This window comes from Sphingorhabdus lacus (genome assembly GCF_009768975.1).
Lineage (GTDB): Bacteria > Pseudomonadota > Alphaproteobacteria > Sphingomonadales > Sphingomonadaceae > Sphingorhabdus_B > Sphingorhabdus_B lacus.
In genome coordinates this window covers 3,416,662-3,458,643 of the sequence record NZ_CP035733.1, presented here as the reverse complement: position 1 = coordinate 3,458,643, position 41,982 = coordinate 3,416,662, and the positions used below count along the sequence as shown (strand labels likewise).

Sequence of the window (41,982 nt, the reverse complement as noted above, 5' to 3'; positions counted from 1 at the left end):
CCTGTTTTCGCCCAATCGGCGAGGAAGCCTTCAATGCCCTTGTCGGTGAGGATATGCTTGAACAGTCCCTTGATGACGGCAGGCGGTGCGGTCATGACATCAGCGCCGATCTTCGCCGCCTCAAGAACATGGATACCATGGCGGACGCTCGCCACCAAAATCTCGGTGCCGAAATCATAATTGTCGTAAATCAGACGGATGTCGCTGATCAACTGCATCCCGTCAAAGCCGTTATCGTCGTGCCGCCCAACAAAGGGCGAGATAAAGCTCGCGCCTGCTTTTGCGGCCAGAAGCGCCTGATTGGCCGAAAAGCACAAGGTCACATTGACCATCGTCCCCTCGCCTGTCAGCGCCTTGCATGTCTTGAGGCCATCTATGGTCAGCGGTACCTTGATGCAGACATTGTCCGCAATCTTGCGCAATATCTCGGCCTCTTTCATCATCGTGGCATGGTCAAGCGCTACAACCTCGGCCGATACTGGCCCATCGGTCAGCCAGCAAATCTCGCGCGTTACCTCGATAAAGTCGCGGCCCGACTTTGCGATCAACGACGGATTGGTCGTCACACCATCCAGCAAACCTGTCGCCGCCAATTCCTTGATATCTTCAATTTCGGCTGTGTCGGCAAAAAATTTCATGGGCAGGCTACCGTTCCGTTTGTGGATGTTCCAAGCGCAATGCGCGAGATTGATAAGTCGAGTTTGGCAGAGGTCCGAATGCTCAGCGGAATTTGCATTTTGGACATATCCAGACCCGCCTTGGCAAAGCAACTCAGCGCGATGGACATCGTCTGCCAGCCCTTACCTTGTTCCGACTGCAGGCGGGACGTGACATCCAGTCCAGAGCCTGCCGGTTTCAAACCTGCATTATATCCTGCAATTTTTACAGGACCGCCACTAATTGCGTCGACGCGATAGTCGATCTCGATGGCAACCGCACCATTGGTTTCACGGCTGAGATCGAGCGGTTGTGTTGCTGCCAGCGCGACCGTTGCTTCGCCTGTTCCGGTCCATAAGAACCGGCGTGAATCCTCCTGGCGGTTTCGATCCACAGCGAAGCTGCGCACAAAATCTCCATTAGTGCCAATTCCGTTGTGCAGTTTTTCCAGGTCATTTGCGCCAGCGCGGTAAAAGTCGAGCGACAGTGCCGTCTTGCCACGTTCAAACCACGTTCCCACCGGCAATTCGGCACCTGCGGCCAGACCGCTGACTTCGCTCAGTTTCCCCACTTTTCCGGGTTTTGCATAGCTCAACCCATAGCCGTAGGCGAACAACGGATCATAGTCCTTGTCGCCGACATTCAGTACATATTGCGTTGCAAGTTTCGGCCAGCTGAACGGCAATGTCCCTTTGAAGTCACTTTTTCCAAACACCACATCAGCAACGCCGCCGCCTTCCGACCCCGGCAACCAGGCCGCGACAAATGCGTCCGACGCGTTGAGATGATGATTCACCCAAAGCGGGCGACCGGACAAGAATATGGCGACGGTTTTAATTCCCGCGGACTTGTACTTGCGAAGAAGCTCCAGATTGTCCGATTTGTCGCGGAAGATCAGATCCGGGATATCACCCTGAAATTCGGCATAAGGATCCTCACCAAAAACGACCACCGCCACGTCCGGCTTCTCACGATAGGCGCCATCCTTGCTGAGGATCGTATTTTGGCCACCCGCATCGAGCAATCCCTTGCCGATCGTTGTGGCACCGGGAAATTCGGAGTCGGGCAAGCCGGTTCCCTGCCACGACAAAGTCCAGCCACCCGACTGTTTCATATAGCTGCTGGCGCCGTCGCCTGTGACCAGGATCTTCTGACCTGCTTTCAACGGCAAGACCGCATCTTCATTCTTCAGGAGAACAAGCGATTCCCGCACGGCCTGCCGGGCAATCGCACGGTGTTCCGGCGAACCGATCTTGTCAAATTCACCCGCCAAGGGCCGCGAAGATGGGCGGCCTGACTCGAACAGGCCAGCCCGCAGTTTGACCCGGAGTATGCGCGCTACTGCCTCGTCAAGCCGGGTCTGGGATATCGTACCATCCTTGACCTGCGCGACTGTGTTGATCCACAAATCCTTCCAGCTATCGGGCGCCATGAATAGGTCGAGACCCGCGTTGAACGCAGCGGGGCAATTTGTCGTTTTGCATCCTGCTACCTGACCGTGGCCGTTCCAGTCGCCGACGGTAAAGCCGCCGAAGCTGAGGCGTCCCCGCAATATGTCCGTGAGCATTGATTTGTTGCCGTGCATTTTTTCGCCGTGCCAGCTGTTGTAGCTTGCCATGACAGATTGCACGCCCGCCTCTATCGCCGGGCGGTATCCCGCCGCCTGGATGTCGCGCAGCTCCTCTTCGCTGCTGATATTATCGCCTTGATCCTTCCCGCCATCAGTGCCGCCATCACCGACGAAATGCTTGGCGGTCGCTACGATATGAGCACCCTTAAGCCATTCCTTCGTTCCCACTTTGCCTTGCAGCCCTTCGACGAGAGGTCCGGCATAGCTTGCGACCACTTCGGGGTTTTCGGAATAGCTTTCATAGGTCCGGCCCCAGCGATCATCGCGGACGACCGCCAAGGTTGGTGCGAAGGTCCAGTCGAGACCGGTGACCCGCATTTCCACCGCTGTAGCCGCGCCGATTTTCCGCATCAGTTCCGGATTACGCATCGCGCCAAGACCGATGTTATGGGGAAACAGGGTCGCGCCGGTCACGTTGTTATGGCCGTGCACCGCGTCGCTTCCCCATGTCATCGGGATCAGCGGCAGGTTGCCGTGGGGGCGCATCGAGGCATCGTAAAACCGGTCAGCGTCGGCGAGCCATTCGGGTGCCGGTGCCCACTGCTTTCCACCCGGCGCACTATTGCCACCATTGAATACCGACCCGAGGTGATATTTGTACATGTCTTCCGGGGTGGTGCTCGCCAAATCGCCCTGAATGATCTGGCCGACCTTTTGCTCTATCGACATGCGACTCAGAAGATCTTTGATTCGCGCCTCGATTGCCGGATCCTCGGCGACGGGATTCTGGACCTTTGGCCATAGCGCTGGAGTGGCCACACTGCTGCGTGAACGTTCACTTTCTGCCATAATTGCGGTCGAAAAAGCCGCTGTGCACAGCAATGCTGTCGCCAGAATTTTACGCATTGAACCTCTCCTGCTTATTGTGGTAGCGCTATCACAATCGAGAAGGGCGTCAAGACCCTTGCGTAAAGTTGACGACTGCAATGACGTGGAGAGGACCTAAGCAGCATGAAACACCACCTATACTTCATGGCCCTGATGGCATCGGCAATGACCGTACCCGCCATGGCCAAGACCGACAGTCTTCCCGTCGGCCGATGCGTCAATATGGGCAACAGCCTCGAAACACCCACCGAAGGTGCCTGGGGCGGCAAGAAAATCGATGCGGCAGACTTTACGCGGATCGCAAAGGCCGGGTTCAACACAATCCGCCTGCCCGTGCGCTGGTCCACCCGTGCAGGCACGGACGCCCCCCATACAATTGATCCCATCTTCATGAAGCGGGTCAAGCAAGTGGTTGCGGATGCGCGATCCGCCGGTCTGAACGTCATTTTGAACAGCCACCATTTTGAAGAGATCCACAAGGACCCGAGCGACGCAAATATCGCAAAGCTTGCGGCCATGTGGACCCAGGTCGCAGCACAGTTCGCGGACGCACCAGAAGCACATCTGTGGTTTGAAATTGAAAATGAGCCGCACGACAAGTTCAACGACAGCAATTTGCTGAAAGTGCTGACACCTGCGCTCGTCGAAATCCGCAAGACCAATCCGACCCGCCCGGTCATCATCGGCGGGGAATTCTGGAGTGGGATCAATTCGCTCAAAACGCTGAACTTGCCAGACGATCCCAATATCGTTCCGACTTTCCACTATTATGATCCGTTCAACTTCACCCATCAGGGGGCGAGCTGGGTCGATCCATCGCCACCCCTGGGCCGCACCTATGGCGGTGCTGAGGATCAGAAACTGCTGAAAGACGACGTCCAGAAAGTGCGCGAGTATATTGCGCGGACCGGCAAAACACCCTTTATGGGCGAATTCGGCGCACACACCACGGCGTCGCTTGACGAGCGGGTGAAATATCAAAAAGCTGTCCGGGTCGCATTTGACGAAATCGGAATTGGCATGTGCGCCTGGGCGTATACGAACACCTTCCCGCTGTGGGATCATGAAAAGAAAGCGTGGGTACCCGGTATGCGCGATGCCATGGGTCTGAAGGAATAAGAGCCGATGACCAAGATGCGTTTCCTTGCGCTGGCGGTGTTTGCGGCGTCATATCCTGTCACCGCCCTTGCGTTCGACGACCAACCCACGGCAGAATTGCAGGCGCTTGACGATGCGTTGCCCGGCAGTCTCATCAACGACCCGACACGGCTCGATTGGCAGATTTTCGGCACCGGACAGACAAGCAAGCCGGTCAAAGGCGAAGATATTCCGGGCGGCAAGGCGGCGTTGCAAATCACCGTACCGAAAGCCGGTGCAACCCTGTTCGAAGTCGGGGCCAATGCCCCCATCACCACGTCCATCAAGGCCGGAACCGATATTGTCGTCGCCTTTTATGCGCGCACGGTTTCAGCGGACACCTCCGATGGAAAGGGACGCATTGGCGTCCGCGTTCAACAGAATATCGCGCCATATTCCGGGTTTGGCGACACAACGCTTGTCATCGACAAGGATTGGAAGCTTTACGAAGTCTCGGCAAAAGCAACCAGCTCCATTTCCAGAGGTCAGGCTGTCGTCGGCTTCCAGCTGGCGGGCGCCAAACAGGTGCTGGAAATCGGCCAGACAATCGTCGTGGCCGGCGCTACATCTTTGACCGCAAAATCGACCAAGGCGGTCCAATCCGCGACCACGGATTTGTTGCCGCAACTGCAAGGCAAAGGAAGGCTGATCAATAATCCGTCCAATAAGGACTGGCCGGTTTACGGACCGGGTGCGACACATATGACCATAGCTTCGCCCAATATCCCAGGCACAGGTGGAACCGCATTACGGGTCACCACATCGGCTCCAGCCGCACAACCTTATGATGTTGGTGCCGCCATTCCCATTTTGGAAGAAGTCAAAGAGGACGATATTCTGCTGATCGGCGTATTGGCACGCACCGCGCCGGGTGGCTCTGGGGATGGAACCAGCAAGCTGGGAATTCGTGTTCAATTGAATGAAGCGCCCTATAGCGGTTTTGGTGATAATGTCCTGACCTTGGGCCCGAATTGGAAGTTGCTGCAATTGAAGACACAAGCATCCACGACCATTGCTGCAGGTAAAGGCGCCGTGGCACTGCATTTTGGTGCCGCAGCGCAAGCGATTGAAGTCGGCCAAGTTTATGTGCTCAACACATCAGGACCCATCGCAGTTACCAATGAATAGCAACCCTGAGACTCTCTATCTGAAACATGGTTCGTCCGACTGCATCCTGTGCCCGGAAGTAGGGGGAGCTATTGTGGCGTGGACCGTTAGCGGCCAAAATATGCTGCGATCGACCGATGCAGCCGCGCTTGGGTCGCGCGACCCGCTGCGTTTTGCGTCCTTCCCGCTGGTCCCCTTTTCCAATCGGATCGGCTTTGCCAGCTTTAACTGGATGGGCGAAGAAATCGGTCTGGATCCTAATTTCAGCCCGGAACCCCATGCAATCCATGGCGTGGGATGGACGTCCTGCTGGGATGCTGAAAGGATGAGCGAAGCCGAAACAGTGATGCGGTATCGCCACACACGAGATAGCCGTTGGCCTTGGTCCTTTTCCGCAACCCAACATATCCGGTTGGATGGGGACCGGCTCGAAATAACGCTCGAAGCGTTCAATTTATCGGAAGAACCCGCACCGCTCGCCTTTGGCCATCATCCCTATTTTGATCAGGACGGTGCTTTTCTGCAGTTCAAGGCCAAACGCGTGCTCATGAATGACCACATGGCTTTGCCAACTGATATGCTTACGCCGGAAGGGGTTTATGATTTCCAGGAAGGCGAGCCTGTCTCCGGCAAGAACATAGATCATTGTTTTGCACAGTGGGATGGCGTTGCCAGTATCCTCTGGCCGGACCGGCCTTTGGGTCTTCAAATAGAATCGAACATGCCGGCGGCTGTGCTGTACATACCGCCGCATGGGGAATCATTCTGTTTCGAACCCGTTCCGCATATTAACAATGCCCTGAACCGTCCAACGGACGAACCTGCGATGCCCACCGTTCCGCCTGGCGGGAGTTACCGGTCGAGCATCATATTGTCGGCAGTGCCGGCGCAGTCCCTCTGACACCAAAGACCGGAGAGCCCATGCTTCGCACATTACTGCCTTTTGCCGTTGCGCTTTTGATCGCACCCTCCGCTTGGGCAGCGCCTGGAAACTCCGTCGAGTTCCTGTCGATGGAGTATCAGGGTAGCAATCCCGACGAAGATGCGCTGCCGATAACCGACAATGAATATCGCAATCCGATACTTCCCGGTTTTCAGCCTGATCCCAGCATCGTGCGCGTGGGGAAGGACTTTTATGTTGTGAACTCGTCCTTCGGCTGGGTCCCTGGCCTGCCTATCTACCATAGCCGTGATCTGGTGAACTGGACCCAGATCGGGAACGCAATCCCGGACAGCGCTGATTTCAAACTTCCTGCGGTCGGAATCAACCGCGGAATTTTTGCGCCGACGATCCGTCACCACAAAGGCCTGTTTTACATCATTACGACATGCATCGACTGTGGCGGAAATTTCATCATCACGGCGAAAAATCCGAAAGGTCCCTGGAGCAAGCCCATATGGTTGGACACGGTGACAGGAATCGACCCCGATCTGTTCTTTGATACGGACGGCCGGGTATGGATTACCAATAACGACGAACCGCAGGGGCCTGCGCAATATGATGGGCATCGCGCCCTTTGGTTACAGGAATATGATCCTGCACAATCCAAGGTAATCGGACCTCGCACGGTGTTGGTTGATCGCGGCGTAAAGCCCGAGGAAAAGCCGATATGGAGTGAGGGACCACATATATTCAAAAAGGATGGCTGGTATTATCTGACGGCGGCTGAAGGCGGCACGTCGGACGATCACCGCCAAACCATATACCGCAGCAAAAATGTAACAGGTCCCTATACACCGGGGCCGAACAACCCGATCCTGACACAGCGTGATCTCGACCCGGCCCGACCGCTGCCGGTTTACGCAACCGGCCATGCCGACTTCGTCAATCTTCCGGGCGACAAATGGTGGGCGGTTTTTCTGGCTACGCGGCCTTACGAACGCAACCTTACCAATTTAGGGCGCGAAACATTTTTACTGCCGGTGAACTGGAAAGATGGTTGGCCGGAAATCCTGCCCCAAGGGAAAGCGGTGCCCTTGCGGGTAAAGCGGCCGACATTACCCCGCACACACCAGAAAACCGATTATTCAAAATGGGTCGAAGACTTCAACGCCACCAAACTGGGTCCCCAATGGCTCGCACGCAAAGCGCCTGCATCTGAATGGCTTAACCTGACAGAAAAGCCAGGGAGCCTTGTGCTACGTGGAACAGGACCGCAATTTATAGGGCAGCGTCTTCGGCACCGTAATGCCGAAATTAGCACGACAATCGCCCTGCCCTCGGCAAACCAATATGGGCGAGCCGGATTGGCTGCAATTGCCGATGAAGGGCATCAATTTATCTTTGGTCTCGAAACGGGTGCTACGGGCCGAAAGCTCGTCATTACAGCGAAAGGCCTGAAAGGCACGGCGGGTGCAGATGTGGTACTTTTTGAAAAAGCGCTGGAGCCGCTGCGCACATCAAATATCCGGTTGAAGATGCATATCAAGGGTGCGGCAGCCGACTTTGCCTATGCCGACGGAAATGGCAATTGGACGACCGTGCTGACGGACGCCGACGCCCGGTTGCTGGCAACGGAATATGACATCCTGTTGTTCACAGGAACGGTGGTCGGCCTCTATTCAACCGATGTTATGAATTAGGCTGCGCATCTGATTCCCGCCGCACAAAAGTAAAGTCGAGCATTCGATCTTCGCGCGGGGTGGGGCGGCCCGACCTTTTGGCCCGGATCCGGTCGACCAGAATTTCTACTGCCGCACGGGACATATCGGCGATAGGTTGGTGGATGGTTGTCAGTTCGGGCCAAATTGACAAGGCAAAATCCGTATCGTCAAAGCCACAGATTGTCACATCTTTGGGAACGTCCAAATGCCGCCGATGGGCAACGGTTATGGCCGCTGCCGCCATGTCGTCGTTGCTCGCAAAAATCGCTGACGGAGGATTAGCCAGATCAAGCAGTTTATCCGCCGCGTCCAGACCGGATCGGTAGGTAAACAGACCATCCACGACTAATTCGGGATCGATCGGCATCCCGGCTTCCGCCATCGCCATTTCGAAACCTTTCAACCGTTGGTGGCTGGCCTTCTGCTCGGGATTTCCCTTCACAAAGGCAATCCGCTTATGCCCCAAAGACAGGATATGCCGGGTCATGGTGGCCGCAGCCTCGACGTCATCAATATAGACAACAGACATTTTGCCCGGCGGGCACCAGTTGGCGACGACCACACATGTGACATCGGTATTCTGGATCAGTTCGAGCATCTTGGGAGAATCGCAGAGAGGCGGTGACAATACGACGCCATCGACACCACTTTCGATGAGGTCGGCAAAGACGTCATGTATGTCCTGCCCTTCATCGCATTGTTCAATGACTAACTGCACATGGCTTTTGCGTGCTTGTTCCAAGGTGCCAACCAAAAGGCGGCTGAGATAGGCAAAGCTGGGATTTCCGTAGAGCATTGCAATCCGGATCTGCTCCGCCCCGGCAAGGGTTCGGGCGGCCAGATTGGGAGAATAGTTTAGTTTCTCAACAGCCTCCATCACGGCATCGCGGGTCGAATCCTTCACATTCCGCTCGCCATTAATCACGCGCGACACGGTCATCGGTGAAAACCCGGACGCACGTGCCACGTCGGCAATCGTCGCCCCACCTTGCTGCGCGCGCGGTGATTTTTGGATCCTGCCCATATTCCTATCCATTCCCCCTTACCCTAGACGCCATGCCACGCTTTGCGGTGCTTTTCCAGTATGATGCAATGATGCATGTCAAAGATTGACGTGCATCGCACAATCGTTCATGGTAGCGCTAACATTAAAGGCGGCTGTGATCGCTTGAAGAGGAGAGAAACGATGAAATTACCTGCACTCGTACTATTGCTTTGCGCGGCATCCGTGCCGGCTACGGCTATTTCATCCAGCAACGCATTTGCGCAAACGGCAGTGCCCGCATCGGCGACCTACAAGAATCCAGACGCACCCATTGCGGCACGGGTCGATGACCTTTTGGCCCGCATGACACTCGAAGAGAAAATTGCGCAAATCATTACCATCTGGGACAATAAGCCCGAAATTTTCGATGATAAGGGTGAATTTGACCCGGTAAAAATGTCGGCAAAGTTTCCCAACGGAATCGGGCAATTTGCCCGTCCCTCCGACGCGAAAGGCCCGGCATCGCCGCGTATAGCCGCAGGGCGGGATGTACGAGGGACCATCCGCCTGGTGAATGCCATGCAAAAGCATGCAATCACGAAAACACGGCTGGGTATTCCCATTTTGATGCATGAAGAAGGTCTGCATGGCTATGCGGCCCTCGACGCCACCAGTTTCCCGCAGTCGATCGCCCTGGCATCAAGCTGGGACCCTGCGCTTTTGCGTGAAATCAATGTCGTCATTGGTCGTGAGATACGGGCACGGGGCGTGCATTTGGCATTGTCACCGGTTGTCGATGTGGCCCGCGACCCGCGCTGGGGACGCATTGAAGAAACGTTTGGCGAAGATCCTTATCTGGCAGGGGAATTGGGGGTTGCCGCCGTCGAAGGTCTGCAAGGTGAGAACAAGGCCTCGGTCTTGGCACCCGGAAAAGTCTTTGCGACGCTGAAGCATCTCACCGGCCATGGCCAGCCGGAAAGCGGAACCAATGTGGGGCCGGCTTCCATCTCGGAACGTGTCTTACGCGAATATTTCTTCCCGCCGTTCGAACAGGTTGTGCGGCGCACAGGCATTCAAGCCGTGATGGCTTCCTATAACGAAATCGACGGCGTCCCCAGCCATGCAAACAAATGGTTGCTGGGCGATGTATTGCGGGGCGAATGGGGTTTCAAAGGTGCCGTCGTCAGCGATTATTACGCCATTGACGAACTGGCCGGACGGCATGCACTTGCCAAGGACAAGTCGGAGGCCGCCATTCTGGCTTTGGCGGCGGGGGTTGATTCTGACTTGCCTACCGGCGCGTCCTTTTCGACATTGGCGGAATCGGTCCGGAGTGGAAAGGTCTCCCAAGCGGCCGTCGATCAGGCTGTGCGGCGGATGCTGGATATGAAATTCCGCGCTGGCCTCTTTGAAAATCCTTATGCGGATGCAGATGCTGCCGTGAAAATCACGAACAACGCCGATGCCCGCGCGCTGGCGTTGAAATCGGCGCAGCGTTCAATCACCTTGCTCAAGAATGACGGAACATTACCGCTGTCCTTAGGCACCACGAAACCTAAAATTGCCGTCATCGGACCGAGTGCCAATGTTGCACGTCTCGGTGGCTATTATGGCCAGCCACCCGTGACCGTGCCCATTTTGGAAGGCATCAAAACCAAGGTGGGGAACCGCGCAACGATCTTGTTTGCCCAAGGCGTAAAGATCACCGAGAATGATGATTGGTGGGCGGACGAGGTCAAGCTTGCCGACCCGGCTGAAAATCGCAAATTGATTGCGGAGGCTGTGGAAACAGCAAAGGGCGCGGACCAGATTATCCTGACGCTGGGCGATACCGAACAGACCAGCCGTGAAGGCTGGGCCGAAAGCCATCTCGGCGATCGCGACAGCTTGGACCTGGTCGGCGAGCAGCAAGAGCTGTTCGATGCCTTACGCGCATTGGGCAAGCCCATTACCGTTGTGCTGATCAATGGCCGGCCGGCCTCAATCACGAAGATTTCGACCGAAGCCAACGCGATATTGGAAGGTTGGTATCTGGGCGAACAAGGCGGCAATGCTGTGGCCGATGTGCTTTTTGGAACGGTCAACCCCGGCGGAAAACTGCCGGTGACTTTTCCGCGCAGCGTTGGGCAGTTGCCCTTTACCTATAATCACAAACCGACCGCGCGCCGAGGGTATCTCTTTGCAGACAAATCGCCGCTTTACCCCTTCGGGTTCGGCCTCAGCTATTCGACGTTCGAGCTGGGCGCGCCCGTTCTGTCCAGCCCGACCATTGCCCGCAACGGCTCGGTCAAGGTTACCGTATCGGTGAAGAATACCAGCAACCGTGCAGGTGATGAAACCGTTCAGATCTATGTGCGGGATAAAGTGAGTTCGGTGACACGTTCGGTCATGGATTTGAAAGCGTTCCAGCGGGTGACATTGGCACCCGGGGAAACACGCGATGTTTCGTTCACGCTAGGCACGGATGCATTCCATTTCTGGAACGACAAAATGCAGCGCGTTGTCGAGCCGGGCGACTTTGAGATCATGGCGGGGAACAGTTCTGCCAATGTGAAAAGCGCCACACTGACGATTACCGAATAAGTAGGAGATGAAGATGAAGCTTTCACGGCGGGAAACACTTGCCTCGATGGTCGCCATGGCAGGAGCGATCGGCCTTGGCCGCGATGCAGCCTGGGCGCATGAGCATGGTTCCGGATTACATCATGCCGCCAAATCCAAGGGAATGCGTTTTGGTTCCGCAGTGAGCGCTGGCAACGAACAATCGGGATCATATCGCAATCCGCAATATGCCAAATTGCTGCAGCGCGACTGCGGCATGCTGGTCGCGGAAAATGAGATGAAGTGGCAAGCTTTGCGCCCCGGACCTGATGCGTTCAACTTCGGACCTTTTGACGCCATTGTCGCCTTTGCGGAGAAAAACGCTCTCGCCATACGCGGCCATACATTGCTCTGGCACCGGCCGCAGTGGCAACCTGCATGGCTGGAAGCTTATGACTTTGGCGCCACTCCGGTCCGCGAAGCCGAGCGGTTGTTGACCACCCATATCAAGACCGTGACCGACCGTTATCGCGGCAAGATCCTCAGCTATGATGTGGTCAACGAAACGGTGCTGGAAGATTCCACCTTGGCGCAAACTGCCTTGTCGCGCGCCATCGGCGGCACAGAGACATTGGTCGACCTCGCATTTCACACAGCCCGCGAACAGCTGCCCGACGCAGAGCTTGTCTATAATGACTATATGAGCTGGGAGCCCGGCAATGAAAAACATCGCGCCGGTGTTCTGAAGCTGCTGGAAGGATTTAAAAAGCGCAACGTCCCTGTCGATGCCCTGGGCGTCCAGTCGCATATCCGGATCGATACTTATGATCCGTCTACCGGCACCGGTCCAAAGCAGGAGCGTGAATGGCGCCAGTTTATCGATGAGGTCACCGCCATGGGATATCATCTGCTGATGACCGAGTTCGACGTCAACGATCAGGCCTTGCCCGCAGATATCGCTTCACGCGATCAATCGGTCGCCGCCTATGCCAAGGGCTATCTTGATCTCATGTTCAGCTATCCCCAATTGAAAGATGTGCTGGCTTGGGGGCTGTGCGACAATTATTCCTGGCTTCAGCAGTTTCAACCGACGCGCACCGACGGCCAGCCGAAAAGGCCCTGCCCTTATGATAGCGAATTCAAGTCCAAGCCCTTGCATACGGTACTTGCCCAGGCCTTCGCATCGGCGCCCGCGCGATAAAACAATAAGCGGCAACGACATTGCGGGAGGCGCGTATGCGTTTTGAGCCCTCCCCCTCTTCGCAATTGGATATTCTGAAGATCGGGCAGGAAGAAGCAGCCCTCGTCCAAGTCGACAACGTGCTTCAGGACCCGTCGGCTCTGGTCCGCTATGCCGCGAACGAAGCCGAGTTTATTGGCGTAGACAGCAATCTTTATCCCGGTATTCGGGCACCCATGCCGCTCGATTATGTCGAGGGTGTGGTTCGCGCGCTTGATCCTGTCATCCGCAACACCTACCGCATTGACGGCGCAAAACTGGCGAAAGCAGAGTGCTTTTTCTCTATCTTAACAACCGCGCCAAGCGATCTTCAGCCGCTGCAGAAGGTCCCGCATATTGATACGACGGACAGTCTGCACTTCGCGGTCGTCCACTATCTATACGCTGCACAACTGGGTGGCACCGCCTTTTACAGGCAAGACAAAACCGGTTATGAATCCGTTGGTCCAGAGCGTGCTGCGCGTTGGATAGATGTGCGCGATGCAATGCTGGCGCAAATGCCGGAAATGTCGGGCTACATGGCACCTTCAACTCCCGGCTATACGCAAACCGCGCATATCGAGGCACGCTTCGACCGGCTCATTCTCTACAGGAGCAATATGCTTCACTCAGGTGTCATACCTGCAGACGTTCCGCTGGACCCTGATCCACGCTTCGGCCGTCTTACGGCCAACCTGTTCATCGCCTACCGCCGCCCATAAAAAAAGTGCCGCCGCCTTTTGCAAGGCGACGGCTCAGGGAGGATGAACTCAGATTCCGTTAGAAGTTGAAGCGGACAATCGCGGTATAGCGACGGTCATTGATGTACCAACCGCGCGGTACAAGACGGATTTCTCCATTCTGATCTTCGACCGCCGCAGATGTTTTCGTGACCGAGTTGAGCAAGTTAACGCCCTGGATGCCGACCTTGATGTTATCCGTTACGGACCAGGTCAGCGACGCATCCAATTGTCCGTAAGACTCTTGGAAAATCGGATCAAAGGGCGTGATCACGTCGCGCAGCGTCAAGAGATAACGAGACCGCCAGTTGTACGATGCACGAGCCGACACAGGCCCGATATCGATAAAGGGCGTGATGTTAAACTGATGCTTCGACAAGCCTTGCAGCGGGAAGGACGAGCCGCCGATGGTCGGCTGCCGGCCGGCTGCCACGTCGGGATCGGTTGCGGACAACGTGCTCTGCGGCACACCCTTGCTCTTCACATAGGTATAGTTCGCCTGGATCCCCAAGCCCTTCAGGAAGCCGGGCAGGAAGTCATATACCTGCTGATAGGAAAGCTCGAGCCCCCGGATTGTACCCACACGATCGGAGTTAACCGGTGACGTGATAACCGCCGAATATGTCGAGCCATTGTTGCTCAAGTCGGTCCGCACGATGTCGTTGGTCAAAACCCCATAGAGGCGCTTTGCAAAAACCGATGCGGTCAACTGGCCCACTTGCGAGAAATACCATTCCGCCGTGAAGTCGAAATTGTCCGACGTCGTTGGCTTCAACAAGGGATTTCCTGCCACGAAGTTGCTTTGGAAGCGGGCACCAGCAGTGTTTATCGCACCTGTCGGACTTACAGTTGGCACAATCGCCGAACCATCAGGGTTCGTATTGGTAATTGTGTCCAGATTCACAGGGAAATAGTTACGTACATATCCAAATTCCGGTGGAGCCACACCCTTGAAGTAAGCAGCGCGCAGTTGCAGGCCACCATTCAGCTCGAGCTTCGCATTGAAGCTTGGCAGAACATATTCGTAATCCAACTGCACGGTGCTCGGAACAAGCGCGCCATTCAGGAAATTACGTGCTTGCTGCCGCTCCGCGGGCGTAATTGCGCAGAACGCGCTGATGGAGGCGGGCTGGCCACTGAGCTGCGCAGCGGCGGTTGCCGATGCCAGCTGCGTCGCACAGGACGCGTCATCCACAAATCCGGATACACCGAACTCACGGAAACCTTGGGAATCCCGCTTGGTCTTGGAATAACGCACGCCGATGTTGCCCGAAAGCTTCGCGCCGCCGTCAAATTCGTGACCATAACGCAGCATCACATAAGCCGCAGTATTTGTCTCGCTCTGGTCGTTGATTTCACCGGGGCGATAGGGCGTACCGGCTATGACACCGGGACGGGTCGCCAGTGACGTCCAACCACCACCACCGCCTGTTTGCGGTCCAGCCTTCCATTCATTGACAATGTTGTTGGCATAGGCCGCATAGCCTTCATAATCCTTGACGGTGTTTCCAGCGTAAAACAACCGGCACGATCCATTGAGCGGGTTTTGTACGGCACCGCGGAAGAAGCCATCGAAGCAGAATTCTTCATAACCCTGCGGAGGCGTACCGCCGGTTCCACCCTGAATACCGTCGACATTCTCATCGAGCCACACAGGGCCACGGTTGCCCCACTGTTCACTGAGCACACCCCAGTTATAAACAGAGAACCGGGCCGTTTGATCACGATCAGCATAGCGACCGCCAACCCGAAGCGCTTTAAAGAACCCATCTTCGGGGAATGTCAGCTCGCCATCGATGCGAAGGGCATCACTGTTTCCGTCACTGTCTTCAAAATGGTCCATCGCAGACCGGTAGAAGCTGTTGAATGGATCGGAGAAACTTTGATGCGTCCCGGTGTAATAGGCGGGGAACTCGTCATCATCATTGAAGAATACCGTTCCACCGGCACTCCCCGGGGTTCCGGGACAAGGAACGACCGTACAATTCTGCGGTGCTTGGAATGCCACGGTCGGGAATTTAGATCCGTTCAATTGAATGGAGGCATCCTGATAGGTCGAAATCCAGAGCGTGTTGTCACGCACCTTCACGAATGAATCGACATGCTGATAATCGACATTCAACGCAAAATTGTCGGTGACGTCCCATTTGAAGTTGAACGCATAGTCGGATGTCACAGCACGGTTTTCATTGTCGCGCCGGATGTTGTTCGACTGCAAGCCCAAAATAGGCGTCCGCAACAAACCGTCATTCTGACGGTCATCGCGCCAACCCGTCGGGCCAGTGATAACGCCGCTGGAGAACAGGCCGCTATCGTCAAACTCGATAGAAGTTCCGGCTACAGCACGGGAGTCGCCGTTGCTCGCCACATTGTCGGTGGCGATTTCCATGGTCCGTTCGGTCCATGCCTGGCGCGCATCTGAACGGAGGAACTGGAATGTCGCCTCCATATTGCCGTCATTGCTGCGCCATTGCGCCGCAGCTGCATAGCCATAACGTTCACGGTCAAATTCCTGGGTTCCCAAGACCGCACCGCGCGGGAAAATGCCGCTGCCTGTTTGGGTCGCGCCCGTAAACGGAACAACATCGGTCCGCGTCCCATTGGAGTAAATCGGCCGAACCCGGAAGCTTGAAACTTGGAAGCGGTCTGCGCGCGAGAACAATTGCGAATAAGACACACTGGCAAGCAGACCAATTTCACCGATGCCTGTGTCCCAAGTGTTGCTGAGGACAAGAGCGCCTGTGGGCGATTCCTTTTTGGCGAAATCGCCATAATTCAATTCGAGCGAACCGGCGATGACCAGTCCTTTTTTGTCAAAAGGCAGACGGGTACGCAGATTCACAACACCCGCGATGCCGCCTTCAACACGGTCGGCAGAGGGGCTTTTGAAAACGTCCACACCGCCGAGCAACTCGGAAGGAACGTCGGCAAAGCCAAGAGCGCGGCCATTATTGGCCGTAAACGCCTCACGACCATTGAATTCGGAGCGGACATAGGTGAGGCCGCGGACAACAACGCCGGAACCTTCGACCGAGAAGTGGTCGGGATCGACGCCTGCTGCAAAGCGGTTGATCGAGATACCTGGGATACGCTGCAGGGTTTCGGTAACCGAACGGTCGGGCAATGCGCCGATATCTTCAGCCGTCACCGAGTCGACGATCGTATCCGCGTTCTTCTTGCGGGATTGAGCGCTCTGGAGCGACTCGCGGAAACCGGTAACAACGATCGCTTCTTCCGTCGCATCACTTTGCGGTGCAGTTTCGGATGCATCCTGCGCCAAGGCGGGCATAGAAGCCATTGTAGCAAAAAGCGCGAGCCCGGAGGCGCCAGCGCGAAGCGTCGCACGTAAATTTATGTCAGACGACAAATGTTGTGCCGCAGCAGCAGAATTCCCAATCATGAACCTCTCCCAATTCCTTGCGCCGTGTTTACGGTAGCGCTACCATTATGGTGCGCAATTCTAACGGTAGCGCTACCATTATTTTTGGAGTAGTGCATATTTATCGCTTTCGCAAGAATGAAAATGCTTCATCTTGCAGATTACGAAGAACAAGAAAATCGGGGAGGTTCTGGGTTGATATGCCAAATCGGCCAATCGAAAACATTGTCATAGTAGGCGGGGGAACTGCCGGCTGGATGACGGCTGCGGCGCTTTCCCATATGCTTTCCGGGCAGAAATACGCGATTCATCTGGTCGAATCGGAAGAGATCGGCACCGTCGGTGTTGGCGAAGCTACCGTTCCTCACATCCGATTTTTCAACCAAAAGCTCGGCTTCGACGAAGCAGATTTTATGGCCAAGACCAAGGCCACGTTCAAATTGGGGATCGAATTTTGCAATTGGGCCCGTGCAGGCGATTCCTATATCCATCCTTTCGGAGCCTTTGGCGAAAGCATTGGGGGAGTCGCCTTCCACCAGCACTGGGCGCGCATGCAACGAGCATCTGGCGGCCATCCTATTGAAGACTATTCCTTACCGGTGATGGCGGCGCGCGCATGTCGCTTCGCCTATCCTGCCGAGGATCCCGATTCGCTGCTGTCGACCTATTCCTATGCCTTCCAGTTTGATGCGGGTCTTTATGCCAAATATCTGCGCGCTTATGCCGAAGAACGCGGCGTGAAGCGCCATGAAGGTAAAATCATCGACGTCGCACTCGAATCCGAGAGTGGATTTGTCCAATCGGTGCAGATGGATAATGGCACATCACTATCTGCCGATCTTTTTGTCGATTGCTCGGGTTTTCGTGGCTTGCTGATCGAAGGCGCATTGCAGAGCGGATATGAAAACTGGCAACATTGGTTGCCGTGCGACCGCGCCGTCGCGGTACCCTGCGCAACCGCCGGTCCTTTGACACCCTATACACGGGCAACCGCCCAAGATGCCGGCTGGATCTGGCGCATCCCATTACAGCATCGCGTCGGCAACGGACATGTATATTGCAGCAACTATATTTCGGACGATGTGGCAGCAGCCACATTAGTGGATCAACTGGAAAGCGCGCCATTGGCCAAATTGAACCAGTTGCGCTTCGTCACCGGAAAGCGTCGCAAACAATGGTCAAAAAATGTCGTCGCCATAGGTTTATCCGCCGGATTTCTGGAGCCTTTGGAATCCACCAGCATCCACCTGATCCAGCTTGCTATCGGCCGATTGCTTGAATTTTTCCCGGATCAGAGCTGGGATCCTGCGCTGGCGTCGGAATATAACCGGTTGATGGATCTGGAATATGAGCGCGTTCGTGATTTCCTGATCCTGCATTATCATGCGACCGAACGCGACGACACGCCGTTCTGGAATTATGTGCGGACGATGCCGATCCCGGACTCCCTTACGCATAAGATCAATATGTTTCGCGAGCGTGGTGTCGTCGTGAATTACCGGGACGGCATGTTTCTCGATGCTAGCTGGATCGCCGTTTATCTCGGCCAGCGCGTAATCCCGCAAAACAATGATCCGCTGGGAGAGGCTATTCCGGAAGCAGACTTGCAGGCCAAATTCGATCGCCTGCGATCCGATTGCCACATTGCGGCTCAAGGGTTGGCAACCCATGCTGATTTTATCCGGCAGATTGGCGCCCATGCCCATTGAGAGAATTGTGATTGTTGGCGGCGGGGTGGCAGCATGGCTGGCCGCTTTAACGCTGGCCGCGAAAACCAGCTGTGCGGTCATTTTGGTCGACTCAGGCGGTATTGATGATTCCCTCGGCCTTCCCGTCGCGATTGAAGCCTCGCTTCCGTCGGTTGCCGAACTGCATGCGCGTCTCGACATTGATGAAGACCATATGGTGGCGCACACGGGGAGCAGTTACGGCCTCGGGAGAGCGTTGAGCAATTGGAGGGCAGCCGGTGCCGTTGCCTTTCATCCCTATGGCGAGGTGGGTGCCAATCTGGGACCTGTGGCATTTCATCATCTGATGGCGCGCATGAGGGCGGATGGAGCAACGATAAATCTTGCCAACTATTCTGTAGGGGCCCTCTGCGCGCAGACGGGGCGTTTTGCACCTTACAAGGGCGATGGCCGTTCGGTTTTGTCGACCATGGCGCATGGCCTTCATCTCCATGTCGATGGTTATCGGCACTATCTCCAGAATGCCGCGAAGCAGAGGGGCGTATCGGTCATCGAGGGCGACCTGGAAGACGTTCATTTCGATACCAAGGACCGGATAGGCTCGGTTCGGCTATCTTCGGGCCAAGTTGTAGAAGGCGATTTCTTCCTGGACTGCAGCGGTCAGGCCCGCCTTTTGGCCAGTCACATGCCGGGCTATGCATTTGAAGACTGGAGTGCGTGGCTCCCCCATAACCACATGCGGGTTTCGGTCACACCCTCCAATTCCCCCCCTCCCCTTTATGCACATATCGAAGCGCATGAAGACGGGTGGCAGCGTTTTCTTTCCTGCCAGGATCGGGTCGAAGAGCTTGTTATCAGCCGCGGCGCGGGATCGGGCACGGCCGGATCCTACACCTTCACCAACGGCCGCATTGCCACGCCTTGGGCGGGAAATTGTCTGGCGATCGGGGGTGCCGCCGCGGTCATCGAGCCTGTCGCGTCGACCCAGTTACATCTGGTCGCCACCGCCCTGTCCCGCCTGCTCGACCTTTTCCCGCACAGCCTGGAATCTTCGGTGGAGGCGTCCGAGTATAATCGGCAAACAATCGAGCAACTCGAAAACGCGCGCGATTACGCGATACTTCATTTTGTGCAGAAGGATGCCTCCGCTCCTCCGGTTCCCGAACGTCTTGCACACCGCCTTTCTGCCTATGAAGCAAGCGGCAGGGTGGCTTTATATGACGAAGAGTCATTCGAAACATGGGACTGGATCGCGCTTTTCGAAGCATTAGACATCCGGCCCCGGCGCTATGATGTCGTCGCAAATGGCATCGCTCGCGACGCGATTGCAGCGCATTTCGAGCGGGTGCGCTCGGTCATGCTGAAAGCGGTCTCATCCCTGCCACAGCAGCAATCCTATCTGCAATCGCTAAAGGCCATTGCAGCATGAGCGGAGCAGGTCCCGTCCGGAAAGTCGTCATAGCAGGTGGCGGAACCGCAGGCTGGATGGCGGCCGCGGCGTTTTCAAAAATGCTGCCCATGCAGGAAAGCTCCATCACGCTCGTCGAGTCCGACGAGATTGGTATCGTCGGTGTTGGCGAGGCAACCATCCCCCCCATCAAAACCTTCAACGCGATGCTGGGCATTGATGAGAATGCATTTGTTGCCGCGACTAAGGGCTCGTTCAAGCTGGGTATCGAATTTGACGGCTGGCAACGTGAAGGAGAAGCCTATCTCCATCCCTTCGGCCCCTACGGTCATGACATCAATGGCATCAAGTTTCACCACTTCTGGCTGAAACTTCAAAAGCTCGGTTTTGCCGTACCGCTGAACGAGTTCAATATGTCTGCTGTGGCCGCGCGCCATTACCGGTTTGACCGGCCGGAACATATCCCGGGACCCGCCGGGCCAGCGCTGGACTATTCCTATCATTTCGATGCCGGACTCTACGCAAATTTCTTGCGCTCCTATGCCGAAGAACGCGGCGTCGTTCGCCGTGAAGGCAAGATCGAACAGGTCCAGCAAAATTCCACCAACGGTTTTATCTCCGCCCTGGTGCTGGACGACGGCACGCATATTGAGGGCGAACTCTTCATCGACTGCACCGGATTTCGCGCGCTCCTGATCGAACAATGCCTGCAAACGGGGTATGAAGACTGGACCCACTGGCTTCCATGCGACCGGGCGCTTGCAGTCCCGACCGCACGAACCGAGCCTTTGCTGCCCTACACCCGTTCGTCCTCCCGCGCGGCCGGATGGCAGTGGCGCATACCGCTCCAGCACCGCACGGGTAACGGTCTGGTATATTGCAGCAGCCAGCTTTCGGACGACGCCGCAGCCGGGATCTTGATGGGGCATCTCGATTCAGAACCGCTTGCCCAACCAAGGCCGCTGAAGTTCGTAACCGGCCGCCGCAAGCTGGCGTGGAACAAAAACTGCGTGGCACTCGGATTGGCGGGCGGCTTTCTGGAGCCACTGGAATCCACGAGTATCCACCTGATCCAGGCGGGCATATCAAAGCTGCTCGCTCTATTTCCGGACAAGGATTTCAAAGCGCATGAGCGCGATGAGTATAACCGGCTGACCGCATCCCAATGGGAGCATATCCGCGATTTTCTGATTTTGCATTACAAGCTCAACGAACGGTCTGAACCGTTCTGGCGGCAATGTGCGGCGATGGAAATTCCCGATAGTTTGCGCCGCAAGATCGATCTTTTTGCCGGCCGTGGCCGCCTGTTCCGCTATGAGGACGAGTTGTTTACCGACACCAATTGGACCGCAGTCATGATCGGCCAGGGCCTGATCCCGACCGGATATGACCCGCTTGTCGATGCTGTCCCCGACGGTCCGATGAAGAAATTGCTCGCCGCTATGGGCCAGTCATTCCGGCAAGCTGCCGACAATATGCCGACGCATGCGGACTATATCATGCGCCATTGCAAGGGAGTTTGAAGTGACCGACAACCGCATTCGCAGCATAGCAATCGTGGGTGGTGGTACCGCCGGTTGGATGACGGCGTCCGCGCTCGCAAAAGTGCTGGGCCGTGACTATGCCAAAATCACATTGGTTGAATCCGACGCCATCGGCACCGTGGGCGTTGGCGAAGCGACCATCCCCCAGATCAACATCTTCAACCGGATGCTCGGCATCAGCGAAAATGATTTCGTGCGCCGTACCAAAGGCAGTTTCAAGCTGGGTATCCAGTTTGTCGACTGGGGCCGGAAAGGGCACACCTATTTCCACCCTTTCGGCAAATATGGTGTCGACATGGAAGGGGTTTCTTTCCACGCCTATTGGCAACGGCTTTATCAGGATGGTCTCGCACCCTGGATCGACGAATATTCCATTCAGGCGAAAGCGGCCGAATTTGGAAAGTTCATGCGGCCAATCGACGCTGGAAACTCGCCCTTGTCGCAGATTTCCTATGCCTTTCATTTCGATGCCGGACTCTATGCATTGTTCCTGCGCGAATATGCCGAAGCAGCGGGAGTGACACGGCGGGAGGGCAAGATCACGCGCGTTCTCCAGCATGGTGAAAGCGGTTTTATCGAAGCTGTTGAACTGGAAGATGGCGGCCGCATCGAGGCAGATCTGTTTATCGACTGTTCGGGCTTTCATGGATTGCTGATCGAAGGGGCGCTCAAATCCGGCTATGTCGACTGGTCAAAATATCTTCCCGCCAACCGCGCCATGGCGGTCCCCTGCTCTGGCGTCGAAGACATCACGCCCTACACCCGATCGACCGCACGCGATGCAGGTTGGCAGTGGCGCATCCCGCTGCAACACCGGATCGGCAATGGCTATGTCTATTGCAGCGACTTCATCAGCGACGAAGCCGTCCGCGAAACCCTGCTCGCCAATCTGGATGGCGAGCCGCTTGCCGAGCCCCGGATTATCAAATTCACCACCGGGCATCGAAAAAGACACTGGGTGAAGAATTGCGTGGCCATCGGCCTGGCTTCGGGATTCATGGAACCGCTGGAATCGACCAGTATCTGGATGATCCAAAGCGGCATTGCGCGTTTGCTGTCCAATTTTCCGGACCGCAGTTTCAACCCCGTCGACATCGACCGTTACAACCGCGTCATTACGACGGAAACCGAAGAAATCCGGGATTTCCTTGTGCTGCACTATAAGGCAACAGAACGTACCGACACGCCATTCTGGGACTATTGCCGCAATATGGAAGTGCCAGACCGTCTGGCGGAAAAGATTGCCGTTTTTGAAAATAGCGGCCGCTGCTTTCGCGAGAATGAGGAACTGTTCAACGATACCAGCTGGTTCGCGGTCATGACCGGCCAATTGATGAAGCCGCGCACCTTCGATCCCGTGGCGCAGCTTTTATCGCTCGAAGAAACGCAGTCCCGTTTGCACCAGATTCAGACGGCGGTGACGAACTCGGCCGAATATATGCCCAAGCATCGGGACTTCATCCGCGAAAACTGTGCTGCATAAAAAAAAAGCCCGCTGTCGAGGCGGGCCTTTTCTATTAATTGCGTGGAAGATCAGCCTTCCATCTGTTCCAATTCCTTCCCGGCTGTTTCCTTGATGAAGGCCTTCACGAGGAAAAAGCTGATCAAGGCGCAGGCCCCGTAGAAACTATAGCTGATGGCGAGGCCCAGGCTTGCCAGCATGATCGGGAACGCCTGGGTGATGGCATAGTTGGCACCCCATTGGGCGAGGCCGCAAACGGCCAGCGCGCTGCCGCGGATCTGGTTGGGGAACATTTCCCCCAACATGACCCACATGACCGGTCCCCAGCTGGCGTTGAAGAACATCACATACAGGTTGGCGGCGACCAGCGCGATCACGCCGTCACTATCCGAAAGTTGCAGCTTGCCTGCACCGTCGAGTGTACCGTTCGAAAAGGCGTAGGCCATCGCGAACAAGGTTACCGCCATGCCCAGCGAGCCGATGAGTAATAATGGCTTGCGGCCGATACGGTCCACAAAGGCTGCCGTAAAAAAGCAGATCGCAATCGACACGACACCCGAACCGATGTTGATCAGCAAGGACTGATCTTCAGTAAATCCGGCGGACTGCCACAATGTGGCTCCATAATAGAAAATCACGTTGATGCCGACGAGCTGCTGGAAAACCGCGAGCAACAATCCCGCCCATACGATCGGCCGGAATAAGGTTCCCGACGCCATGACGTCACCAAGCCGTGGGCGGTGATCTTCGTTAAAGCTTGCACGGATATCGGCGAGTTTGCTTTCGGAAGACCCCTGACCGAACAAACGGCCCAGAACCACCTTCGCCTCGGCATCGCGACCCTTGGACACCAGATAGCGCGGGCTTTCGGGTATGAAGAACAATGCCACCAGGAAGATTGCGGCTGGAATAGCCTGCATCCAGTACATCCAGCGCCACGCTTCATATCCGCCCCAGAATATCTCGGTCGATTTACCGGCGCTATGTGCGAGGGCATAATTCACGACAAACGCAGCCGTGAGGCCGGTGATGATCATGATCTGCTGGATCGTTGTCATACGTCCGCGAATATTGGCGGGTGCGACTTCCGATATATAGGCAGGTGAGAGGACGCTGGCTGCACCAACCGCCATACCGCCCATAAAACGGGCGAAAACAAAGATCAGCTGCTCATGGGCAAAACCCTGGATGATGGCCCCGATCAAAAACAATATAGCCGCCAGCATCATAACATTGCGGCGGCCCAACGCGTCGGCGAGACGGCCGGCGAGAAAAGAGCCTGCCATGCAACCCAGCAGCAAGGAACCGACGGTAAAGCCCAGTCCTTCATCGCTCAGTTGAAAGGCCGATTTCAGGCCATCCTGCGTGCCGTTGACCGCGCCGCTGTCATATCCAAATAATAAGCCGCCGATCGTCGCTACGGCGACAATTGCGACCACGAATGGCAGATTCGTCTGCTCTCCTGACTTTTCTGTCATCAAAAACCTCTCCCGATAGGCCGGCATATCATATCCGGCGGTTCCCAAGCGCGCTTTATGGTAGCGCTACCGCAATTGATGTGCAGTTAAACGCTGCTGGTGTCAATGGCGAGAACTTAGGACAGTTCGAAAATCCTGCCTAAATTTTATTTGGGCTCATAGCATTTTTGTGTCGTTCTTTTTATACTTATGTATTTCAGTATCTTATATATCAAACTAAAAAAATGTTAGCGCTACCTTTTTTCTCCTGATAACGGTTGCAGACAAGAGGGAGAGGGTTTGAGTCTATGTATTTGGGAATCGACATCGGCACGTCCGGCGTCAAAGCGGTATTGATGGATGAAGCCGGTACGGTTGTGGAAATTGCCACCGCTGCTTTGTCCGTCTCCCGTCCGCATGACCTCTGGTCGGAACAGGACCCGGCCGATTGGTGGGCCGCAACCAACAGCGCCGTCAGCGACCTCGACCTGAAAAAGCGGCATGCGGTGAAGGCCGTTGGCCTTTCGGGTCAAATGCATGGCGCGACCCTTTTGGGCAACGATGACAAGGCGTTGCGTCCGGCAATATTGTGGAATGACGGTCGCAGCGCGGACCAGTGCGCGGCTTTGGAAAGAGATGTTCCGGACCTGGGGCAGATCACGGGCAACCGTGCCATGCCCGGCTTTACTGCACCCAAATTGCAGTGGGTACGGGAAAATGAGCCCGAAATATTTGCACAAATCAAAACCGTCCTGTTGCCTAAGGATTATGTGCGGCTGCGTATGACGGGTGAACGCGCATCCGACATGTCGGACAGTGCCGGCACATTGTGGATGGATGTCGGCAAGCGCAATTGGTCCGATGTCATGCTGGAGGCAACGGCCCTCGATCGAAGCCATATGCCCAAATTATATGAGGGCAACGAAATAACGGGCCAATTGCGGGCAGAGCTCGCGGAGGCTTGGGGTATGGCCCGCGTTCCTGTTGTTGCTGGCGGCGGCGACAATGCGGCTGGTGCAGTCGGCGTTGGTGTCGTTCGGCCGGGCGATGCTTTTCTCTCTTTGGGCACATCGGGCGTGCTGTTTCTGGCAAATGGTGGCTACACCCCAAATCCAGCGGGTGGCGTGCACAGCTTTTGCCATGCCCTGCCCGGCCGTTGGCACCAGATGTCAGTCATATTGAGCGCTGCGAGTTGCGTCGACTGGGCTGTGCGTTTGTGTGGCTTGCCCGATGCAGGCACTTTGTTTGCGGCCATAGAGGCGCGCGGCGCGCCCGCTTCAACCGAAGTTTTCCTCCCCTATTTGTCCGGTGAGCGGACGCCGCATAACGACCCCAGCGCCAAAGGCGTGCTGTTCGGACTGACCCATGAAAGCGATGCTGCGGCAATCGGACAGGCGGTATTGGAGGGCGTCGCCTTCGCGTTTCGCGATGGTATGGACGCCCTTACCGACAGCGGCGCGCATATCGATAGCATCACCGTTATCGGGGGCGGCGCGAAATCCTACTATTGGGGCAAGATCCTCAGCTCTGTTTTAGGTCGGCCGCTCATTTATCGCGACGGCGGCGAAGTTGGCCCTGCCTATGGCGCTGCGCGCCTTGCGCAACTGGCCGATACAGGTTCCGCCATTGAAACAATTTGTGCCGCTCCTCCCATTTTGCACGTCGAAGAACCCGACGACCGATTGGGTGAGCTTTATGCCGAACGGATGCCGAAATTCCGTTCGCTTTACCAGAATCTGAAGACATCATTTTAGGAGAGACTACCATGGCAACCAGCTATTTTGCCGACATTGAACCTATCAAATTTGAAGGGATAGATTCGACCAATCCGCTCGCATATCGCTATTATGACAAGAACCGTGTGGTCATGGGTAAAACGATGGCCGAACATCTACGGATGGCGGTTTGCTATTGGCATACATTCTGCTGGGACGGATTCGATGTCTTTGGCGCAGGCACGTTCAACCGTCCCTGGCATGGTGGACCCATCGACCAGGCGCGTGCGGACCATAAGCTGGACGAAGCGTTCGAATTTTTCACCCGCCTCGGTTTGCCCTATTTCTGCTTCCACGACGTTGATGTGATGGCCCATGCCGAAACGATCGACGAACATGTGCGTAATTTCGCGGTCATCGTCGACAAGATCGAAGCCAAGATGGCCGCTACCGGCGTGAAGCTGCTTTGGGGCACCGCGAACATGTTCAGCCACCCCCGCTATATGGGTGGTGCATCGACGAATCCCGATCCCGACGTTTTCCGTTTCGCAGCGACGCAGGTGCGCCACTGTATCGAGGCAACGCATCGCTTGGGCGGTGCTAACTATGTGTTGTGGGGTGGTCGCGAAGGCTATGACTGTCTGCTCAATACAGACCTTAAGCAGGAAAAGGCTCAATTTGGGCGCTTCCTGCAAATGGTCGTCGAGCATAAGCACAAAATCGGTTTCAAGGGCGACATCCTGATCGAACCAAAACCGCATGAACCGACCAAGCATCAATATGATTTCGATGTCGAAACCATCTATGGCTTCCTTCTTGCCAACGGGTTGGAAAAAGAAGTCAAAATGAATATCGAAGCCAATCATGCGACCCTTTCGGGGCATAGCTTCGAACATGAAATCGCGAGCGCTATCAATCTTGGCATATTCGGTTCGATCGACATGAACCGCGGCGATCCACAAAATGGCTGGGACACGGACCAGTTCCCGAACGACATCCGGGAAATCACGACCGCCATGTATTATATCCTCAAAAATGGCGGCTTCCAAAATGGCGGCAACAATTTCGATGCGAAGGTCCGCCGCCAAAGCATTGATGCGGCTGACCTGTTTCACGGCCATATCGGTGGTATCGACATCCTGGCGCGCAGCTTGCTCAACGCTGCAGCAATGATTGAGGGCGGCGAACTGGATGCTGTCGTTACGGAACGTTATGCCGGCTGGCAGAGCGCAGATGCGCAAGCCATGCTTTCGGGGGCATCAAATCTGGAGGCGATTTCCGATGCGGCTGTGGCGGCAAAGATTGACCCCAAGCCACGCTCGGGCAAGCAAGAATATGTCGAAAATATCGTCAGCCGCTATATCTGATAGCGCTTAGGGACCGGTTAGCGGGGCTTAAACCCGACCGGTCCCAGCTTCGACCTTGGCAACTCGCCACGGGTGACGATCACTCTTTGAATAACAACGCCACGATCAACCGCCCAAATCCGGACGCGTATCGGGCCGGGCTCTTCCGCCCGATGCCGCGTTACAGCGATGCGGATATTGTCGGCCACCGCTTTGCTCCAGACATTGGCGTCACCTGCCATGAGATCGGCAATCACCGGCGGCCCATCATTGACCGAAACGGCATAGCGCAATCCCCCTTTGCCCAGAACATCGAGTGAAGGCGACGCGTAGACGGCCAGGCTAAAATCGCCCGCAGCACCCAAGGCAAGGTCATATTCCAGATAGGGCCCTGCACCCGGCGCAAAGGAATCGCCGGACTGTGGGAGGACAGTTACACTTCCCGACCAATGCCCCAGGTTCGCAATGGTGCGCCAAGCGGCCGCGCTGGCCGAGCCGGCCCGCGCAAATGACGGCGCGTCCATGACGATGAGCCCGTCTTTCTCTAGGAACATCTTCCGACCCGGCACGGGGCTCGCATCGGGTCCGCTGCGAACGTTCCGGTCCGGCCGCCACGATACCGGATCGGGCAACACATCCTGCTCGGGTTGTTGCCATCCGGTATAGCTGATGTGGGTCTGGCGCATCATGTCGTGCCACTTGCCCTCTTCCAGCCCCTCGTACCGGTCGCGAATGGCACGGTCATTTGCAAAAGCGCGCTCGGCATCGTCCATGCGGCCTTGCGCAACGGCGCGGTACATGTGGTGCAGGTTCGCCATGGCTTCGATGGGGTGATGCACCAATTGGTAGAAGGCGCTGCGATATTGCGGGGCGAGCTCTCCGGCGATTTTGCGGGCACGCTTGTCCATATCGCTATACTCCAGCGCAATCCGCTCCGCTTCGCCATCGTCGTCGGTGCGGTAATATTGCGCATCGATGAGTTCCGGCTTGCGCCGCGCATTGATCCGGCTGCTGTCGCGCAACAGCGCGGCGATATCTGCGGCATGGGATGCGCCAAATTGCTGCATCGCCCAGCGGCGATAATAATCGGGCAGCGCTTCCAACGGGATTTTATCCGGGTCCCACGCGAAATCCAGAAAGAAGCTGGTCGGCAGTTCCATCGGCTTGATATCCCCGACATTGACGATCCAGAGTGCGTCTGCCCCATGGGCGCGCGCCATGGACATTTGTTCCCAGACCCGTTCGATCTGCGTGTTGTTCAACCATTTATAGTTTCGCGGGTCGCCGACATAATCGAAATGATAATAGACGCCAAAGCCACCCGCGCGGCGCTCTCCGGCTTGTGGCAACCTGCGAATATTGCCCCAATTGTCATCCGCAAACAGCAGGAGGACATCATCCGGGACCTGCATCCCCTGATCATAATAGTCCTGAACCTCTTTGTATAAGGCCCACATTTGCGGCGTTTTTTCGGGCGGTAAGCCGGTCTCCTTGGCGATCAACGCCCTCTGATCCGCTACAATCTTCTCCAGCAAGTTGATGGCGGTTGTCTCTGACATGGGCTCATCGCCGTCGCCCCGCATGCCGATCGTCACCAAGCGGTCCTGGCCATTTGAGCGGGCAACGCCATCGCGCCAGAATGCTCTCAGATTTTCGCTATTGGTCGTATAATCCCACCGCCCCGCCTGCGCACGCTCCCACTCGACATGCGCGCGCATCATGGGTTCGTGGTGCGACGTGCCGAGGATGATCCCCATATCCTGAGCAAGTTGAGCACTCTGCTTGTCATCCTGCCAAAGCGACTTGCCCCACATGGCGGGCCACAGATAATTGGCCTTCGACCGCAGCAGCAGATCGAACACCTGTTCGTAAAATTGCGCGTTCACCCCGCCGAACCTTTTGCGCGCCCAATTGCCCAAGGCAGGCTCTTCATCGTTGATGAAGATGCCGCGATAGCGCACTTTCGGCGCGTCAATCCGCCGCCCGGCCGTCACATAGAGTTGGCGTTTCTTTGGAACAGGAACGTCGGCCCACCAATGCCAAGGCGATATCCCTATCCGCGACGACAGATCATAAACCCCGTAGATCGTCCCACGACGGTCGGCACCCGCAATCACAAGCGCGCGCGGAACGCCCACCATGGGAGCGTCCACGACCTGTTGGACAAATGCCTCCCACTTTCCATCCACATCTGAAATGTCCAGCTTGCCCGCTTTGACCAGCGCATCGATCGTCGCATTCCGGCCGAGCGTTCCGACCAAAATGGGCATCGGCCCCGCCTTTGGCGCACGGCTTGCCGAAACGCTTGAGATGTCCTTGCCCAAATTGGTGGCTGCCCGCTGGACCGCCGGATCATCCGAAGGATCGGTAATCACCTGCGCCGCGCGATCCCCTTCCAGCAGAAGGAATGCGTCAACCTCGTGGTTGGAAACGACTTCAACTTGTCGCGGAGGTTTCGCCTCAACTGTTCCGTGGAACAGCAAAAGCAAAACCACCAGCCAGCGGATCATCGCACGGCGATCTCAAACGGCCCTGCGGGCAAGCCGGCACCATCGTAGAGATTGCAGAGCGGTGCATCCCCCCAGCAATAACGAATGCGGTCCACATTGCCGTTATCCGGCGCATCGATTGCGACGCTGTCGCCTTGCACCGTTGCGCTGGCGAAGCGACAGGTGTCGGATCCCGCCCCACAGATTTCGAACGCAATCGGGGCCAGCGCACTGCGCGTTACAAGCTGCCCATCGATACCTTCAAACCGCACAACAATCTCTCCGCCCCTTCGAACGGCCGATACCGGGTTAGGACCATTGGCGGTCACCGCTTGCTTATAGATCTGGTGCCGGGCCAGTCGGGCCAGACGTTGCCCCACAATCTGCTTGTTGGGCGGGTGGATATCGTCATTTTCCCCCGCATCAATGATGACGGCCAACCCCGACAATTTGTCATCGCGCACCGCGAGACGCTGCGCTTCGCGCAGATCGGACCAGCCGGAGTTGGTGGGAGAAGAAACCGCCTGTCCAAAATTGGGCAGTTGGACGACCAGGAACGGCAATTGGGCATTCTGAAACTTTGCGCGCCAATCGGCCATCAACGTAGTGAGCAAAGCCCTGTAAGACTTCGGATTTCCGGCATTTGATTCCCCCTGGTACCAGAGCACCCCCCGCAATCCATAAGGTGCAAGCGGGTCTATCATGGCATTACCAATTGTTGTCAGGCCGCCAATGGCGAGCCAGGGTGCGCGGGGCGGGTCGCCTGCCCCCTTGGGTGCCTTGCGGAAGTGCCATCCATCGCCCAGCCTGATTTTCGAACCGTCCTTCAACTGCAGGTTGATGGCCTCTGCGGGTCCGAACATGCCACCCATGTCCCAGCCACTATAAATGTTCGTCACAATCTCATTCGGACCCGCTTTCAGCATGCCTGCAGGCAGGGTATAATCCCGGTTCGTTCCCCAGCCGAAGCTTTGGGCCAGAGGCTTGCCGTTCACCCATGTCATATCGATTTCGTCGATCTGCCCGAGATGAAGGATAGTCCCGGACTTTGCCTGATCGGGCGTCAGTGTGAAGGATTTGCGATACCAGAGCATCCCATTGTGCTGTGCAAGATCGCTGTCACCCCATTTTTTCCAATCACGCATCGGTAATGGAACGGCAGTCCATCCGGCGCGTTCTTTTTCGGCCCATGGTCCCGCATCTTGTGGGAAGCTGCCCTTCCACCATGTTTCCCAGCTTTTCCCGAAGCTAGCCTGGGCAAGCTTTTCATCGGTCGCGTAGGTGCGTAACATCGCGACCTCGGCATTTTTTCCAACCGCCGCCAAGCCATTTGCACCGATCCAGGATTCAATCGCAGAGCCACCCCATGACGCGCTGATAAGACCGATGGGAACGCCGACGTGCGGCTGCAAATCGCGGGCGAAATAATAGCATGTGGCCGAAAAATCGCCGGCATTATCGGGATTGGCCACCTTCCACGATCCGCCTTGTGGCAGTTCATTTACAGGAGCCGGCGAACTCGCCCTGGCGACAGTGTAAAGGCGGATTTGCGGATAATCGGCACGCCGGATTTCCGTTTCGGCATTCATGGATGCCTTCACTTGCATTTCCATATTGGACTGACCCGAACACAGAAAAACATCTCCGAAATGGATATCGCTCAGCTGCTGTGTTACCCCTGCGTCATTGCTGACGCTAAGCGTATAGGGACCGCCAGCTTTCATCGGCGACAATGGCACCCGCCATGCGCCCTTGGCATCAGCGCTGGTTCGGACCGAAGTTTCTCCAATGGTCACGATCACGGCTTCGGATGGCGCTGCAGTGCCCCAAATTTCTATTGCCTGGTCTCTTTGTAAAACCGCGTGATCTGTGAAAATGCTGTGCAGTGCGGGCTTTGCGATCGCGGATGGCGCTGATGCCGAAAAACAAATTGCAGCGCATATCGCCAAATGGCGTCGCTTCATGATCATTCGAAACCCTCTCTTCTCCGACTCTACTGGTAACGCTACCATCTTCGTTATTTGCTGTTAAGTGATTTCGGACAGGAGCAAGATGCGCACATGAAGACACACCCGAACTCGGTTCCGTTTCGCCACAATGTTACGAAGCACATTTTTGAAGACGAAATACTGACGCGTGGTGAACCTGTAATCCTGAAAGGCCTGGTGGCGGATTGGCCTATTGTGCAGGCCGCACAAAAGTCGCGAAGCGATCTCGGGAGCTATCTCAAACAGCATGATAGCGGCGTCGCTGTCGAAACCTTCGTCGGCCAACCCGAAATGCAGGGTCGCTATTTCTACAATCAGGACATGAACGGCTTTAACTATGACAAAGGCGAAACGACGCTTTCCCATATCGTCGATCAATTGCTGTTGACGGCAGAAGGTCCTCCTCCCCTGATGATCTATGCTGGTTCCGCACCTTCTGGCGCGACGATGCCGGACTTCAGCACCGAAAACCCCATGCCGCTCTTGAACGCAGAAATCGAACCCCGCTTATGGCTGGGCAACACATCCAGAGTTGCCGCGCATTATGACAATAGCCGCAACATCGCATGCTGCATCTCGGGCACTCGACGTTTTACCCTATTTCCACCTGAGCAGATTTCCAACTTATATGTGGGGCCGTTGGAGTTCACGATGGCAGGTCCACCTGCGAGCATGGTTGATTTTCATAATCCCGATTATGGGCGCTATCCGAAATTTCGCGACGCAGAAGCCGCAGCATTAACTGCCGATCTGGAACCCGGCGATGCCATCTATATTCCGTCGCTGTGGTGGCACCATGTAGAGGCAAATGGCCCCCTGAACATGCTCGCCAATTATTGGTGGATGCCCAAAGGCGCCGGTCCGGCGTTCGAAGCCGTCCTACTGGCGCTTATGACGATACGCGACCAGCCAGCGCCTGAGAAACAGGCTTGGCGATCCTTTTTCGAGCATTATGTTTTCAGCGAAGAGGCTGGACATGTCGCCGACCATCTGCCCAAAAAATGGCAAACCGTAACAGGCGCAAAAACCCCCGGCCGCGACGAGTTCATCTTGAACTTCATTCTAAGACAGTTCGCCAAGTGATTGTATCCACAGAGCAATTGATAACCACAGTAATTGGCCCTGCTTTTTAAACGTCAAGCCACCCACTGCGCGGGTAAATCGGAACAGTTACATCATCGGTGACTTTACGAAGACACAGACCCGGCAGATATTCGGGAATTTCCCGGCAACCGAAACGATCGGGTTTGGCCTATCAATCGCGTTTGAAAGAAATGGTATCGCCATCGATGTTGACGGTCTGAAATTGGGCCAAGGCATTTTGGCCGAGCAACGAAATGCCGATATCCGATTGGGGGATTGCTGCGCGCACATTGTGTAATGTGCTGCCGCCGACAGACAGTTGGTCGATCACGACCCATTTCACCTGAACTTTTCCGGATGCGGTTTTCAGATAGTCCCGATCCGACGTCTGCAGGGGCGAGATTTTCAGCTTATCGACATCCTTATGCCCCAGAACAACATGCGATGCTCCGGTGTCGACAAGGAAGGTCACGGTTCCTGCGTCGCCTGTACCGCGCACATAAAATAAGCCGTCGTTCGCGCGTAGAGCAATGGGTGCAGGGCCTGCGGCTTTATCGCTCATTCCGGTGGCATTTATGCTGTACGCCGTGCGCGCGTCATTTTCGCCTGACGTCTGGATAGCCAGATTCAGCGCGATTGCGACGGTAAGACCGAGACTGAATTGCATCAGATGCGTCATAGGACCGCAATAACGCGCCGGAATTGCGTTCGCGTTCTAATGCTTGGTTAACGGCCCTTAAACTGTCGGGCGCGCTGCCGTATTAAACTCTCTTTGTATTCGCGCGATATGACGGTTGTAAAAGATGCTGACCAAGGCAAGCAGCAGCGCGAGCAACGCCATTTGTCCAAGCTGAACGAAATAGCTTGCCTGAAGCGTCCGGCGATCCGGATATAATGTGTAATAGGGATCGCTGACTTTGATACCGGCACTGCGTAACATCGGACGGGTCGTTCCGGGCAACCCGCCTTTTACAAGAAGGCCCGACCAGGTCGTTCGTTGGCGGAGGCCGGGCAATTGCTTCACATCAACCGGCCCGAGGTCTACGAAAAAGCTGGCACCTTCCCGATTGAGTCCGGGCACTTGATACACCGCAAAAAATTTCCGGTGCTCGCCGATCCACCAGGATTGGCCAAAAGTGAACATCGTACCGACTTCGCCCCCGACCAGTCGTGCGGCCCCTTCGCGCAAGGGGACTGACGAATTTTCGGACACGGTCAAGGTCACCGGCTCACCCTCATCGTTCGGGAGGGCGAAGGTCACAAACAGCAGCGCGACCAGCAAAAGTCCGAACGCAACGGCGAAAACACCGCGTGCGGCATTCCGTATTTTAATGGCCCGCTCCAAACGCAGGTTTGCGGCACCCACGACATCCGGCTGACGACGGCGTCTCTTACGAATGAGCGTCAAAATCAGCAGCACAGGTAATACACCGATGGCCAACAGAAACAGAAAGCTCAAAAATGGAGCATAGGACCCGAACACCGAAATTTGCCATTCAGACACCCACGCGTAGAAACCTCTATAGCTATGGGCTTCAAACATCAGATAGCTGCCCACAAGCATGGACCAAAGCCACGCCAAGAGCGAATATCGATTAGGGCGCCAATTTAGCATGTTAAGGGTTTCGACCCAGCTTAGAGGCCGGAATGCACATGAGCAAAATGGCCCCGGGTTGCTTTGTTACGGTGTCTCAGCACCGATCCCAGCATGAAAAAGCCGAGAAGCAGCATCATCCATGTCGAAGGTTCGGGTACCGCAGGCACAAGACCGTCACCACCGCCGCCATTGCCGGAATCCGTGCCACCGGAACCGGTGTCGCCACCGCCGCCACCGGTGCCTCCTCCATCCGGAATGCCACCCGAAGCGAAGATGCCGGAAGGGTTACGGGCAAGTGAAGGAGGGGATGCCAATGCAAGCTCGGGCAGATTGTCGCCCAGTGCGAAAGCTTCCAGCGCGCCCGCACTTGTATCGAGCAACGGACCAAACAGACCATTTGTATTTGGTGTGAAAGTGGGTGCTATGCCGCCGCCATTTCCGTTCGCGGGCAGCACGGTGTCGCGCAATATTCTGCGCGCCTTGGGGCGGGAGAGCCGCGATGCCTGTGCAATTGGCGTGATATAGGGCTGTTCTTCAGCTTCTTCGGCAGCTTCGTCATCGGCGCTCAGGGTCGCAACAGCGGCCATAGCATTTGCAGCATTGCCCCCGATTTCCAATATCGACCGGTCTTCAAGGCGCGCAAAGCCCATGGTTATGAAAATCGCGGCAATCACAGCCGCTATCCATTTTTCCCGGCCTTCAATTCGGGACAATGCAGATTGGGAGGATGTCATCGCAGCGTCACCGCGCGATTCACCAATATGACTTTATTCATTTGCGACCCCATTATTTTATCCTGATCGAACGCACGCTTACCAAGATGTTCAACCGCCTTCACTCTCCGGCGAATTAAGTCAATATATTTGGTTTGCCCTATTCATTACTTGCTGTCTGCTGGTGGCTCAAATTGTGGTTGATAGGTTATTTTTGCGGCAGCCTTGGCTTCGGTCAGCCGGGCTTGCATCAACTTGCTCAGCGACTCTGAACGCATGGCTTGGGCGGCCAGCGGCACGGCATCGCGCTCGTTTACGGCAACCGGTTGGCGCCCGGTAATCACACTAACGACAACTTTGCCTTGCGCTGGAATGATGAAAGGTTCGCCAGCCGGCAGCGCAAGGATCTGGTTCAAAACGGCGGTGGGAACATTGCCGGAATCCACGCTGCTTTTGCCCTTCGCATAGACGACGTTTAAGCTTTTCAGGGTTGCCTCGACATCAGCCAGGGTCTTGTCCGCTTCCAGCGCCTTCAATATTTTCGGGTCGCGTGGCAGGTCGAACGTGACTTGATCGACAAGATAGGCCGTGCGTTGATTGAACTTGCCGGGGTTGTCGCGGATATATTTCTGCACGGCCGCCGAATTGGGGACACGCACCGTATCCGCCGTTTTTGCACCGTACATCTGGACCAAAAGCTCTTCATTCAAACGCCGCTCGCGGATGATGTACAACGGATCGCGGTCCAGCTCTTCCTCCTTGGCAACCTGTGCCAGAAGACGCCGCTCAATGATCCGCTGCAGCATCTGCTGACGGATGAGTTGTTTGTCGCCGGCGGGCACCTGGCCCATTTCGGCGAGCTCGGCATTCAATTCTTGTTGGGTAATTTCCTCACCATTTACGACGGCGACGACCTGTCCGGTCGGTGTACCACTGCAGCCTTGGATAGATAGTATTCCTATGCAGGCGATAAGCAGCCTTGCGGTTAATTTGACTTTCACTTAATTAGCTCCTCGGGTCAGGGCTATAAATTGCTTGTAGACCAATAATTAGGTTCGCTCTCTTACTGGCTAACCCATCCACATTGCAACGGGGAATTCAGGTTGGAAACTGTCTATGATTGGATCACGGTCGCGATATTCGCGGGCTTGGTGGTCCTATTCTTGCAGCGTTCTACGCAGGATGAACCGCAGGACAAACTTTACCAATATTTACTTCCGTCGGCAGGATGTGCACTGGCCAATTATTTCGGGAATGCGCATCTTGAATATGTCGCCATTCCGCTGATTGTCGGGATATTGGCGTACATCCACTATATCCTGAAGCCATTCGCCCAAGAAGAGCCGGAAGATTAAACGGCACGCCCCGGCGCTCCGCGGCCGGTGATTTTCTGACATAGCTGGTCGAACACATATATGCTGACCAGCGCAATCGCGAACGTCGTCATGCCCGCGAAATTGTGCAGAAAGCCCTGCGCCACTGCCTCGCCGGCATAGAATGTCAGCAAGATCAGGATCAGCACCCGCATCAAATTGGCAAATATCGCAATCGGGATCACCGCCGCGATCAGCACGACCATATATTTCCAGTTCGATTTATGCGTGAGATACACATAAAACAGCGTCAGCGCCGACAGGGTTATCAGCGAATTCAACCCCGCACAGGCCGCCGCGACAAGCAGTTGATACTGCCCGATATGGATGATCACACCCGAATTCGCGATGGGATAGCCGGCCTGATAGAGCAAGGTAACCGCGCTCTGGCTGATCCAGAGTTTCAACGGATTTGTGGCGAGCGCAATCAGACTGTCGGGCATCGGCACCGCAAAAGCCAGGTAGATCAGCGGGAACCAGAGCCGCACCACCGCGCGCCACCCCAGGAAAGCATAGAGCAGCGCGATATACACAAGGTACAGCGCATACACCTCCAGCTCGATAATCGCGGCGCGCCGGAACGCCAGCACCAACATGGTAGCGAGCAGAACAGGCAGAACGCCCCGGAAAAGCGGCGGCCGATCCCGCACCGCCTTGGCATCCGGCATCAGCCGGAATAACAACCACAGACCCGACGCCAGCACCAGCGGCCCGTGCGAGCCCTGCTCCGTCGTCCAGCTTTCCGTCGCGATGAACTGCAATGTGGGAAAAGACAGCAAGGCAACGCCAACGACGACAGGCCAGTACCGCGCCAACCAGGATTGTCCGCCAAAATAAGGCGCCAATTTCGCGAAATCAGACAATGTCTTTAGTCAACTCTACACCCGCGGTTGCGCTAGGTTTGCCCCGTACGCTATCATTATGGGCGACAGATAGCGCGAAGCTTGTCATTCGCGCAAGCGTGAAACAATAACGACGGTTATAGGCAACTCATGGATCAAGGCCCTTCGCGCAGCATTTCGCTCGACAATGGCGGGGTCACTGGTAATCGCAACACAAGTACCACCCGCACCGACCCCAAGGCCCGTCCTATTGAATTCTAACCCCTATCTCGATCGCATCGCCCGCCCCTTTGCCCGGGTGATGAGGATGGTCAGCGGCGGGTCGGATCCCGGATCCCTATCCGGCCGCGCCGCCCAATCCGGCGCTTGGATCGGCGGAGGCTTCGTCATCCAGCGCGTGCTGCAATTAGGATCGAACCTGATCCTCACGCGATTGCTGTTTCCGGAAGCCTTCGGCCTGATGGCCTTGGCGACCATATTTTTGGTCGGCCTTCAGATGTTTTCCGATTTGGGGATCAAGCCCGCGATCATCCGTGATCCACGTGGCAACGACCCCGCCTTTCTTAATACAGCTTGGACGATCCAGGTCATCCGCGGCTTTGCGTTGTGCGTGGTCGGCTGCCTTCTCGCCTACCCCATATCGCTGATCTACAAACAGCCCATATTGTTTCCGCTTTTGACTGTACTGAGCACCACCGCAGCCATCGCAGGCTTTACGTCGGTCAAGATGTCGACCGCGGAACGCGATCTCGATTTTCGCACCGTCACCTTCATCCAGCTGGCGGGGCAACTCGCCACCATCATCACAATGGTCGTGCTGGCCTATACATGGCGATCGGTGTGGGCATTGGCAGTCGGAAATATAGTCGGCTCGCTGGCTACAGCTGTCCTCGGATTTTGGCTTCTCCAAGGACATACCCATAAATTTCGATTGGAACCGGCCGCCGCGAAGTCACTTGTCCATTTCGGAAAATGGATTTTCCTGTCGACCATCGTCACTTTCATAGGTGGTGAGGGTTTGAAAGCGATCCAAGGCGGTCTCATTACGCCAGCAGAATTTGGTATATTAGCTATTGCCTATACGATTGCCGCTATCCCAATTGAGCTTTCGATGAAGCTCACTACGTCCATCGGATTACCTGCATTGTCCGAAATTCATCGCAGCGACCCCCAAAAACTGAGAGGAGTTCTTAGTGGTTTTCGAAAGCGGATATTCATTTTAACTTTTTTTCTAGTCTCTGTGGTGGTGTTGACAAGTGAGACAGTAATCAGATTTCTTTACGATCAGCGATATCACGAAGCTGGACAATTTGTAGTGGCTATTACCTTAGGCAACGCTGTGGCAATTACATCCAGTGGATACAACAGTGGCCTGCTAGCACTTGGGAAATCAAAAACTTATCTTATTTTGATTGTCCTTACTGCAATAAGTCGAATTATCGGAATAGTTTCCGGATTCATGATTTATGACATGTTGGGTATGTTTGTGGGGATTGGAATCGCCAATGTAGCAGTCTTAATCGCATCATGGTCAATGATACAGCCTTATAAAATGCGTGATATAAAACTAGATGTCTCAATATTAGCTATGATTTCTTTTCTTACTTTAGCTGTAATTGCTCTTTAAGACCAAAGATAAAGAGTCAGGTTTAATCAATCGACCTTATCTGTAGATGAATATCTTCAAGTCCTTCCAATAAGCATTTTCAGGGCTGGCTTCAGTCGTTTCATAAGAGGTGGCGGCGGAATTACCTCGGGCAAAGGGTATAATGGCTCTAAGTTTTGCCGGGCAGATAACGTGAATTGATTTTTCCAACGTTCAATAGCTTCGTAGGGAAGATCGAGTTTTACAGTTGAAGATTCACCAATCCATTTAGATAATGCCATGCAATCTGCGCGCGGCAAAACAGGCAATCCAGTATCCTTACCCATCTCCGCTGCACGGTTGTCGATAGATAAAATAACTGCCCTCCTACCCTTCTGCAATGCCCGAATTCCTCCGTGCAGTCGAGTTCCGATAAAGTCGACGACATTTGACTCCAAGTATCTATCATATGCTTGTACCGTGGCAGCAACAACAGGTATATCGGTAAAACCGATAGATTGTAGATACTCAAAGTCTTCTTGCATTTGCGAGAAGAACACAACTTTGTCGTATGACTTTTTTACGATGTTGATCCAGTTTCGATCTAACTCAACTTCTGCCCTCCACGCAGAGAGGGTAATAATTGCCGTCCCCGACTTCCTAGCTGGAATTTTTGAACAGACAGATGGAGTGAGAGCCCAAGTTGTAGGGCAGGAGGTAAATACCGACGCTAAGCCCAAGCTTTCTAGGTGACTTTGCGTATACCTGTCCCGAGCCGCATGAATATACTTATTAGATAGTGCCGTCCTGAGCAATTTTTGGCTATCTTCATTTGGCGGCAGCATGTAATCGTTCCACCCCGTGCCTAGACATATTGTTCGACTCGAACCTAAAGCGTTTGCTGCCAGAGCATCCAACTTCCAAAGACTCCAAGGCTTAAAATCGGAAGACAACAAATTCGTTCCCCCAATAAAGCACCAGGACGATTTTCGTATAAATGATCGCGTTCTTTCTGACAGCGCGTCATGACTAGAAACACGAAATATATATGAATCTGAAAATATTTCACTAATTATTTCATTAACAGACTCCATTATTATTTCATCACCAGTGTTGTCTGTACTTATTGACGTATCAACAATAGTTATTGTTTCCATTATTTAAGCCTATTCATTAATAGTTTTATGCATTTTTGCCCAAGCCTCTAAGGCGCCATGCCTGAAAGCTTCTTGGCTGTATCGAGATCTGACACGTTCGGATGCCCTTTTTCGCATCTCGTTTAACAATCGCGGTTCAGTTTCATACTGCTCAACAGCAACTTCAACAGCATTAATCAGTCCTGCTACATCGCCCTCCGTTACAGGAATGCCTACTTGCGCGTCAAAATACTCGGATGTTCCCAATCCATCGAAACCAATTACAATACATCCAGAAGACATGGCTTCTGCTGCGGGAAATCCCAATGCTTCCTGCTGGAGTAACGAAATGAAAAATCGACTTTGACCCAATTTACTTGCCACTTCAGCGCGAGTTATGTTTTCGAGCGCCTCAAGCCGGTATCCATAGATATTGCCTCGACGCTGCAATGCGTCCGCAATCACCTTTGCTTCCCAAGGCCGTTTTCGAGGCATATACGTAATCAAATTTTGCTTTGTTTCTTGAAACGGGAAATCATGTGGCTTCATCGTCACAGGAAAAATTGCAGATGGTTCAAAATTCAATACTGCTAGATGTGACCGACAAACTTCAGCGATCCCAAGCCAGTATCTCACATGCTGCCGCGGCTTGATCCCTCTTTGCAAACATGTGTGATATGACGTCATTAACGAAAATGGGTTCTGAACGAACACTACAACTTTGGAGTTAGGAAATGATTCCACTGCTTCGGCAAACTGAAATTCTGGACTTACAATCACATCGTCGGGCCGCAGCTCAAGGTGCTGTAACTTTTTCTCCTTCGGTCGCAAATTATTCAATAAAGTCTGAACCCGATACTTGCGTCCGGAATTGCGCCCGTAGGTCTGATTTAAGGCGTTTGTAAAAAACATTGGCACGGCTTCAGGATAGTCTGGATAACCAGCATTTTTGGAATTATGGACCACAGCCGCATTATACCCATTGCTGTTCAGTAACGCCGCCAAGTCGTAAATAACTGCGATGCCGCCCGAAGCAGAAGTGCTGTCAGGACATAGAAAGAGATATCGACACACTATTTCAAACCCTATTCATATTCTTGTCGATAAGATTTTCGCTTTTTCTATTTTTCTCTATATTACAATCGACTAATGCGGACATTTTGGGGCTATTGGAGTCAGATTCCATATAACTCGATTTAGCACCCCAACTCCCCCATCTAGTTCCCTGTCGCCCGATACTATCAAAGTGGCACAGTAGTTCGCATCCTAAATCTCGATGAAAGCGAAAGAGTTCAATATACAGATCATACATTGCGGGATGATATTGAGCGGCAGCTAATGCTGGCGAATAAGGCCGGTCCATTTGCCCTTTAGGCTGGATATGCTGCCCGCCTTCGTATGAAACGTATTTCAACCCAAACAACGCCGCATATCTGACGATCTCCGCAATACTGCTGCCAGAATGCAGCCTATCGACCCTTTGCCTTAGGTCAGCAATTACCTGATCTGCAGTTAATCTTTCGCCCAATGCTTCCCATATTTCGTATACTGAATCATCCGGGCCGATATACGCAGTAGGCGACACCACATCGGCTCCGCCATTGTCCACGCACCATTTGACGGTCCGCTTCGACGCGTCGACCCAAGCCGCCTGTACGGCGCACACACGGACGAGGCGCTTTTGGTCGGCTCCGCTCCACTCGCGCTCCCAAATGGCGAAGGCGCGGCG

General features: G+C 55.0%; 31 protein-coding genes (1 of these 31 only partly in view). 16 read left to right on the top strand and 15 right to left on the bottom strand.

Annotated elements, in window-relative coordinates; genetic code table 11:
* On the bottom strand, positions 1-638 hold a 638-nt coding region (fsa, locus tag EUU25_RS16480), incomplete at its 3' end, for a fructose-6-phosphate aldolase (RefSeq protein WP_158903521.1).
* On the bottom strand, positions 635-3,133 hold the full coding sequence (locus tag EUU25_RS16475) for a glycoside hydrolase family 3 protein (protein ID WP_158902936.1): 2,499 nt from the start codon (positions 3,131-3,133) through the stop codon (positions 635-637). The genes EUU25_RS16475 and fsa, both read right to left, overlap by 4 nt.
* A 105-nt stretch (positions 3,134-3,238) precedes the next feature.
* Between EUU25_RS16475 and EUU25_RS16470 the strand changes: the two genes are divergently transcribed.
* From EUU25_RS16470 to EUU25_RS16455, 4 genes are read left to right on the top strand one after another with little or no spacing between them, the layout of a single operon-like run.
* A complete protein-coding gene (locus EUU25_RS16470; RefSeq protein WP_246162809.1) occupies positions 3,239-4,234 on the top strand; it encodes a glycoside hydrolase family 5 protein in 996 nt (331 codons plus the stop codon).
* Between the two features lie 6 nt (positions 4,235-4,240).
* Complete coding sequence (locus EUU25_RS16465; protein WP_158902934.1) at positions 4,241-5,380, top strand: hypothetical protein; 1,140 nt, start codon at positions 4,241-4,243, stop codon at positions 5,378-5,380.
* The gene (locus tag EUU25_RS16460; protein ID WP_158902932.1) at positions 5,373-6,260 is read left to right on the top strand and encodes an aldose 1-epimerase; all 888 of its coding nucleotides are present in this window, start codon (positions 5,373-5,375) and stop codon (positions 6,258-6,260) included. Before EUU25_RS16465 ends, EUU25_RS16460 begins: the two co-directional genes overlap by 8 nt.
* 20 nt (positions 6,261-6,280) lie before the next feature.
* Positions 6,281-7,942, top strand: coding sequence for a glycoside hydrolase family 43 protein (locus EUU25_RS16455; RefSeq protein ID WP_158902930.1), 1,662 nt, complete (start codon positions 6,281-6,283; stop codon positions 7,940-7,942).
* Here the strand turns inward: EUU25_RS16455 and EUU25_RS16450 are convergent.
* Positions 7,932-8,987 carry a LacI family DNA-binding transcriptional regulator gene (locus EUU25_RS16450; RefSeq protein WP_158902928.1) on the bottom strand — a complete coding sequence of 352 codons (1,056 nt, stop codon included), beginning with the start codon at positions 8,985-8,987 and terminating at the stop codon, positions 7,932-7,934. The genes EUU25_RS16455 and EUU25_RS16450 overlap by 11 nt on opposite strands.
* Before the next feature lie 162 nt (positions 8,988-9,149).
* Between EUU25_RS16450 and EUU25_RS16445 the strand changes: the two genes are divergently transcribed.
* Genes EUU25_RS16445 through EUU25_RS16435 form a run of 3 tightly spaced genes read left to right on the top strand, consistent with a single transcriptional unit; the run spans position 9,150 to position 13,430 of the window.
* Entirely contained in the window at positions 9,150-11,531 is a 2,382-nt protein-coding gene (locus EUU25_RS16445) for a glycoside hydrolase family 3 N-terminal domain-containing protein (RefSeq protein WP_158902926.1), read from the top strand.
* A gap of 13 nt (positions 11,532-11,544) precedes the next feature.
* Positions 11,545-12,690, top strand: a complete 1,146-nt coding sequence (locus tag EUU25_RS16440; RefSeq protein WP_246162807.1) for an endo-1,4-beta-xylanase — start codon at positions 11,545-11,547, stop codon at positions 12,688-12,690.
* 35 nt (positions 12,691-12,725) lie between these two features.
* Entirely contained in the window at positions 12,726-13,430 is a 705-nt protein-coding gene (locus EUU25_RS16435; protein ID WP_158902922.1) for a DUF6445 family protein, read from the top strand.
* 58 nt (positions 13,431-13,488) lie between these two features.
* Here EUU25_RS16435 and EUU25_RS16430 read toward each other — a convergent pair whose 3' ends face one another.
* Positions 13,489-16,848 (bottom strand): TonB-dependent receptor, encoded by a 3,360-nt coding sequence (locus EUU25_RS16430; protein WP_158902920.1) that lies wholly within the window; start codon positions 16,846-16,848, stop codon positions 13,489-13,491.
* A 179-nt stretch (positions 16,849-17,027) separates the two neighbouring features.
* On the opposite strand from EUU25_RS16430, the gene EUU25_RS16425 reads away from it, so the two are divergent.
* From EUU25_RS16425 to EUU25_RS16410, 4 genes are read left to right on the top strand one after another with little or no spacing between them, the layout of a single operon-like run.
* A complete protein-coding gene (locus tag EUU25_RS16425; RefSeq protein ID WP_158902918.1) occupies positions 17,028-18,536 on the top strand; it encodes a tryptophan halogenase family protein in 1,509 nt (502 codons plus the stop codon).
* A complete protein-coding gene (locus EUU25_RS16420) occupies positions 18,496-19,944 on the top strand; it encodes a tryptophan 7-halogenase (protein WP_158902916.1) in 1,449 nt (482 codons plus the stop codon). Before EUU25_RS16425 ends, EUU25_RS16420 begins: the two co-directional genes overlap by 41 nt.
* Positions 19,941-21,446, top strand: a complete 1,506-nt coding sequence (locus EUU25_RS16415; protein WP_158902914.1) for a tryptophan halogenase family protein — start codon at positions 19,941-19,943, stop codon at positions 21,444-21,446. The genes EUU25_RS16420 and EUU25_RS16415 overlap by 4 nt, the downstream gene beginning before the upstream one ends.
* Position 21,447: 1 nt before the next feature.
* Positions 21,448-22,950 (top strand): tryptophan halogenase family protein, encoded by a 1,503-nt coding sequence (locus EUU25_RS16410; protein ID WP_158902912.1) that lies wholly within the window; start codon positions 21,448-21,450, stop codon positions 22,948-22,950.
* Between the two features lie 50 nt (positions 22,951-23,000).
* Here the strand turns inward: EUU25_RS16410 and EUU25_RS16405 are convergent, their stop codons facing one another.
* Entirely contained in the window at positions 23,001-24,407 is a 1,407-nt protein-coding gene (locus EUU25_RS16405) for a sugar porter family MFS transporter (RefSeq protein WP_158902910.1), read from the bottom strand.
* A 287-nt stretch (positions 24,408-24,694) separates the two neighbouring features.
* Between EUU25_RS16405 and xylB the strand changes: the two genes are divergently transcribed.
* On the top strand, positions 24,695-26,140 hold the full coding sequence (gene xylB / locus EUU25_RS16400; RefSeq protein ID WP_158902908.1) for a xylulokinase: 1,446 nt from the start codon (positions 24,695-24,697) through the stop codon (positions 26,138-26,140).
* 11 nt (positions 26,141-26,151) lie between these two features.
* Positions 26,152-27,468 carry a xylose isomerase gene (gene xylA, locus EUU25_RS16395; protein ID WP_158902906.1) on the top strand — a complete coding sequence of 439 codons (1,317 nt, stop codon included), beginning with the start codon at positions 26,152-26,154 and terminating at the stop codon, positions 27,466-27,468.
* Between the two features lie 17 nt (positions 27,469-27,485).
* On the opposite strand, the gene EUU25_RS16390 is transcribed toward xylA, so the two are convergent.
* Positions 27,486-29,957: a glycosyl hydrolase 115 family protein gene (locus EUU25_RS16390; protein WP_158902904.1), complete on the bottom strand. Its 2,472-nt coding sequence runs from the start codon at positions 29,955-29,957 to the stop codon at positions 27,486-27,488.
* On the bottom strand, positions 29,954-31,732 hold the full coding sequence (locus EUU25_RS16385) for a sialate O-acetylesterase (RefSeq protein ID WP_158902902.1): 1,779 nt from the start codon (positions 31,730-31,732) through the stop codon (positions 29,954-29,956). The genes EUU25_RS16390 and EUU25_RS16385 overlap by 4 nt, the downstream gene beginning before the upstream one ends.
* 264 nt (positions 31,733-31,996) lie before the next feature.
* On the opposite strand from EUU25_RS16385, the gene EUU25_RS16380 reads away from it, so the two are divergent.
* Positions 31,997-33,007 (top strand): cupin-like domain-containing protein, encoded by a 1,011-nt coding sequence (locus tag EUU25_RS16380; protein ID WP_158902900.1) that lies wholly within the window; start codon positions 31,997-31,999, stop codon positions 33,005-33,007.
* A gap of 172 nt (positions 33,008-33,179) precedes the next feature.
* Here the strand turns inward: EUU25_RS16380 and EUU25_RS16375 are convergent, their stop codons facing one another.
* The 4 genes from EUU25_RS16375 to EUU25_RS16360 form a co-directional block, all read right to left on the bottom strand.
* Positions 33,180-33,674: a retropepsin-like aspartic protease family protein gene (locus tag EUU25_RS16375; RefSeq protein WP_158902898.1), complete on the bottom strand. Its 495-nt coding sequence runs from the start codon at positions 33,672-33,674 to the stop codon at positions 33,180-33,182.
* Between the two features lie 69 nt (positions 33,675-33,743).
* Positions 33,744-34,550, bottom strand: coding sequence for a hypothetical protein (locus EUU25_RS16370; RefSeq protein ID WP_158902896.1), 807 nt, complete (start codon positions 34,548-34,550; stop codon positions 33,744-33,746).
* 92 nt (positions 34,551-34,642) lie between these two features.
* Positions 34,643-35,338 carry a PEPxxWA-CTERM sorting domain-containing protein gene (locus tag EUU25_RS16365; RefSeq protein ID WP_222848808.1) on the bottom strand — a complete coding sequence of 232 codons (696 nt, stop codon included), beginning with the start codon at positions 35,336-35,338 and terminating at the stop codon, positions 34,643-34,645.
* Positions 35,339-35,484: 146 nt separating this feature from the next.
* A complete protein-coding gene (locus EUU25_RS16360; protein WP_158902892.1) occupies positions 35,485-36,318 on the bottom strand; it encodes a SurA N-terminal domain-containing protein in 834 nt (277 codons plus the stop codon).
* Between the two features lie 102 nt (positions 36,319-36,420).
* On the opposite strand from EUU25_RS16360, the gene EUU25_RS16355 reads away from it, so the two are divergent.
* On the top strand, positions 36,421-36,672 hold the full coding sequence (locus EUU25_RS16355) for an XrtV sorting system accessory protein (RefSeq protein ID WP_158902890.1): 252 nt from the start codon (positions 36,421-36,423) through the stop codon (positions 36,670-36,672).
* Here the strand turns inward: EUU25_RS16355 and xrtV are convergent.
* Positions 36,669-37,553 carry an exosortase V gene (gene xrtV, locus EUU25_RS16350; RefSeq protein ID WP_158902888.1) on the bottom strand — a complete coding sequence of 295 codons (885 nt, stop codon included), beginning with the start codon at positions 37,551-37,553 and terminating at the stop codon, positions 36,669-36,671. The genes EUU25_RS16355 and xrtV overlap by 4 nt on opposite strands.
* Positions 37,554-37,782: 229 nt before the next feature.
* Between xrtV and EUU25_RS16345 the strand changes: the two genes are divergently transcribed.
* Positions 37,783-39,159: an oligosaccharide flippase family protein gene (locus tag EUU25_RS16345; protein WP_158902886.1), complete on the top strand. Its 1,377-nt coding sequence runs from the start codon at positions 37,783-37,785 to the stop codon at positions 39,157-39,159.
* A gap of 56 nt (positions 39,160-39,215) precedes the next feature.
* Here EUU25_RS16345 and EUU25_RS16340 read toward each other — a convergent pair whose 3' ends face one another.
* The 3 genes in view from EUU25_RS16340 to EUU25_RS16330 are tightly spaced (at most 9 nt apart) and all read right to left on the bottom strand, a layout consistent with a single transcriptional unit that may run on beyond the window.
* Positions 39,216-40,274 carry a polysaccharide pyruvyl transferase family protein gene (locus EUU25_RS16340; RefSeq protein ID WP_158902884.1) on the bottom strand — a complete coding sequence of 353 codons (1,059 nt, stop codon included), beginning with the start codon at positions 40,272-40,274 and terminating at the stop codon, positions 39,216-39,218.
* Positions 40,275-40,283: 9 nt separating this feature from the next.
* Positions 40,284-41,327 carry a glycosyltransferase family protein gene (locus EUU25_RS16335; protein WP_158902882.1) on the bottom strand — a complete coding sequence of 348 codons (1,044 nt, stop codon included), beginning with the start codon at positions 41,325-41,327 and terminating at the stop codon, positions 40,284-40,286.
* Positions 41,328-41,331: 4 nt separating this feature from the next.
* A protein-coding gene (locus EUU25_RS16330) for a hypothetical protein (protein ID WP_246162804.1) crosses the window boundary here: on the bottom strand, positions 41,332-41,982 show its 3' portion. Its footprint extends 1,116 nt past the window's final position; only the last 651 of its 1,767 coding nucleotides appear in the window; its start codon lies beyond the right edge, outside the window; its stop codon occupies positions 41,332-41,334.

Coding starts and splice junctions, on each gene's coding strand:
- EUU25_RS16475 (WP_158902936.1), bottom strand. CDS start 3,133: ATGCGTAAAATTCTGGCGACAGCATTGCTGTGCACAGCGGCTTTTTCG.
- EUU25_RS16470 (WP_246162809.1), top strand. CDS start 3,239: ATGAAACACCACCTATACTTCATGGCCCTGATGGCATCGGCAATGACC.
- EUU25_RS16465 (WP_158902934.1), top strand. CDS start 4,241: ATGACCAAGATGCGTTTCCTTGCGCTGGCGGTGTTTGCGGCGTCATAT.
- EUU25_RS16460 (WP_158902932.1), top strand. CDS start 5,373: ATGAATAGCAACCCTGAGACTCTCTATCTGAAACATGGTTCGTCCGAC.
- EUU25_RS16455 (WP_158902930.1), top strand. CDS start 6,281: ATGCTTCGCACATTACTGCCTTTTGCCGTTGCGCTTTTGATCGCACCC.
- EUU25_RS16450 (WP_158902928.1), bottom strand. CDS start 8,987: ATGGGCAGGATCCAAAAATCACCGCGCGCGCAGCAAGGTGGGGCGACG.
- EUU25_RS16445 (WP_158902926.1), top strand. CDS start 9,150: ATGAAATTACCTGCACTCGTACTATTGCTTTGCGCGGCATCCGTGCCG.
- EUU25_RS16440 (WP_246162807.1), top strand. CDS start 11,545: ATGAAGCTTTCACGGCGGGAAACACTTGCCTCGATGGTCGCCATGGCA.
- EUU25_RS16435 (WP_158902922.1), top strand. CDS start 12,726: ATGCGTTTTGAGCCCTCCCCCTCTTCGCAATTGGATATTCTGAAGATC.
- EUU25_RS16430 (WP_158902920.1), bottom strand. CDS start 16,848: ATGATTGGGAATTCTGCTGCTGCGGCACAACATTTGTCGTCTGACATA.
- EUU25_RS16425 (WP_158902918.1), top strand. CDS start 17,028: ATGCCAAATCGGCCAATCGAAAACATTGTCATAGTAGGCGGGGGAACT.
- EUU25_RS16420 (WP_158902916.1), top strand. CDS start 18,496: ATGCTGATTTTATCCGGCAGATTGGCGCCCATGCCCATTGAGAGAATT.
- EUU25_RS16415 (WP_158902914.1), top strand. CDS start 19,941: ATGAGCGGAGCAGGTCCCGTCCGGAAAGTCGTCATAGCAGGTGGCGGA.
- EUU25_RS16405 (WP_158902910.1), bottom strand. CDS start 24,407: ATGACAGAAAAGTCAGGAGAGCAGACGAATCTGCCATTCGTGGTCGCA.
- xylB (WP_158902908.1), top strand. CDS start 24,695: ATGTATTTGGGAATCGACATCGGCACGTCCGGCGTCAAAGCGGTATTG.
- xylA (WP_158902906.1), top strand. CDS start 26,152: ATGGCAACCAGCTATTTTGCCGACATTGAACCTATCAAATTTGAAGGG.
- EUU25_RS16390 (WP_158902904.1), bottom strand. CDS start 29,957: ATGATCCGCTGGCTGGTGGTTTTGCTTTTGCTGTTCCACGGAACAGTT.
- EUU25_RS16380 (WP_158902900.1), top strand. CDS start 31,997: ATGAAGACACACCCGAACTCGGTTCCGTTTCGCCACAATGTTACGAAG.
- EUU25_RS16375 (WP_158902898.1), bottom strand. CDS start 33,674: ATGCAATTCAGTCTCGGTCTTACCGTCGCAATCGCGCTGAATCTGGCT.
- EUU25_RS16370 (WP_158902896.1), bottom strand. CDS start 34,550: ATGTTTGAAGCCCATAGCTATAGAGGTTTCTACGCGTGGGTGTCTGAA.
- EUU25_RS16365 (WP_222848808.1), bottom strand. CDS start 35,338: ATGACATCCTCCCAATCTGCATTGTCCCGAATTGAAGGCCGGGAAAAA.
- EUU25_RS16340 (WP_158902884.1), bottom strand. CDS start 40,274: ATGGAAACAATAACTATTGTTGATACGTCAATAAGTACAGACAACACT.